Source organism: Thermoplasmata archaeon (assembly GCA_038729465.1).
Lineage (GTDB): Archaea > Thermoplasmatota > Thermoplasmata > Thermoplasmatales > ARK-15 > JAVRLB01.
In genome coordinates this window covers 36,498-82,501 of the sequence record JAVYRZ010000002.1, presented here as the reverse complement: position 1 = coordinate 82,501, position 46,004 = coordinate 36,498, and the positions used below count along the sequence as shown (strand labels likewise).

Annotated in this window: 56 protein-coding genes and 3 tRNA genes; 20 read left to right on the top strand and 39 right to left on the bottom strand. The window is 35.2% G+C overall.

Features of this window, described 5'->3' with window-relative positions; translation table 11 throughout:
* The 10 genes from QXQ25_01305 to QXQ25_01260 all read right to left on the bottom strand — a co-directional run.
* Positions 1-450 (bottom strand): MBL fold metallo-hydrolase (locus QXQ25_01305; protein MEM0160341.1); only part of this gene is annotated, 450 nt, incomplete at its 3' end.
* Between the two features lie 12 nt (positions 451-462).
* A complete protein-coding gene (locus QXQ25_01300; protein MEM0160340.1) occupies positions 463-1,236 on the bottom strand; it encodes an S-methyl-5'-thioadenosine phosphorylase in 774 nt (257 codons plus the stop codon).
* Positions 1,237-1,241: 5 nt separating this feature from the next.
* On the bottom strand, positions 1,242-2,174 hold the full coding sequence (locus QXQ25_01295; protein ID MEM0160339.1) for a deoxyhypusine synthase: 933 nt from the start codon (positions 2,172-2,174) through the stop codon (positions 1,242-1,244).
* A gap of 5 nt (positions 2,175-2,179) precedes the next feature.
* Entirely contained in the window at positions 2,180-3,202 is a 1,023-nt protein-coding gene (locus QXQ25_01290) for a tyrosine--tRNA ligase (protein MEM0160338.1), read from the bottom strand.
* A gap of 93 nt (positions 3,203-3,295) precedes the next feature.
* A tRNA-Pro gene (locus QXQ25_01285) sits at positions 3,296-3,370 on the bottom strand.
* 8 nt (positions 3,371-3,378) lie between these two features.
* Complete coding sequence (locus QXQ25_01280) at positions 3,379-3,600, bottom strand: DNA-directed RNA polymerase subunit N (GenBank protein ID MEM0160337.1); 222 nt, start codon at positions 3,598-3,600, stop codon at positions 3,379-3,381.
* Between the two features lie 7 nt (positions 3,601-3,607).
* Complete coding sequence (locus QXQ25_01275) at positions 3,608-4,006, bottom strand: 30S ribosomal protein S9 (protein MEM0160336.1); 399 nt, start codon at positions 4,004-4,006, stop codon at positions 3,608-3,610.
* Between the two features lie 21 nt (positions 4,007-4,027).
* A complete protein-coding gene (locus QXQ25_01270; protein ID MEM0160335.1) occupies positions 4,028-4,441 on the bottom strand; it encodes a 50S ribosomal protein L13 in 414 nt (137 codons plus the stop codon).
* Between the two features lie 6 nt (positions 4,442-4,447).
* On the bottom strand, positions 4,448-4,804 hold the full coding sequence (locus QXQ25_01265; GenBank protein MEM0160334.1) for a 50S ribosomal protein L18e: 357 nt from the start codon (positions 4,802-4,804) through the stop codon (positions 4,448-4,450).
* A gap of 89 nt (positions 4,805-4,893) precedes the next feature.
* On the bottom strand, positions 4,894-5,226 hold the full coding sequence (locus QXQ25_01260) for a PadR family transcriptional regulator (protein ID MEM0160333.1): 333 nt from the start codon (positions 5,224-5,226) through the stop codon (positions 4,894-4,896).
* Positions 5,227-5,345: 119 nt separating this feature from the next.
* On the opposite strand from QXQ25_01260, the gene QXQ25_01255 reads away from it, so the two are divergent.
* On the top strand, positions 5,346-5,861 hold the full coding sequence (locus QXQ25_01255) for a 50S ribosomal protein L16 (GenBank protein ID MEM0160332.1): 516 nt from the start codon (positions 5,346-5,348) through the stop codon (positions 5,859-5,861).
* Here the strand turns inward: QXQ25_01255 and QXQ25_01250 are convergent, their stop codons facing one another.
* Genes QXQ25_01250 through QXQ25_01240 form a run of 3 tightly spaced genes read right to left on the bottom strand, consistent with a single transcriptional unit; the run spans position 5,862 to position 7,857 of the window.
* Positions 5,862-6,542 carry a DUF835 domain-containing protein gene (locus QXQ25_01250; GenBank protein MEM0160331.1) on the bottom strand — a complete coding sequence of 227 codons (681 nt, stop codon included), beginning with the start codon at positions 6,540-6,542 and terminating at the stop codon, positions 5,862-5,864. It lies immediately after the preceding gene.
* A gap of 57 nt (positions 6,543-6,599) precedes the next feature.
* Positions 6,600-7,460: an agmatinase gene (speB, locus tag QXQ25_01245; GenBank protein MEM0160330.1), complete on the bottom strand. Its 861-nt coding sequence runs from the start codon at positions 7,458-7,460 to the stop codon at positions 6,600-6,602.
* A gap of 10 nt (positions 7,461-7,470) precedes the next feature.
* Entirely contained in the window at positions 7,471-7,857 is a 387-nt protein-coding gene (locus QXQ25_01240) for a translation initiation factor IF-5A (protein ID MEM0160329.1), read from the bottom strand.
* A gap of 243 nt (positions 7,858-8,100) precedes the next feature.
* Between QXQ25_01240 and pth2 the strand changes: the two genes are divergently transcribed.
* Together pth2 and QXQ25_01230 are read left to right on the top strand one after the other, a co-directional pair.
* Entirely contained in the window at positions 8,101-8,454 is a 354-nt protein-coding gene (gene pth2 / locus QXQ25_01235; GenBank protein MEM0160328.1) for a peptidyl-tRNA hydrolase Pth2, read from the top strand.
* Positions 8,455-8,457: 3 nt separating this feature from the next.
* Entirely contained in the window at positions 8,458-9,030 is a 573-nt protein-coding gene (locus QXQ25_01230; GenBank protein MEM0160327.1) for a DUF99 family protein, read from the top strand.
* Here the strand turns inward: QXQ25_01230 and QXQ25_01225 are convergent.
* From QXQ25_01225 to eif1A, 3 genes are read right to left on the bottom strand one after another with little or no spacing between them, the layout of a single operon-like run.
* Positions 9,027-9,563 (bottom strand): KH domain-containing protein, encoded by a 537-nt coding sequence (locus QXQ25_01225; GenBank protein MEM0160326.1) that lies wholly within the window; start codon positions 9,561-9,563, stop codon positions 9,027-9,029. The genes QXQ25_01230 and QXQ25_01225 overlap by 4 nt on opposite strands.
* Before the next feature lies 1 nt (position 9,564).
* On the bottom strand, positions 9,565-10,329 hold the full coding sequence (locus QXQ25_01220; GenBank protein ID MEM0160325.1) for a serine protein kinase RIO: 765 nt from the start codon (positions 10,327-10,329) through the stop codon (positions 9,565-9,567).
* Complete coding sequence (gene eif1A, locus QXQ25_01215; protein MEM0160324.1) at positions 10,326-10,667, bottom strand: translation initiation factor eIF-1A; 342 nt, start codon at positions 10,665-10,667, stop codon at positions 10,326-10,328. The genes QXQ25_01220 and eif1A overlap by 4 nt, the downstream gene beginning before the upstream one ends.
* Before the next feature lie 124 nt (positions 10,668-10,791).
* Here eif1A and grpE point away from each other — a divergent pair, with 124 nt between their 5' ends.
* The 3 genes from grpE to dnaJ are packed head-to-tail and all read left to right on the top strand — an operon-like array spanning position 10,792 to position 14,256.
* Positions 10,792-11,355 (top strand): nucleotide exchange factor GrpE, encoded by a 564-nt coding sequence (grpE, locus tag QXQ25_01210; protein ID MEM0160323.1) that lies wholly within the window; start codon positions 10,792-10,794, stop codon positions 11,353-11,355.
* 7 nt (positions 11,356-11,362) lie between these two features.
* A complete protein-coding gene (gene dnaK / locus QXQ25_01205) occupies positions 11,363-13,180 on the top strand; it encodes a molecular chaperone DnaK (protein MEM0160322.1) in 1,818 nt (605 codons plus the stop codon).
* Entirely contained in the window at positions 13,177-14,256 is a 1,080-nt protein-coding gene (gene dnaJ / locus QXQ25_01200; protein MEM0160321.1) for a molecular chaperone DnaJ, read from the top strand. The genes dnaK and dnaJ overlap by 4 nt, the downstream gene beginning before the upstream one ends.
* On the opposite strand, the gene QXQ25_01195 is transcribed toward dnaJ, so the two are convergent.
* Positions 14,248-14,961, bottom strand: coding sequence for an alanyl-tRNA editing protein (locus tag QXQ25_01195; GenBank protein ID MEM0160320.1), 714 nt, complete (start codon positions 14,959-14,961; stop codon positions 14,248-14,250). The genes dnaJ and QXQ25_01195 overlap by 9 nt on opposite strands.
* A gap of 146 nt (positions 14,962-15,107) precedes the next feature.
* On the opposite strand from QXQ25_01195, the gene QXQ25_01190 reads away from it, so the two are divergent.
* A tRNA-Val gene (locus QXQ25_01190) sits at positions 15,108-15,181 on the top strand.
* A 79-nt stretch (positions 15,182-15,260) separates the two neighbouring features.
* On the opposite strand, the gene QXQ25_01185 is transcribed toward QXQ25_01190, so the two are convergent.
* A tRNA-Lys gene (locus QXQ25_01185) sits at positions 15,261-15,334 on the bottom strand.
* Positions 15,335-15,639: 305 nt separating this feature from the next.
* On the opposite strand from QXQ25_01185, the gene QXQ25_01180 reads away from it, so the two are divergent.
* The 3 genes from QXQ25_01180 (at position 15,640) to QXQ25_01170 (ending at position 18,437) form a co-directional block, all read left to right on the top strand.
* Positions 15,640-16,407, top strand: a complete 768-nt coding sequence (locus QXQ25_01180) for a class I SAM-dependent methyltransferase (GenBank protein ID MEM0160319.1) — start codon at positions 15,640-15,642, stop codon at positions 16,405-16,407.
* Between the two features lie 15 nt (positions 16,408-16,422).
* Entirely contained in the window at positions 16,423-17,763 is a 1,341-nt protein-coding gene (gene purB, locus QXQ25_01175) for an adenylosuccinate lyase (GenBank protein ID MEM0160318.1), read from the top strand.
* Positions 17,764-17,852: 89 nt separating this feature from the next.
* Positions 17,853-18,437: a hypothetical protein gene (locus QXQ25_01170; protein MEM0160317.1), complete on the top strand. Its 585-nt coding sequence runs from the start codon at positions 17,853-17,855 to the stop codon at positions 18,435-18,437.
* On the opposite strand, the gene QXQ25_01165 is transcribed toward QXQ25_01170, so the two are convergent.
* On the bottom strand, positions 18,430-19,662 hold the full coding sequence (locus tag QXQ25_01165) for a translation initiation factor IF-2 subunit gamma (GenBank protein ID MEM0160316.1): 1,233 nt from the start codon (positions 19,660-19,662) through the stop codon (positions 18,430-18,432). The two genes, QXQ25_01170 and QXQ25_01165, sit on opposite strands and share 8 nt — an antisense overlap.
* Positions 19,659-20,048 carry a 30S ribosomal protein S6e gene (locus QXQ25_01160; GenBank protein MEM0160315.1) on the bottom strand — a complete coding sequence of 130 codons (390 nt, stop codon included), beginning with the start codon at positions 20,046-20,048 and terminating at the stop codon, positions 19,659-19,661. Before QXQ25_01160 ends, QXQ25_01165 begins: the two co-directional genes overlap by 4 nt.
* A gap of 167 nt (positions 20,049-20,215) precedes the next feature.
* Here QXQ25_01160 and QXQ25_01155 point away from each other — a divergent pair, with 167 nt between their 5' ends.
* Genes QXQ25_01155 through QXQ25_01145 form a run of 3 tightly spaced genes read left to right on the top strand, consistent with a single transcriptional unit; the run spans position 20,216 to position 22,304 of the window.
* Positions 20,216-20,935: a creatininase family protein gene (locus QXQ25_01155; protein ID MEM0160314.1), complete on the top strand. Its 720-nt coding sequence runs from the start codon at positions 20,216-20,218 to the stop codon at positions 20,933-20,935.
* Between the two features lie 39 nt (positions 20,936-20,974).
* Positions 20,975-22,147 (top strand): bifunctional phosphopantothenoylcysteine decarboxylase/phosphopantothenate--cysteine ligase CoaBC, encoded by a 1,173-nt coding sequence (coaBC, locus tag QXQ25_01150; protein ID MEM0160313.1) that lies wholly within the window; start codon positions 20,975-20,977, stop codon positions 22,145-22,147.
* A 10-nt stretch (positions 22,148-22,157) separates the two neighbouring features.
* The gene (locus QXQ25_01145) at positions 22,158-22,304 is read left to right on the top strand and encodes a hypothetical protein (GenBank protein MEM0160312.1); all 147 of its coding nucleotides are present in this window, start codon (positions 22,158-22,160) and stop codon (positions 22,302-22,304) included.
* A gap of 37 nt (positions 22,305-22,341) precedes the next feature.
* On the opposite strand, the gene rpl12p is transcribed toward QXQ25_01145, so the two are convergent.
* From rpl12p to QXQ25_01105, 8 genes are all read right to left on the bottom strand, one after another.
* Positions 22,342-22,644 carry a 50S ribosomal protein P1 gene (rpl12p, locus tag QXQ25_01140; protein MEM0160311.1) on the bottom strand — a complete coding sequence of 101 codons (303 nt, stop codon included), beginning with the start codon at positions 22,642-22,644 and terminating at the stop codon, positions 22,342-22,344.
* Between the two features lie 4 nt (positions 22,645-22,648).
* Entirely contained in the window at positions 22,649-23,503 is an 855-nt protein-coding gene (locus QXQ25_01135; protein MEM0160310.1) for a 50S ribosomal protein L10, read from the bottom strand.
* 2 nt (positions 23,504-23,505) lie between these two features.
* On the bottom strand, positions 23,506-24,150 hold the full coding sequence (locus QXQ25_01130) for a 50S ribosomal protein L1 (protein ID MEM0160309.1): 645 nt from the start codon (positions 24,148-24,150) through the stop codon (positions 23,506-23,508).
* A gap of 83 nt (positions 24,151-24,233) precedes the next feature.
* Positions 24,234-24,710 carry a 50S ribosomal protein L11 gene (locus tag QXQ25_01125; GenBank protein ID MEM0160308.1) on the bottom strand — a complete coding sequence of 159 codons (477 nt, stop codon included), beginning with the start codon at positions 24,708-24,710 and terminating at the stop codon, positions 24,234-24,236.
* 5 nt (positions 24,711-24,715) lie between these two features.
* A complete protein-coding gene (locus tag QXQ25_01120) occupies positions 24,716-25,657 on the bottom strand; it encodes a transcription elongation factor Spt5 (GenBank protein ID MEM0160307.1) in 942 nt (313 codons plus the stop codon).
* Positions 25,658-25,669: 12 nt separating this feature from the next.
* On the bottom strand, positions 25,670-25,891 hold the full coding sequence (locus QXQ25_01115; GenBank protein MEM0160306.1) for a protein translocase SEC61 complex subunit gamma: 222 nt from the start codon (positions 25,889-25,891) through the stop codon (positions 25,670-25,672).
* 17 nt (positions 25,892-25,908) lie between these two features.
* The gene (gene ftsZ, locus QXQ25_01110; protein MEM0160305.1) at positions 25,909-26,982 is read right to left on the bottom strand and encodes a cell division protein FtsZ; all 1,074 of its coding nucleotides are present in this window, start codon (positions 26,980-26,982) and stop codon (positions 25,909-25,911) included.
* Positions 26,983-27,122: 140 nt separating this feature from the next.
* The gene (locus tag QXQ25_01105) at positions 27,123-27,833 is read right to left on the bottom strand and encodes a peptidylprolyl isomerase (GenBank protein MEM0160304.1); all 711 of its coding nucleotides are present in this window, start codon (positions 27,831-27,833) and stop codon (positions 27,123-27,125) included.
* Positions 27,834-27,988: 155 nt separating this feature from the next.
* On the opposite strand from QXQ25_01105, the gene QXQ25_01100 reads away from it, so the two are divergent.
* On the top strand, positions 27,989-28,822 hold the full coding sequence (locus QXQ25_01100) for a radical SAM protein (GenBank protein ID MEM0160303.1): 834 nt from the start codon (positions 27,989-27,991) through the stop codon (positions 28,820-28,822).
* A 52-nt stretch (positions 28,823-28,874) separates the two neighbouring features.
* Here QXQ25_01100 and QXQ25_01095 read toward each other — a convergent pair whose 3' ends face one another.
* From QXQ25_01095 to QXQ25_01085, 3 genes are all read right to left on the bottom strand, one after another.
* Entirely contained in the window at positions 28,875-31,919 is a 3,045-nt protein-coding gene (locus tag QXQ25_01095) for a CARDB domain-containing protein (protein MEM0160302.1), read from the bottom strand.
* A 163-nt stretch (positions 31,920-32,082) separates the two neighbouring features.
* Positions 32,083-33,438 carry a CCA tRNA nucleotidyltransferase gene (gene cca, locus QXQ25_01090; protein MEM0160301.1) on the bottom strand — a complete coding sequence of 452 codons (1,356 nt, stop codon included), beginning with the start codon at positions 33,436-33,438 and terminating at the stop codon, positions 32,083-32,085.
* Positions 33,425-33,772: a nascent polypeptide-associated complex protein gene (locus QXQ25_01085; protein ID MEM0160300.1), complete on the bottom strand. Its 348-nt coding sequence runs from the start codon at positions 33,770-33,772 to the stop codon at positions 33,425-33,427. Before QXQ25_01085 ends, cca begins: the two co-directional genes overlap by 14 nt.
* Before the next feature lie 96 nt (positions 33,773-33,868).
* Between QXQ25_01085 and QXQ25_01080 the strand changes: the two genes are divergently transcribed.
* A complete protein-coding gene (locus QXQ25_01080; protein ID MEM0160299.1) occupies positions 33,869-34,114 on the top strand; it encodes a DUF3783 domain-containing protein in 246 nt (81 codons plus the stop codon).
* On the opposite strand, the gene QXQ25_01075 is transcribed toward QXQ25_01080, so the two are convergent.
* Positions 34,106-35,020: a polyprenyl synthetase family protein gene (locus tag QXQ25_01075; protein MEM0160298.1), complete on the bottom strand. Its 915-nt coding sequence runs from the start codon at positions 35,018-35,020 to the stop codon at positions 34,106-34,108. The two genes, QXQ25_01080 and QXQ25_01075, sit on opposite strands and share 9 nt — an antisense overlap.
* A 647-nt stretch (positions 35,021-35,667) precedes the next feature.
* Between QXQ25_01075 and QXQ25_01070 the strand changes: the two genes are divergently transcribed.
* Genes QXQ25_01070 through QXQ25_01050 form a run of 5 tightly spaced genes read left to right on the top strand, consistent with a single transcriptional unit; the run spans position 35,668 to position 39,018 of the window.
* Complete coding sequence (locus tag QXQ25_01070) at positions 35,668-35,901, top strand: Lrp/AsnC ligand binding domain-containing protein (GenBank protein ID MEM0160297.1); 234 nt, start codon at positions 35,668-35,670, stop codon at positions 35,899-35,901.
* Between the two features lie 20 nt (positions 35,902-35,921).
* Positions 35,922-36,221, top strand: coding sequence for a hypothetical protein (locus tag QXQ25_01065; protein MEM0160296.1), 300 nt, complete (start codon positions 35,922-35,924; stop codon positions 36,219-36,221).
* A 31-nt stretch (positions 36,222-36,252) separates the two neighbouring features.
* On the top strand, positions 36,253-36,738 hold the full coding sequence (gene purE / locus QXQ25_01060) for a 5-(carboxyamino)imidazole ribonucleotide mutase (GenBank protein MEM0160295.1): 486 nt from the start codon (positions 36,253-36,255) through the stop codon (positions 36,736-36,738).
* A 12-nt stretch (positions 36,739-36,750) separates the two neighbouring features.
* The gene (guaA, locus tag QXQ25_01055) at positions 36,751-37,713 is read left to right on the top strand and encodes a glutamine-hydrolyzing GMP synthase (GenBank protein MEM0160294.1); all 963 of its coding nucleotides are present in this window, start codon (positions 36,751-36,753) and stop codon (positions 37,711-37,713) included.
* 9 nt (positions 37,714-37,722) lie between these two features.
* Positions 37,723-39,018, top strand: a complete 1,296-nt coding sequence (locus QXQ25_01050) for a tRNA(Ile)(2)-agmatinylcytidine synthase (protein MEM0160293.1) — start codon at positions 37,723-37,725, stop codon at positions 39,016-39,018.
* A gap of 9 nt (positions 39,019-39,027) precedes the next feature.
* Here QXQ25_01050 and fen read toward each other — a convergent pair whose 3' ends face one another.
* The 7 genes from fen to nuoL form a co-directional block, all read right to left on the bottom strand.
* Positions 39,028-40,047, bottom strand: coding sequence for a flap endonuclease-1 (fen, locus tag QXQ25_01045; protein MEM0160292.1), 1,020 nt, complete (start codon positions 40,045-40,047; stop codon positions 39,028-39,030).
* Position 40,048: 1 nt separating this feature from the next.
* Entirely contained in the window at positions 40,049-40,741 is a 693-nt protein-coding gene (gene radB, locus QXQ25_01040; GenBank protein MEM0160291.1) for a DNA repair and recombination protein RadB, read from the bottom strand.
* Between the two features lie 44 nt (positions 40,742-40,785).
* Positions 40,786-41,034 (bottom strand): hypothetical protein, encoded by a 249-nt coding sequence (locus tag QXQ25_01035; protein ID MEM0160290.1) that lies wholly within the window; start codon positions 41,032-41,034, stop codon positions 40,786-40,788.
* Positions 41,031-41,402, bottom strand: a complete 372-nt coding sequence (locus tag QXQ25_01030; GenBank protein ID MEM0160289.1) for a hypothetical protein — start codon at positions 41,400-41,402, stop codon at positions 41,031-41,033. The genes QXQ25_01035 and QXQ25_01030 overlap by 4 nt, the downstream gene beginning before the upstream one ends.
* A complete protein-coding gene (locus QXQ25_01025) occupies positions 41,403-42,812 on the bottom strand; it encodes an NADH-quinone oxidoreductase subunit N (GenBank protein ID MEM0160288.1) in 1,410 nt (469 codons plus the stop codon).
* Positions 42,813-42,814: 2 nt separating this feature from the next.
* A complete protein-coding gene (locus QXQ25_01020) occupies positions 42,815-44,284 on the bottom strand; it encodes an NADH-quinone oxidoreductase subunit M (GenBank protein ID MEM0160287.1) in 1,470 nt (489 codons plus the stop codon).
* A partial coding sequence (gene nuoL / locus QXQ25_01015) for an NADH-quinone oxidoreductase subunit L (GenBank protein ID MEM0160286.1) occupies positions 44,281-46,004 on the bottom strand: 1,724 nt, incomplete at its 5' end. The genes nuoL and QXQ25_01020, both read right to left, overlap by 4 nt.

Sequence of the window (46,004 nt, the reverse complement as noted above, 5' to 3'; positions counted from 1 at the left end):
GTCATCAATCATATACATTGTTGATCCCGGTATATGTCCTGCAGAATGCCCTGTGATCTCTACATCTTTGATCATGAATGATTTGTTGTACGCTATTGACATGTAATTTTCTTCTATTGCTTCAAGATCTTCATTGTTGTAAGGACTAAAAAAACCCTCTAGGTCTGCTACTTTCACAGAATCGTAAAAAAGCAGTCTAGCCAGATCCCTTGTAACAGCAGTCAAATATATTGGAATACTATATTTATTAGACTGAAATGGTACCATTCCTGAGTGATCTAAATGTGCATGCGTTAATAATATTGCATCTACATTAGGAGCTTCGATTGGATATGCAGGAGGTTTTGTGGGAGTTATTCCATACTCTATCAAAATCTTATTTTTTTCAAGTTCAAATAATACTCCTAGGCTTCCGATCTCTTCGGCTCCGCCAAAAAATTTAAATTTCATTTTATTCAAATCCTACATTTTTGCAATGTTTATATCTCTTTTGCAGTCACAAGAATTATCGTTGTTAATATCTTTTATGGAATCATTAAGTATGTTTTTCACCTTAAACTCGTTCTCTTTAACAACTTTCGTTACCTCGCCTGCAGTTACTGGCTTTTCAGCCCATACATCATAATCTGTTATTGTTGCAATAGATAAATAACACATGCCAAGCTCTCTCGCTAAATTTATTTCTGGCACTAGAGTCATTCCTATTAAATCCGCAAAATTTCGGAACATTTTAGATTCTGCCCTTGTTGAAAATCTCGGCCCTTCTATGCATATGTATGTACCATCTTTATGTGAACTAATGTTCAACCTCTGAGCGGAGCCTATAACAATGCTCCTCAATGACTCGCAGAATGGGTCAGCCATAGAAATATGCGCAACTGTTGGCCCATTAAAATATGTGTACTCTCTCGATTTTGTAAAATCTATAAACTGATCTGGAAACGCTAGTTCTCCAGGTCTGTACTCTTCTTTCAAAGATCCTACTGCACTTATGGCTATGACTTTTTCAACACCCTCGCTGTACATTGCATATATGTTCGCTTTATAATTTATCTTGTGCGGTGGAATTCTATGTCCCTTCCCATGCCTCTGCAAAAAAGCTATTTTCACACCATTAATCTCACCTATCTCTAGATCTCCAGACGGAGGCCCGTAAGGTGTATCTATCTTCTTCGTGACCTCTGGCTTAAACATCTCTGTTATTCCAGAACCACCTATTATACCTATTTTGACCATCTTTATCACCTTAATTTTGAAATTATTGAGCCGATTAATATCGGCAATATTATAGTTGCATCGCCTTCAACTGTTATATATTTTGCTTTTGCCTTAATCTTGCCCCATGAAACCGCTTCTCTTAACCTTGCACCGGAAAGAGATCCATCATATTCTTCAGCAGTAGTAATATATACTGCATAATCCAGCCCACCTTTAAATTGGTTCCACCAGATTGTATGATGCTTGGATATGCCACCTCCGATCATCAGCGCACCGGTTTTTTTTGCACTGAAAATAAAATCAGATAGTTCATGCTCGTCTAACAATAGGTTAATGCTAAAATCTCGATTTCGCTCCCAGTAGCTCCAGAGCTGAGATCCTACTGCACCATCAGTTATTCCAGGCACAAATACCGGTATGTTGTTCTTGCTTGCCCAGTAAAGTATTGAGTCCTTATCATTGATATAGTTACCAAGCTCGTAAACTAGTTCTCGCACTCCCCACGTTTTTTTTGCAGTAGTTAAGTTTTCTAAAAAATCCTGCATTTTTGATTCTATGATTGTCCCATAACTATCATTAGGAATGAGCACATTGCCTAATCTGTTTATGCCTTTCTGATACAATATTGCATCATCAAGCATAAATGAGCCCTGATAATAAGGCTTAAAAGACCTGGCAAGATCATGGTCAAGCGTGCCGCAGGTAGTGATAATAACATCTACCAGTTTTCGTTTTACAAGTTCCTTAATAACTCCTCTCGTTCCTGTCGATATAATATCCGCAGGAAATGATAGAAACTTGGTGGCACTCTTGTCCTTAAACATTTTGATCAATATTTCTTCGGCAGTGCCGAGCTTTGCCGACGTAAAGCCTCCAGATTCTTTATAATACTCTAGAAGCTCAGCCAGTTTCATGTTTTCGCTTAAATTAATATCTTTTACAACTTTTTCAAGCATATTTATCACTTCATTCCTTCTATTAGATCTGTGTGTCTTGAAAAATAGGAGTTAACAGGCTTTAATATCTCAATAAGCTCATCTGCAATTGAGTTTTTGAGATCTAGCGGATGGATCAATCCCTCTGCAAAATTGTGCTCTAGCTCTCTATAACTGCTCATTGTAATGTCTCCCCCGAATTTTTCTTCCCTTTTTATCGTGATCTTGTCTTTATAATATGGAAATATAATATACTCTGCAATTTTCAAGAGCGGATTATTTATAATTTCTTTCTCTTGACAGTATGCTTTCGAGATCTTTGCACGTATAATATCTGCGTTTTCATGAACATTTATACTGCTGTTAGGCTTGCTTTTGCTCATCTTAGCTTCAGCAGGGTCCATTCTTCCAGTTCCCTGCAATCCCGGTAATAACGGTGTATGTATTGCGATAGGAACCTTATAGTTAAGTTTTGGTGCAAGTTCTCTTGCGAGCATATGCGCATGTCTCTGATCCATGCCACCATATGCTATATCCAGATCCAGATCAAATATGTCTGCAACCTGCATAAACGGATAAATTATCTTTGATGAATCTAAATCTGCCTCATCCTCCTTTCTGCCCATTATGCTCATAGCCCTTTTTACTCTCTTTAAAGAGGTTCTTTTAGCAACCTTGATCACTTTTTCCCAGTATTCTCTTCGATTTACAAGCTCATCCGCAAATATGAATTTTACAGAGCTTGGCACACCTAACTTTAAAAAAGATTGCTTCATATACTCCCCAGAAATTCTGATTTTGTCCATGTCTCCGCCAAGCTTATCATTTATATATGCATGCCAGTCTGCAAGCAACACTGTAACATCAATTCCTTCCTCTGCTAAATCCTTGATTTTGTTGCCACATATCAGCCCAGTTCCTAAATGCACAAACCCTGACGGTTCAAAACCAACATACCCTTTAACTTTCGTACCTCTTTCTGCTAAGTCTTCAAGCTCCTTTCTGGTTATTACCTCCTGCACATTTTTCAAAATTATGTTCATGTTCATTTGTCTTCACACCTTTTTTCAATGAACGCATCTATAACAAGATACTATATATTTATTTATAACTTTTCGTTAAAAAAATGTCTACATCAAATATGGGGCCGCCGGAATTTGAATCCGGGTCGCCAGCGCCCCAGGCTGGTAGGATGGACCAATCTACCCCACGGCCCCGCTTAATTTCAGTCAAAGGGAATAACCTCATCGATCAGATCTATATGTGATATGATCATTCTTTTACAACAGTATCTTCTGACTCCAATCTGCTCAAAAATGCTTTTGATCTCTTCCACAGTTGGATCTCTGTTCTCTTTTTTTCGGATTTCATCTACTTTCTCTTTAAAGTTCATGTAATCCGAAGCTATAACCCTACCACAAGAATAACACCTTACAGGAATTATCATAGTCTAATCACCTGTAAGATTTCTGCTTTTTACTTCTGGCACCGCGACCCATTGGTAACTTAGGCATCTTTCTTCTAACATCGTTTACTAATAGCGTTCTATCATACTCTCTGTACATATCCTTAATAGTCGGATCATCAAAATACTGTAAAATAGCTCTCGCAATTGCAGTTCTGCTGGCATCAGCTTGCCCTATTACTCCACCGCCAGATACATTTATATCTATGTCTATAGAATTAAGTTTTTCACCAATAAGTAATAATGGCTCTTTGATCTTCAATCTTGCAAGCTCTGGCATGTAAACATCCAGTAACTGTTTGTTTATTCTGACTATTCCTTTACCTTCTCTAACTATTGCCTTCGCAATGGCAGTTTTTCTTTTTCCACTTGTCACTACCGTTTTCATGTTTATTAACACCCTCACTTTTTATAATTTTGCACCTAACTGCTTGGATATCTCTTTTAAAGTTACGAATCCTTTAACTTTTTCATTTTTCGCTTCTTCTATTACTATTCTCTTACCATCTACATATTCTTTAGGAACTCCAATGTAAACCATCAGGTTTTTATATGCAATCTTGCCATGTGAACTTTTCATTGGTAACATTCCTCTGACTGTTCTCCTTAATATACGATCTGGCATCCTTGGAAAAAAAGGACCTTTTCTGATAGACCCTCGCTCATACTTCGCTTTGTATCTTTGTATAATATTAGCTCTTCTTCCAATGATTATCGCCTTATCCGCATTTACTATCACTACATTTCCTCCATCTAATAGTTTTTTTGCAACAATAGATGAGAGTCTTCCCACTATCAATCCCTCTGCATCAATTATATCCATCTGAACTCACCTGAATATCCTTATATTACTGCCTTTTGGATTCTGAACTAAAGCATCTTTTATGCTCAAAGTTTTTCCTCCAATAGACTCTATCTTCTCTTTAGCCTCTTTTGAAAACCTGTATGCAATTACTGTTAATTTTTTATTTAAGTTCCCAGAACCCAATACTTTGCCAGGTATTAATATAATATCTTCATTCTTAGCATATCTTTCAATTTTGCTTACATTTACTGCTGCATAATTCTTTAAAGGTTTTTCTAACCTGATTGCTACATCTTTCCAAATCTTCACCTTTTCATCTAACGACTGCTTTTTTAAATTGTTGATAAGATCTATCAGCTCAATATTTGTTTTAGTTGTCATAATAAATTCCTCTAAATAGCAATTTAATGGATTATATGTAATTCATTAATAAATTTTTCTGATCGTTTTTAATTTTTGCAACCTTTAATTTACATTTGAGATGTTACTGTAATTAATTCCCCTAATATCTTGTAAGCAATCGAAAGAGGCTCTCTGTGGTTCTTTAAAAATGATCTGCCATGCTCAGTGATTACGTAAGTCTTTTTTACTCTTCCCTTTGATTTGGTGTCTATGCTCTCAATTATGAATCTTTTCTTTTCTAACGATTTTAAAAGCGTATAGATCATTCCGGCCGGTAAATTATATTTAACATCTTCCGAAATCTTCTTCTGCAGCGCATAACCGTGTGAAGGACCATCCAATAAATATCTCAATATAAGTAAAGAAATAGTACCGCGAAAGATCCACTCTTTTGTGTTCATAATTTCTCTAAATGAATACATATTTAAATAGTTTATCTATAAGTTAGTTAGTTGTAAAAAATAATTCAAAAAATTAATATACTCACTTAATATGTAAGAAAAAAAAGGTGTGTACTTATATGACAAAAAAACCAGGCCGAATGTATCGACAGATAACAGGACCAGCATATTCTAGAAGAGAGTATATTTCAGGAGTCCCAGCCTCTAGAATTCAACAGTTTGAGCACGGAGATCTTAAAAACCAAACTCGCTTTGGATATGAATTGTTGCTTAGAGCTGTGGAATCTTGCCAGATCAGACATACATCTCTCGAAGCAGCCAGAATTTCTGCAAATAAATATTTGATGTCTGCTGTGGGTACTGTTAACTATTATTTGAAAATTATCAAATATCCTCACCACATATTAAGAGAACATAAAATGGCTACTGGCGCTGGAGCAGATAGAATATCAAGTGGGATGAGCATGGCGTTTGGTAGACCTGTTGGCACTGCAGCCAGAGTAAAAGCAGGAGAAGTATTATTTTTGCTAAGAATTGATTCCCAAAATTTAGATAAAGCCAAAGAAGCTTTTAGAAAAGCAACCATGAAGTTGCCTACACCTTGTAAAATAGAGATTAATCAGTTTAAAAACTGATTATTTTTTTGTTTCTTCAAATACATATTCAAACTCTTTCATAATAAAACTTTTTTGCTTTTCATCTAATATATCAAAATCTAAAGTCACTAACAAAATGCCATGATTTTCTGAAACGTAATCTTTCAAATTTTCTACCATCTTTAATACAGAATTAAAATTAGTGTTGTTTATCATGGATTCTATACCGTCTAAAAGAATAATGCTGTTATTATTTTGAGCTAGAAACTCCTGCACTTTTGAAGAGATTTTGCTAAGATCTGTGACCGGTAGCTCTTTAGCTCCTAAACTATTTGTGCCTCTGTCTAATTTTGTGAGCCAGTAATAGTTCACTGCCGGATAATTTTTATAGATGTCCAGGGTTGATGGATGAATCCTTGATATACATATACCAGGATAGCTCTTGTCAAGTACCTGCTTGAATATACTAAATACTAACTTTGGTTTTTTTTCGTTAACTATATATGATTTCCCCAAAGATAAGTTATAATCTGGTTTCTGCATAGTTCTAAATTTCAGATTCTTTTCTAGTATTGTCATTTTTTTCTGCTTTTCATTTATAAACATTAAAAGTTCTTTCTTGGCGGACTCATCAATATGCAGTTTATCTAAGATTTCTTTTAATTCTCGCATAACTGATTCTGTTGCTTGTTTATATCCCGCCAGAAAATCTGTTTTCATTTAGAGGCATTATTAATATTTTGTATTATAAATTTTTCTATGAAAAATGTAAAAATCCTATTTTTTCATATTTTTAGATGACACTATCTCCTGCAACAACCTTGCACCCAGCATTGCAGTATTGCCTTGATCATAATGCGGAGAAATCTCAACAATATCTGCACCAATTAGCCTATCTCCAATATAATCTATTATATGTTTCACATCAGAAGGATCTAACCCGTAAGGTTCTGGAGTGGCTACTGCCGGCGCAAATGCAGGATCTATGCCGTCAATATCCAATGACAAAAATATTTTTTTAGATGAAATATTTTCTAAAATTTGATCTATGGCTTTCTTCCAGCCAATGGCTTTGAAATTGTAGGCAGAAATATAAAAATATTTTTTTTCTAATGCATCATAGTACTCTTCTTCAGAAATGGATCTTACCCCAAATGCTGCAGTTCTTTTGTTCCCTAATATTTCATAACTTCTCCTTGCAACGCATGCATGGCTGTATTTTACCCCTAAGTATTCTTTTCTGAAGTCCAGATGTGCGTCTAAAAAGATTATCGCTGCATCTCTTTCTTTCAGTGCTTTAGCAATGCCTGTTGTTATAGAATGTTCCCCGCCTAGCATAATTGGAAACTTAGACTTGTCAAGAATATCATTAGCATAGAACTCTACCTCTGATATCACATCTTCAACATATCCTTTTTCTTCCAGGTTACCCATATCATGCAAATTTACATTATTCATGCTAAACTTTTTTTCAAAGATAAAAGATTCTATGTTGATTGACGCTTCTCTGATCGAATTTGGTGCAAATCTCGCACCCCCGCGATATGAAGTAGTGCCATCGAACGGAACTCCAAATATCACAAACTCTGCTTCTTCAAAATCTGCATTAGAATCCGCATATTTTAACAGATAGGGCATATAATTTACCTTATGTTTTCATTATCTTTCTTTTTCCAAGCGCTTCCCAATACTGTATCTCTGATCCTGCGACAATCTGCCCTTTGAACTCTTCAGGTATGTCCATCTCAAAAGTTTCATATGTTGATGTATCCATCAGCTGTACTGTGTTTTCGTTGACAGACAGTACCTGTGCATTCTTCTTTTCTATAATGGGAGACTTAACCTTATGCTTTACCGGGTATACTACATTTTTTTTCTGGTTATTAAAAACTCCTATAGCAACTATCCTGGCTTTTGCCTCACCATGTTTCCCTGGCTTGGATGTTGTGAACTCAACAATTTTGCAGGGTTCATCATCGATAATTATATAATGTCCTTCTTTCAGTTCTCTTACTTCTACATCTTTCCATGACATTTTTTAGCACCTTTATTATTTTAATAATGATATGCTAATTATATATATCTATTTAACTGTTATGAACTTCTCCGCCTCACTTTGTTCAGATTTTTGTAATTTCAATCTTCAAGTCTGATGTTTCTTCTAACCGCTCACAACTTCATAACAGTATCTTATTTCATCAGAAAAGTAATTGCTAAATTATCCAATCAAAACAATATTGTAAAATATTAAATACAATTTTGATATATGTAATCTAAGATGGATTATAAACTTGTTATTGTTGTAAGAGATGATCTTACCTTATCTAAAGGTAAGTTGGCAGCCCAGGTAGCACATGCTTCTGTAGAATGCGCAATTAAAGCTAAAGATAAAATCCCGGATGTTTTTAGAGGATGGTATAGAGAAGGCCAGAAAAAGGTGGTTTTAAAGGTTAAAAACGAAAAAGAACTGTTTTTACTGAAAGAAAAGGCTGAATCTATAGGGTTTGTCACCGCTTTGATCACGGATGCAGGATTGACAGAAGTGCCTCCCGGCACTGTTACTTGCCTAGGGATAGGACCTGACAAAGAGGAATTTCTGGATAAGATTACCTCTTCTCTACCACTGTTATGAATCATGAAAAAAAATATAAGAGCACTGGGTATAGACGATCTGCCTTTCAAACTTAGGTCTGAAAAGAGTGGAATTGTAGGCACTGTTATGCGAGCTCAGGCATATATAGAAGGTGTGGCTGTAAAGCCCATAAAGGTGGACGGAGATGACGTAACCTTTAAATTAATTGAGCTTCTTGAAAATTCAAAATTTTTGGATCAACTTCGCGTTATTTTCACAAATGGCATTACTTTCGGAGGGTTTAATGTCCTTGATTTGGAAAAAGTATACCAAAAATACAGTATTCCGATAATCACAATATCCAGGAAAATGCCAGACTTTCAAAAAATTGAAGATGCTCTTAAAAAACATTTTTCGAACTGGGAAATGAAATTATATTTAATGAAAAAATTAGAGATCCATAAAATTATAAACAATAACTCTGAGATTTTTACCCAATATTTAGGTATTGAAGATTCTGATGCTGTAAAAATTATTAAGCTATTTACAGTTAGAGGTGCCGTTCCAGAGCCGATAAGAATATCCCATATAATTGCCAGTGCCATCTATTTTGGGGAATCCCATTCTAAGGTCTAGTAATAATCTACTTTATGTTTTTCATCCCTGTTTCTGACTTCCAAAAACTTGTATACTGTCGAATGTTTACTACCCTCTAACAACATTTCAACTGACTTTTTTGCAAGCTCAATTTCATCAAAGTTACCAATTATGGATATTGTGTTACCATATACAGAAACATTCGATCCTGTCAATTCCTCTATAGTTCTTCTCACCTTTCCGTCAGTGCCAATAATCCTAGCCCTAGCCACATGAACTTTTTTTTCACGTTTACCATAAAAATCTTTCAGATCAATAACCTCTAAAAATATGTCTTCGTTGAAGAGCTTGAATGCATTTTTCGGCGAAAAACCACGCCCTATAGCTTGCACTATGTCCTTGCATTTCATTGCAGATATGGGATCACTGCCAGTGTCATCTATCACTACAGATCCATCTTCAGAGTCTATCTCTAATTTTGTATCTGTGGAACGCTCTATAGTCTCTTTGGTCTCTCCGTTCCTTCCTATCAATGCACCAATCCTCATCCTTGGAACTTTTAAATAAAACATATCAATCGCCTAATTTCAATCCTTTAAATATTTCATCTTGTTTAATCTTTAACCCGTACTTATTAAAATATTTTACTATATTTTCTATGTCCCTCCTTAAAAATTCTATGGCTAAAGGATGATTTAAAGGTACACTCTGCCCTACATCTATTATATATGGCAATTTTCTATAATATAGAATATTATATTCACTGAGATCACTATGAACCAGTTTCGCCTTATTTACAATGAGCAAGATAGATTTCTTTACTTCTTCGAATACATTTGCCGGATCTTCTAATTTCACATCTTTTAGAGTAGGTGCAGAAGATTTGGATGTGCCTAGATATTGCATGATCAATATATTTTGATAAGATATTATCGGCTTTGGAACATGAACATGAAATTTATGCATGAGCTCAAGATTTTTAAACTCTTTTTGTGCCCATAGATAGATAATGTTATCTTTAGTTTTTTTAACTTTATCGAATCTGTAATCTCCCTCAATATAGTTAATTATAGCTTTAAAATTGGCGTTTGAAGTTCTGTAAACTTTAATAGCATATGATTTCCCATCTTTTTCCCCTATGAAAACATTTGCTTCTTTTCCCGTAGATATTGAATAATTAAGGGTGTCCAATATTCCATGGTTAAAAAGATAATAAAATGCCAACAGCGTTCTCTTATCAAATACTTCGTCATATGTATTGCGATCTTCTGACCTTTTTATCTGCCTTTCAATCTTTATTTTTCTGTTAAGATATTCTCTATCTTCTTCATTTATCATGCTTTTCCAAATACATCCAAAATTTCAGGCAATAGCCTGTTTCTACTCAAATAAGAAACTTGTGTGTGAGAGTATCTGTACACAATATCCCCCTTATCATCCTGGAAACTCCATGGTTTTATTATTACAAGATCTCCCTCTTTAATCCACATTTTCTTTTTTATTTTCCCCGGAACTCTGATCGTTCTAGCCTTACCATCTTCACACATTACAGTCATTCTTGCACTGCCCAGCAACTTGTCAACTATTCCAAATAGCTCTCCATTATTCTTATTAGGCAATGGCACTCTCGTAATCTCCATTTCAGTACTTTCATTATTTTTTCTATAATATGGCATATAAATCCTCGCTTTTTATAGATTTGAGATAGGTTATAAGTATATAAAATTAGTTGTAAAATATCTGTATTAAATAAAATGAGTTATTTTAAGAAAGATATATATAGAAGATATAAAATACCGAATGAGAGTTTCAGGATGGATCAATATGCCTAAGAAAACAGATACAAAAGAGGCAATGAAAAATAAGCTTGAACAATGTAATGAATCATTGATCAAGAAAGATGCGGTTATTGAAGAACTCGAAAAAAAGATAAAATCATTAGATGAAAGCATTAAAGGATACAATGACAAATTATTAAGAATGCAGGCTGATTTTGAAAATTATCAGAAAGTAATACAGAGAGGAGAAGAGGAATTTATAAAATCTGCGAACAGAAAATTGATACTTGATCTTCTGGACGATCTTGAAAATCTGGAGCTGGCTGTCGAGAAGGCAAGTGCAAAAGACCAGTTTTATAATGCTGTTTTAGGGATAACTCAGCATTTATGGAACACCTTGACCAGATTCGGCGTGAAAAAAATTGAAACAAAAAACAAGAAATTTGATCCATTTTACCACGAAGTTATCGCTACAGAAGAAGGAGATGGGGAAGACGGGACTATAATAGAAGAATATAAAAGAGGGTATCTTTTATATGATTCATTACTCAAACCCGCTAAAGTTAAAGTTTTAAAAAAGAGGTGAATTAAATATGGAAAAAATATTAGGAATAGATCTAGGCACTAGCAATTCAGCTGCAGCAGTTATTATATCTGGCAAACCCACTATAATTCCCAGTGCTGAAGGAATAAGCATAGGCGGTAAAGCCTTTCCAAGTTATGTGGCTTTTACAAAAGATGGTCAGTTACTGGTCGGAGAACCTGCAAGAAGACAGGCACTTTTAAATCCTGAAGGTACAATATATGCTGCAAAAAGAAAAATGGGAACTGATTATAAATATAAAGTATTTGGAAAAGAGTACACTCCACAGCAGATATCCGCCTTTATTCTCCAAAAGATTAAGAAAGATGCTGAATCATTTTTGGGAGAAAAAGTACGTAAAGCTGTAATCACAGTACCAGCATATTTTAATGATAATCAGAGACAGGCCACTAAAGATGCCGGCGCAATTGCAGGGCTTGAAGTAATTAGGATAATTAACGAGCCTACTGCAGCTTCATTAGCCTATGGGATAGATAAATTGGAAAAAGAACAGAAAATACTCGTTTACGATTTTGGTGGAGGAACACTTGATGTAACAATCATGGAATTTGGTGGCGGAGTGTTTGAAGTGCTATCCACTGCCGGTGATACTCAATTAGGTGGCACGGATATGGATAATGCAATTATAGATTTCATCACTAACGATTTCAAAAATAAAGAAGGTATAGATCTCAAAAAAGATAAAAGTGCGTTTATAAGAGTCAGAGATGCTGCTGAAAAAGCGAAGATTGAGCTATCGACTTCAACTGCCACAGAAGTAAACTTACCATATATCACTGCAACCCAAGAAGGACCTAAACATCTTGTAATGCAGATTACACGTGCTCAGTTAGAAGAGCTTGTATCTCCGATCGTAGAGAAAACTAAAATTTCCATTACAGCTGCTTTAGATAATGCAAAGTTGGACAAAAAAGACATAGATAAAGTAATATTTGTAGGAGGACCTACACGAATGCCGATAGTGCAGAAAGTTATAGAAGAATTTTTAGGCAAGAAAATTGAGCATGGCGTGGACCCAATGGAATGTGTAGCATTAGGTGCTGCATTGCAGGGTGGGGTTCTTGCAGGAGAAGTAAAAGATATTGTGCTGCTAGATGTCACACCTTTAACCTTGAGCGTTGAGACTCTTGGAGGCGTTGCTACGCCATTAATTCCCGCAAATACAACAATCCCTACAAAAAAATCTCAAATTTTCTCTACTGCTGCGGATTTTCAAACAATAGTAACTATTCATGTGGTTCAGGGAGAGCGAACATTAGCAAAAGACAATGTATCTTTAGGTATGTTCAACCTTGAAGGTATTCCGCCTGCTCCCAGAGGAGTGCCACAGATCGAAGTAACATTCGATATTGACGCAAATGGAATATTAAATGTTACTGCCCAAGATAAAGCGACCGGAAAACAGAAAAGCATATCTATAAGTGCTTCTACAAAGCTGACAAAAGAAGAAATTGAAAAGATGAAGAAAGAGGCAGAAAAATTTGCTGAAGAGGATAAGAAGAGAAAAGAGGAAATTGATCTCATTAATACTGCTGAAAGCCTGGTTTATGCCAGTGAAAAAACATTAAATGAATATGGAGACAAGATTCCACAAGAAAATAAAAATAAGGTTCAAGATGTAATTAAGGATCTGAAATCTGCTATAGAATCCAAAGATTATCAGAAAATAAGAGAGTATTCTGAAAAACTGAACAAAGAAATACAAGAAGTTGGCGCTTCTATGTACCAGAAGTCAGAACCAAAAGAAGAGAAAAAAACAGATGAGACAGTTGATGCAGAGTACAAAGATAAAAGTGACAAAGAATGAGCAGAGACTACTATGAAATTCTGGGTGTATCCAAAACTGCAAGTAAAGATGAGATAAAAAGAGCATACAGAGAACTCGCTAAAAAATATCACCCAGATCTCAACCCCAACAATAAAAAAGAGGCAGAAGAAAAATTCAAAGAGATCAGCGAAGCTTACGAAGTGCTTATGGATGATGACAAAAGACAGAAATATGATCAATATGGAGAAGAGGGCATAAAGTTCGGATCTCAGGGATTTGACTGGAGTAATTTTACACACTATGAAGATATATCAGATCTCTTCAACCAGTTTTTTAAGGGGTTTGGAAATTTTTATGAGGAAGAAGACAGTGGTGCTGGCAGAGATATTGGCATTGCTGTTGACATAACCCTTAAAGATGCATATACAGGTGTGGAAAAAGATATATCATACACCAGATCAAAAAACTGCGACGCATGTAACGGCACTGGTGCTAAAGATGGCAAAACAAAAATATGCCCCCTCTGTAAAGGAACTGGAAAAATAAGAAAACAGACTGTGCACGGATTCATGCAATATGTTACTGTACAACCCTGTCATGTATGTGGGGGAAAAGGATATATCATAGAGGAAAAATGCAAAAAATGTAACGGTACCGGTAAGATAAATGTCACTGAGAAACTTTCTGTCAGAATTCCGAAAGGGATACAGGACGGTGCAAGGCTCAGAATAGCAGATAAAGGAGAGATGGGTAAAAGGCAGAGTGGAGATCTGTATGTGGTCGTTCGCATTCAGCCAGATTCTAGGTTCGAAAGAGATGGAGAGAACCTACACACAGTCAAAAAGATTTCGTTTGTAAAAGCTGCACTTGGTGATGAACTGGAAATCGAAACTCTTGACGGTACTGAAAAATTAAAGATTCCGGCGGGGACACAGCCTGGCACGATAATAAAACTGAGAGGAAAAGGCATGCCCAGAATGAGACATCTGGGCAGTGGAGACCTCTTTGTGCATATTGAAGTTGAGATTCCTACTTCTTTAACATCGAGGCAGAGAGAACTTCTGGCAGAATTTGAGGGGGAAACTAATAAAAAAAGAAAATTTTTCTCATTCTAGAGAAACATAAATTCTCTTATTTGCTTTGCCCTTGCTTTCGTATTTTGAAATTTTGATAGTCCCAACCTCGGCAGTATTTTTTACATGCGTTCCGCCGTCTGCCTGATAATCAAATCCCTCAATATCTATCAATCTTACAGTTTCTAGCTTTTCAGGCAAAAGATCCAGTTTTACCCTGACAATACTATTAAAATCCAGATTTTTTGGGTCTTCGAATCTCACAGTAACAGGCAAATTCTTTTTTACAATATCATTGGCATCATTTTCGATTATTGGTAACAGATCTCTATTCAATGCCTCATAATTTACGTCCATTCTTGCCCTATCTTCGCCGATCTGAGAACCAGTGATTTTAGCGTTATATTTTTTGAACAATACCCCACTCAAGATGTGTATTGCAGTATGGTACCTCATATGCGCATATCTTCTATCCCAGTCTATGAGACCATAGGCAATGGAAGAGATTAGCTCTTTATCTGGGGGAGAATCCACAATATGATATATTATGTCAGAATCTTTTACAGTGTTTAAAACTTTAACAGTTTTATTGCCTATTTTTAAAATTCCAAAATCCGCAGGTTGCCCACCACCTTCTGGATAAAAAGCGGTTTTGTCCAGCACCACTTTATTTTCAGAGATATCTAGGATCTTCGCTTCAAATTCTTTCAGGTAAGAATCATAATAATACAAAGGTTCAGTTTTCATAATTGATTAATACTAACAAAATGTTTAAATTTTTCTGTTTTTGGTACTTTTTCTATTTCAATTCAAAAATATGTTTATTAGATTTTTAAAACTTTAAGAGGTAAGAAAAGATTTAATATCGCAAATATATACACTTACACTGATATGGGCTCGTGGTCTAGCAGGCTATGACGTTGCCCTTACACGGCGAAGATCACCGGTTCGAATCCGGTCGGGCCCACTTCTTTTTTGGGGATATATATATAAAGCGAAAAAAGTAGATTAAGATATATAAATCCCATTCTTTACCAAAGAATAGGCGGGCTCGGAGGGATTTGAACCCTCGACCATTCGGTTAAGAGCCGAACGCTCTACCGATCTAAGCTACGGGCCCATCATAACCCTTAATAACTTTCATTTTAAAAAGCTTTTGCATATAAGATGTTCTCAACTAATCTTTGGTTATTTAGATTCAAATAGATTGTTTATTGCTCTGATATTATCATTTTTTAAAGTTAGTGACTAAACTCTAACACAAACATTTAATCTTATGCCTGGATCTAAAAAGCTAAAGTTCACTGACTTTAATACGCCATGACCAAGTATTGGAACTATCAAAAATTGTGAGTCACAAAATTTCAAATTCAGCGAAGACCTCACATAAAAAACTAGAAATATTGAGTTTTGATTATCTAGTGCATGGTACATTATGATGAACTAGCTCATGATTTTGAGGATACCAGAGGAAAAGATGTGCCTTTAAAGCTAATAAAAGCGATCCTGGATCTTCAGAAAATAGATTGCTCTTCAAAAGTTTTAGATTTAGGATGTGGTACTGGTAGGATTGCGATAACAATGCAACTTATGACCGGCGCTAAAATTATTGGCATTGATAATTCTTCAAAAATGTTAGAAATAGCGGCTAAAAAGTATGGCCATGTATTATGGTTAAAAGAAGATCTCGATAACTTAAAATTTCAAGATTGTTGTTTTGACCTTATTTTGTTGGTATTCGTAATACATCATCTGCAGAATTTAGAATCGTTGCTTAGAAAACTGAAGAATATGCTAGACTCAAACGGGTCTTTGATCATTGTAACCGTTTCACGTGAGCATATAATAAACTGGCCGAAATCTCTTTGTTTAGATCAGTTTTCAAGGTTTATTGAGATAGATCTAGCGAGGTTTCAGGATATTAACACCCTTAAGATTTTGCTTGAAGAGATTGGATATAAGGTAAATATTGAAAGCTTTAATGATGAAACTGTTTATAAAAAAGAGGAGTATATAGAAAGAGTTAGAAAAAAATATTTATCTACACTATCTGTTTTGAATGATAAAGAATTTGAGCTAGGGTTCAAGAAGTTTTTAGATTGTATAAATTCTAGGTTTTCAGAAAACGTTATTTCAAAAAGTGATTTTGTGATCATACAAGCTAAAAAGTATCAAGATATAAATACAGAATAATATTTATGTATAATTATGATCTGCCCCATTGAATACAGATATGGTAGAGATAGAGTAAAGGACATTTTTAGTGAATCTAAAAAATATGATTACATGTTAAAAGTAGAAGTAGCATTGGTTTACTCTTATTTTAAGTTAGGATTGATCAGTAAGCAAGATTTTGAGATCATTGAAAAAGCTGCTATGAATGTCAATATTGACAGAATCAAGGCTTTTGAAGCACAGACAAAACATGATGTAATGGCCTTGGTGTTAGCGCTAACCGAGCAGGCTGGAAACTCAGGAAAATACATACATTTAGGAGCCACATCCAATGATATAATAGATACTTCCACAGCCATACAATTTAAAGAGTTTATTAAGATACTGAAACAGGATCTTTTAGATCTAGAAAACGTGCTTATCAGTAAGTCTAATCAATATAAGAATACTATTATGCTGGGCAGAACACATGGACAATGGGCTTTACCAATCACTTTTGGATTAAAACTAGCAGTATATTTAGACGAGATTCACAGACATTTAACGAGGGTCAAAGAGTCTGAAAAACGGGTGATAGTAGGTAAAATGCTTGGCGCAGTTGGAACAGGAGCAGGATTTGAACCCTATACGCAGAATATACAGAAAATTATTTCAGAGTACTTAGGGATTAATTTAGATTTTGCTACAACGCAGGTAGTAGAGAGAGACAGATACATAGAATTCATTTCTATAATTTCAAATATAGCTACCACTCTCGAAAAAATTGCCACCGAGATCCGAAATCTCCAAAGACCTGAGATAGGAGAGGTATCTGAGTACTTTGACAAAGAAAAGCAAGTAGGATCCAGCACTATGGCGCACAAGCAGAATCCAATAGTTTCAGAGAATATATGCAGTTTAGCAAGAATTATACGTGGTTTCATCGTACCCATGCATGAATCTGCAATTTTATGGCATGAGCGGGATCTGTCAAACAGTGCATCCGAACGATTCATAATTCCGCACAGTTGTGTATTGATTGATGATATTCTTATCAAAATGAAAAACGTTTTAGATACTCTCATTGTCAATGAAGACGTAATGCATGCCAATCTAGAAAACGCGAGATACTTTGTTATGGACGAACCCATCATTGTAGCCTTGACAAAAAAAGGGCTTGGAAGACAGCAGGCACATGAGTTTGTGAGATTGGCCGCAATGCAGAATAAAAGGATAGATGAAGCTCTACTTAATATCCCAGAAATATCGAAAATAATTACAAAAGAAGAACTAGAGTCATTGACCATTCCAGAAAGATATCTTGGAGAGTCTGAAAACATTATAGAAACAGTGATAAAGAATGTTCTAGAAGATCGAAAAGAGAGTATCTCCTGAAACCAAAGTTAAGATTATACCGTAGTAATATATCTGTCATAGTAAAACTTTTTTACTAGAACATTCATAACCTTCAAAGGCACGAAATTATGATGAAAAAAGATATCGTTTTAAAATCCCTAAAAGACCAGATACTTGAGATACTTGCTGATGATGGAATGTCTATAACTTCCATTAGTAAAGAACTAGAAAATAGAGGGAATAAGATACACAGACTGGTCTTAACAGGATATCTTTATGCACTACAGGATATGAATATTTTAAGAGAGAAGGATATCAAGCCATCAAAAGTATTTAGCGTTGCTTCTATCAAAGAGAAATCAATATATGATATAATAGGCACTTATGTATCTGAGCATCCTGAATCTTCAGATGTTGCATTATACTTACTTTATAAGTTATTTAAACGCCCAATTTTAAAGTATGAGCTTGATAAATGTGATGTTGGAAGACCTGCTTACGCTGAAAAAATATTTGGGGATGAAAGAAAAGAGACCCTTGAAATTTTTGAAAAGCTGAATATTAGCATTCCGAAGAATATGCCCGCATATATTCCAAATAAAAATTATGATTCTGAGTTCATGGATATTCTGGCAATGATCATAATTCAAAAATATAATTTATATCCATATTTTTCAAATAAAACCACACAGCTAAAAATAGACACTATCTGATAATACCATATCCTATCAATCGCCATCTATTTGTAATTTTCCTGCTTATAGAAATTCTCTGCCCTTTTTCTGCTACAATAGGGCTTTTTAAGGATATGTCTGCGATATTCGGTCTTGCACTTTTGACAATGCCTACTGTAGTAGCAGTTCCTACGCTTATCATCAACGCTTCATTAGTCCTTATGTTTTCAACCTTGATTTCCGTAGTATGCCCTACTACATTTTCTAACAGATGGATATCCACTGATATCTCATCTATAATTTTTGGCAATGTTCCGGGAGCTCCAGCAACTCGGCCTGTAAGACCATCCGCCTTGGTAAGAGCTGGGTCCAGCCCTGTTCCTATTGCAATCAATCCACCTGGTTTAACAGTATTCACCATCTTACCAGATGCCATTAGCGTTCTAACTGTAGTGTAAATTGGTTCCCACATTGTTTTTCGTCCTTTAGTTACCTGAAATCCAGGCATAATCTCAATCTCATCTCCGATATTGAAAACACCCTGTATCAAAGACCCTCCAATCACACCACCCACAAGCTTGTTTATATCACTTCCAGGACGATTTACGTCGAAAGATCTTGCTATATACATTCTTGGACTTTTGCTTTTATCGAATTTAGGAGTCGGAATAGTTTCCTCTATTGCTTCTATTAATAAATCTATATTAGCATCATGATGGGCACTTACCGGTATTATGGGTGCGTTCTCAGCTATAGTACCTTTAACAAATCTTTTTATTTCCTGATAGTTTTCTCTGGCTCTCTCATCAGTTACAAGATCTATCTTATTCTGAACAATCACAATATTCTTAAGTCCCATAATTTCCAGTGCCATTAAATGCTCTTTTGTTTGTGGTAAAGGGCATGTTTGATTTGCTGCAACTAAAAGCAGTGCTCCGTTCATAATTGCAGCGCCAGACAACATCGTTGCCATTAGTGTTTCGTGGCCTGGAGCATCTACAAAGCTGACTACTCTTCTTAGTTTAACTTCTTTTACACATCTTTGGTCCGGGTCTGTAGTGTAAATAAGTTCTCCGTTTTCATCGGTACATGTGTAAAATGCGGTATCTGCATACCCAAGTTTAATAGATATACCTCTTTTTATTTCTTCACTGTAAGTATCGGTCCATACTCCAGTTAGAGCCTTAGTCAATGTAGTTTTGCCATGATCAACATGGCCAACCATTCCGATATTTAATTCAGACTGTTCGGGGAGCGCTTTCATGAAGCACCTTCTTTATTGCTCTCTTCCAGACTTTTAGATCCATACTGAGTAATTACCATATTGATTTGCACAATATCAGGATTAATCATGTTCCCACGAAACATTTTCTTCTTTCTCGCACCCTCTTTTTTAGGATTAAACCCAAATCCTTCAGTTACTAGCAACGATTTTCTAACTCCACCTGCAAGATCTGAGCGCATTGGAAAACCATCTTTGTCAGTTCCGCCCATGATCTTCAGTTTATATTCTGCAAGGTCTAATAATAAACCATCTATCTCTTCACCTATCTTTTTGCCTACCAGTACATCTGCTTGAGGACTGGCAAGTTCTTTTTTATAGCTTTTTCCATTTTTAGGATCTGCAATTACTATCTTGAAACTAGTCATTCTCTCATTCACCTTTAATTCAAAATTCGTAAATGTTTACATATATAATAAACTTTTTGAGATTTGAGTTTGTTAAATTTCTCATATATTTAACAAGGCCTGAAACAAAATTCATTAGATAGAAAATAGGAAATGTTTATAAATGAAATGATTAATAACAGTTAACGATGAATATGATAAGATGGGATAATCTAACATACACAGAACTTGAAAAGTCGCTTAATGATAAAACTGTTGTGATCCTGCCAATAGGATCTGTTGAAGAGCATGGCGCGCATTTACCTTTGAGCTCGGATATGATCCAGCCATATTATATAGCAGAGCAGATTTCTGAGAGAATTGGTGCTATTATTTTACCTCCTATCAGTTATGGTTGGACCAAAACAATGAATTCTTTTAAGGGTACAATATCAATAAATTTTGAAACCTTAAAAATGCTGGTATTTGATATTTTAAGTGCTGTATGCAAGACTGGTGTTAAAAACATTGTCATATTGTCAGGTCATGCCAGCAAATTGCATATGGCAGCTTTGAACCTTGCAGCAGATGAAATTCTAGACATTTATCATATTAAGATTATGGTGCTCTCAGATTATGATATTGCTTACGAATATCGTGGAAGGTTGGTGCCTGAAACAGATTCTCATGCAGGAATAATTGAAACTTCCAGAGTAATGGCAATTGCACCTGAACTTGTAAAAAAAGAGTGGAAATACGAAAAGAAAAAAACAGAAAAAAAGTATATGGTACTCAAAGATATCAGCGAATATTACACATATGGAACGTTAAGTGATCCAGAAGGTGCAAACCCTGAGCTTGGTGCTCAACTAAACAAACTTATTGTAGACAGGCTTATAGATTATATAAAGGCAAATTTTGAGCTTTAAAAACAAAAATTTATAAGTTTATTTATATTGTGTATAAATATGCATCCTGCTGAAAAGATAAAAGGCATAAAGAGCAATTTATTGTTGAACAAGAGGATTATTCTTGGCATTACGGGTTCTATAGCCGCTGAAGAAACTGTAAAACTGACACGCGAGCTGATCAGATTTGGTGCGAATGTTCAGGCAGTGATGACTGAAAGCGCAAAAAAGATAATTACTGTTGACTCTTTAAAATTTGCGACCGGAACTGATGTGATAGATCACATATCGGGAAGCGTTGAACATGTAGATCTTTTGGATAGAGCAGATCTGCTTTTAATTGCGCCCTGTTCAGCAAATACGCTCTCAAAAATAGCAACCGGTATAGCAGATTCAACTGTATCTTTATTTGCGACAACTGCGCTTGGCTCACTAAAGATTCTTATTGCACCTGCAATGCATGACAAAATGTACAACAATCCGGTTATAAAAAACAATGTCAAAATTCTGGAAAAATACGGTGTGCTTTTTGTGCCACCAAAAATAGAAGAGAACAAAGCAAAGATGGCAGATACTGATACCATCGTTGCATATGTTATAAGAACTTTAAACGATGATTACAAAAACAAGAAAATGCTGGTTATTGGCGGAGGCTCTGTAGAATATATTGATGATGTTCGCACAATCTCAAATTTATCTAGTGGAGAAACAGCATTAGAGCTGGCAAAAAATGCTTTTTATCTGGGCGCAGATGTGACCCTTCTGATAGGCACATATTCTGTTTTAATTCCACCGTACATAAAAACCGAACATTTTGACAGTGTAAGCTCTCTTATTGCTGCTATTCCGAAAATGCTCGAATATGACTATATACTAGTACCTGCTGCATTATCTGATTTTACGATTGAAAAAAAGGCAGGAAAAATTTCAAGCGACCAATCTCTAACTATCGAGCTTGTGCCAAATCCAAAATTTATTTTAGCGCTGCGAAATAAATATAAAAATGTGCTTGTTGGATTTAAAGCTGAATATGACATCTCAGATGACTTGCTTCTTAAAAAAGGGCAAGAAAAACTGAAAAAATACAATCTTGAGTTCTTGATTGCGAATGATCTTAAGAAAGTGAAAAAAGAATATACTGAAATACTATTTATTGAAAAAAACAATTACAAAAAACTGGCTGGTCCGAAAGCAGAAGTAACACTTCAAATTTTAAAAATGATGTTACGATGAATTATCTAAAGTGAGTATGATAATACTGGTACCGATCCAGCTGAACCCGATAATTAAAAGTAGTATGTTTGGCACTATTGTAAAATTTAAAATAATCATAATAACAGGTATCAAAAATAAAGCAATAATTCCAAACCATTTAGCAAGATCCATCTAAATTTCACCAAAAAAATAAAAAGAGATTTCTGTTTAACTTAACCAAACAGAGATCCGAGTCCAGCCATGGCCTCTTCTTCATCTTTCTTTTCTTCTTTCTTTTTTTCTTCTTTCTTCTCTTCTTTTGCAGGTTGGGCCGTTGCTGCTGCCGGTGCTGCCGATGCAAATGCAGTAGCTTTAATTGCTTCGTCTATGTTTATGCCTTCTAGAGAAGAGATTAGCGCTTTAATCTTAGCAGTATCTGGAGCTGCTCCAGCTGCTGTAATGATCTTTGCAATGTTCTCTTCTGTAATTTCTTTTCCCAACGTATGCAATATCAATACACTGTATACATATTCCATTTTCTTAACCTCCATTTTTGTTTTCTAACATTTTATTTAGTGTCATCATGCTCAAGTTCGCTTGTTGCAATAATATAGCAATAGATTCTGATGAATAAATCTTGCTACTTACGGCTAGAGAAAGTGCCTCTCTGTGCGCATTAGCCAAGAATATCGGCACTGTGCTCTTTGTGAAGTATCCTATATTCAGTGCAAGACTTGTACCGTACATAGATGTCTGTCTTAACAGCTCTAAAGTCTTATCACTATCCACCATCAATGCCTCTGCATTATATACTATTCCCTCTTCATATATCGCCTTAAGATCCAAACCTATAGTTACTGGAAATATCTCAAGCTTAGAGAGCATTTGTGCCATGTCTTTACTGATCACTTCACCTTTTGATACTACTTTCTGCTCTTTCTTTATTACCACTTTTCCTTTTTCTATTGCTGCCGGTATTCCTACTTTCTGAAAATCACTGACTATAGGACCCGGTTTAAACTGTGTCTCTCCCTCATGAACTTCAATGTCCTCTTCAGCTATCTCTCCACCTTTGGCCGCAGCTTTGGTCTTGGATTTAGAGATTATCTTTGATAATTTGAAAGGATCAGTGTTTCCAAGAATCAATCCTGTTTGATCTGATATATGTTCTGTTAACTTTTCAAGCCCGTTTTTGGATTTGGCAGCTTCTTTTAACGCGAGGGATATATAATTATTTTTGCTCACTACAATCTTTGCATTACCACGAAGCGTTCTTCTGATTGTGTTGATCTGTGTGCCTGGGATACCTCTGATGCCTACAATACCAACAACATCATACTCAGAAATCATCTTTACCAGGTCGTTCACAAGTCCCATCTTTTGTTGTGATACCATATTCATCGCACCTCAATTTTGATCGCTGGACCCATGGTCGTTTTAACATAGAGAGATTCTATATTATATTCTCCATTGTCCATCTTCGCAGTTATTTTCTTCACTACTTCCTGTATATTCTGAGCCAGTATCTCAGGAGCCATTGTCTTTACTCCTATCGGTACCTGAAACGTTCTTCTATCTTTCGTTCTGGCCTTAACCGTTTTTCTAAGGTTTTGAATCAGTGCCGCCGGGTCTGTACCAACTCCTATAGGCCTTGCCATCTTTCCTCTCGGCCCTAAAAATATACCAAATACCTTACCTATCTTGGTCATTAACGGTGCCTCTGCCAAAAAATAATCGTAACTGTTCGCAAATTTCCTGGCTTTTCTCTTGTTTTCTACAATAGAATCAATCTCTTCTGGCATTATCACTCTGTCCGCTACCTTTCCAGCTTTTAATGCAGTCTCTCCCGACGCAAACACTGCTACTTTTATGGGTTTGCCTCTGCCATTAGGTAAAAGAATCTCTTCGTTTATTCTCTTTTTAGGATCTGATAAATCTATATAACGCAAATTAATAGATAGCTCCACACTTTCTAAAAACTTACGTTCTGGAGACTTAGATATAGCTTCTCGAACTGCTTCTAATACTTTTTCATTATCCATTTTATTTGACCACCCTGTAGTATTTTTATTTCGAGTTTTTAAACTCTCCTACAGCTTTTGTAGTTGAAATGGTTACCTCTATATTAACTTTCTGGAACTTTTATCTCTTCATTCTTGATCTTTTTCTGCATCTCTCTGGGATCTAATCCTTCTACCGTTACCCCTAGCGAAACACAAGACCCGATAATCTCAAGTGCCATTCCTTTTAAAGTGTAAGATAGAGAATTAGACATCTTCATTTTCGCAATCTTATAAACCTGCTCCAACTTCAGATCTCCAATCTTCTGAGTCTTCGGATTACCAGACCCTTTCTCAACCTTTAACTCTTTTATAATTAATGCACTGGCTGGGGGTGTACCCACTTCTATCTCAAATTTCTTTGTTGCTGTATCTACTTTTATTGTTACTGGTACCTGCATCCCTTCATACAGCTTTGTTTTGTCATTTATCTCTTTTATTATCTGGCCTATATTCACACCTAGTGGCCCAAGTGCTGGGCCTAAAGGTGGTCCGGGGGTTGCCTTGCCTCCCTCTACCAAACTTTTAACAATGTTTGCCATTTTTATCACTCCTTAGCATTTTCAATTAATTTTACAGAATCAGCCCTGACGTTCAAAGGAATCGGCACTATAGCCTCTATAAGTTCTACTATAATGTTGTTTTTAGTTGCATCGATCTCTATGATCTTTGCTCTTTCCCCTTTAAACGGACCGTCTATAAGTTCTACAATCCCGCCAACCATCAACCCTTCAGTCGCTGGCTTTGGCGTTAAATAGTGTAATACTTCGTCAATATTCATCTCTCCCTTTACTACACCTTTTATTCCCTTTACGCTCTTTACAAAAGATAGTATCTGATCCGGATGCAAAGTTTCTACAAAAATGTAACCTTTTAGCTTGGAAGGTACCATTATTGCATATACGTAATCAATCTTGTTTATAATTATTTTTTTGCCCAGATCCTGCGCTACCGATACTTCTTGCCCAAGCGAGGTTTTTATCGCTACTATTGTGCTCACTAGAACTATGGATACTATATCTGAATCATAAATCGTTTTGTCTCTCAAAAATGATGCGGTTATCTCAAAATTCGACGCATCTCCCAGTGCAGATCCTTTTGGCGTACTAATCTGCAATAGTATGCTCTTTTTCGCTCTCCCTCCGATTTCTATAGTTCTTTCAAAAATCTTATTTAGATTCTCGCTTATCAGATCATTTATCTCCTGTTTCCCTACATAATCCCTGTTTTTTGATTTTGATTCTTCGAGCCCAGTAGTTTTTATAGCCCATTCTAGATCTCTATCCTGCATGTGAAAAGTGCTTTTTATAGAAAAAGATACATGCTCTTTGTTGTCTGTGAGATTCTCTATAGTTGCAGTTATATCTGCCGTTCTTCCTGATGACATCTCGAAGTTTTTCTTGCTCAGTGTTAGCTTTATCAACTTGTTCTCAGTGTTTTTAGGTTCTTTCGTTGAATTAACTTGCCCATTATCGTCTGCAATTATCATCTTCTTTACCCTTTATGGAATTTTTACAAGAATGGTCATAATGTAGTAAATTAGGAACCCTATGCCACCAATCAGCGCTAGACCTGCACTTGTAATTTCTGCGGTTCTTATATACTCTTCATGTGTTGGCTTTCGTGCCATCTTTAATATTCTAGAATACTTCCCTTTACCTATCTGTGAAAATCTGTCATCCAGATCTTGTTGTAAATCATCAAACTTATCAAATATTCCCATATTAATTAACCTCTATTTCATCTTATTACTTCTAGTTTCCCCTTACTCTTATCTAAACTTTTCGCATCTTTTATACCTGTGATCACAAGCATTACGCTCATCATATTCCCTGCCTCTGCTTTTACTGATGAGCCCCATATAATCTTCGCATGCTGGTTCAGTCTGGCAGAAACATTGGCAACAATCTTTTCCGCCTCTTCTATTGTCATATTCTCACCGCCAACCACATCTATCAAAGCACCTGTAGCACCAGAAATATCAATGTCTAACAGCGGAGAGTTTAAAGCCTCGTTAAGAGCTTCTTCTGCCCTGTTTTCACCGTCGCTCTCTCCAAGCCCAATCATCGCCATACCACCATCTTTCATTATGGTCCTTAAATCATTAAAATCCAGGTTTACAAGCCCTGGTTTCGTAACCATGTCAGATATGCCTCTGATAGCTCTCATCAATACCTCATCTGCTACCCTGAATGCTGCGTTTAAAGGTAACCTCGGAACCAGCTGCAATAATTTATCATTAGGAATTACAATTGTAGTATCCGCAGTTTCTTTCAGTTTTTCTAAGCCTATTAAAGCATTATCCATTCTTAATCTGCCCTCTGCAGAAAATGGTAGCGTTGTGACAGCTATAACCAATGCCCCTTCTTCTTTCGCAATCTTAGACACTATAGGAGCACTTCCTGTACCAGTACCACCGCCCATACCTGCGGTAACAAAGACTATATCCGCACCTGCTATAGCTTTTCTTACAATATCCTCAGCTTCTTTTACAGCTTCTGCACCAATCTCCGGCAATGCCCCGGCACCTAATCCTCTTGTTGCACGCTTGCCTAAAAGTATCTTTTTTTGAGATCTTGTAATTAATAAATGCTGTGCATCTGTATTTGCAGCAATTAACTCTACATCTTTAATGTTAGAATCAAAAATTCGTGTGATAGTATTTGACCCAGATCCTCCACAGCCAATGATCTTGATACTCGTTTTTAACTGCTTTAAAAGCTCTGTTAATTCAGTATCATCTTCACTAATACTCTGTTCTGGAACCGTATTATTACTATTTTTTGACAGTAGCTCTTTTACTAATGAATTCATAACAATTACTCCTACTCAATTATAATGTCAAATTCATTAAAGACTTAATTAATATAAATCTTATGGTTTTAATCCCATATTTATTTTTTAATATTTAAAAGTAATAATGCAATTAGATACAGAAGATAAAAGAGAAAATCTTACTTTTTCTCTTCTACTGTCTTTTCCTCCGCCTTTTTCTCTGGAATATATGTTTCAATGAACTTTATGGCTTTATCCGTTTTTTCTCTGATATCTCCGACAATACCAAATTTAGAAGTTGCCCACTCTATCTTATATTTTGCACTTTCAGCGAGGTTTATCTGTATGTCATCGTTGATTGCTATTTCAAACTTATCCACATCTATACCATATCTTATCTCAATTATACTGCTTATCTGGCCTTTTAAATCTGTCACAATTTCTCGTACTGTATATTTATAAAATAGCGTTTTACCGGCAAGTGGATTATTATAATCTACTACTACCCTCCCCGGAGTGACTCTCAAAACTTTACCTGTTTTTTTGTTTAATGTTACAAATTTGCCTACTTCTGGCTCAACATTTTCCTTTTGAAAATCTCTGAATGAGTGAACTTTTACTAGCTTATTATTTCTAATACCATATGCCTTTTCAGGCTCGATTGTAAGCTCCACTTCTTTCCCCACTTCAGCATTAATAATACTGTCTTCAAAGGCTTGAATAAGCATTTTCTTGCCTATAAAAGTAACCATAGGCTTGTATTTTACGTTAGGATCATAAATCCCATTTGCTTTAGCTGTCTCTTCCAGTGTAGTTTCAAACAATGTTTTTTTATCATTTTCCACAATCCAAAGCTCATAATCGAACTTAACGATATCTCCATTATTCATTTTAATGTCACCATAGTACTTTTTTATTCAATCCCATATTCTTTGTTCTTATATAAGTATTTCGTAAAAATATTTTTTTACGAATTTTTTGCGTAAATAGAATAGTTGACCAGTACACCAAAATTTTATATAGTCATATAATTTGTTGAACTTTTGTGATCTTGGATTTTTATTACCCGGGAAAAGCTTTTCCTTCGTTTTCAGTTACTGGCAATGCCTGTGCTCTTAACTGCAAGCATTGCAATCATTATTATTTAGAGACTATGTTAGCTACTACTACCGCAGATTCTCTCTACAGTTCCGCAAAAAAATTAGCAGATTCTGGTGGCACTGGTTTTTTACTTAGTGGAGGATCAGATATTACAGGAAAATTGCCAATTTATAAATTTAAAGATGTTGTAAAGAAAATTAAACATGATTTTAATTTAATGGTTAATGTGCATACGGGATTGCTTGATAGTGAAGATATAATAATGCTTAATGAAATGGATGTTGATAATGTCTCTTTTGATATGGTTGGTTCTGATAAAACTATAAAAAATGTATTTGGAATAGATAAAACAGTGGAAGACTATGCTAAAAGTTTAAAATTGCTGGATCTGGCCGGGATCAATTATACTCCACATGTTGTTATAGGCATAGATTGGGGCAAAATAGATGGAGAATATAGGGCGATAGATATTCTGAAAATGCTGGATAATTTTAAAAAGATTATATTTATTGTCCTGATACCAACAAAGCATACTGCTATGGAACATATAGACCCTCCAAAAATAGAAGATATAAAAGATGTATTTAAATATTCAAAAAGTAATATAAATAAAGAGCATGTGCTAGGCTGCATGAGACCAAGATATATGACAGAAATAGAAACTGCTGCAATAGATAATGGATTTAAGGGAATAGTTATTCCGTCTAAAAATACAGAGAAATATGCATTATCACTTGGATATAATATTGTAAAACATAATTACTGCTGCTCTCTATGATATTTTAATATATAACCAGTTTTTAAAAAAATTAAAAAAATGAAAGATTTTTTTAATCTTTCTTTTTGAAAAAAGATCCACTTTTCTTCTCTTCTTTCGGTTTAGCTTTTTCGACTGCACCTTTTTTCTTGAACTTTGTCTGATCTGCTCTGCTCTTGTTTAATCTAAATGCTACAAAAGCCACTACCACAATTATTACGATTATACCGATTATTATTGCAGGTAATACCCACCCTGCTTGGTTTACAGATACTGTCTTAGACATAACATTGTCTCCAAGATATATAGCTGGCTCTGTAGGAGTATATGCCCTAACCTTTAATGTGAAATTGCCTGAGGATGAAGGTGTCCATGATATTTTCAGTAAAGCTGATTTGCCGTTTAAAAGATTTGTATAAGAAGTATTAGAATATACTTTCCCATTAACATAGAGTATTATATTATACTGAGAGGCAGGTGCATTGCCAGTATTACTGATGTTTACGTAAATGTAACTTTGTGTTCCTACCGTGAATGTGCCGGTCCAATTAAAGTTGTTTAAAACTAAATCTGGACCAATTGGTGTAACCTGTAGACTTGCATTGTAAACATTGTAATTTCCAGATCTATCTGAAACATTCAATAATACATAATATAAGCCATATTTAGAGAAATTTAAATATACTACTGGGCTTGTCATAGTGCCATTTGTAATATTGTATGCTGTACCACTAGCAAGAGCCGTTCCATTTGAGCTATGTATAGACCAAAGGTAACTCACAATTACTCCGTTTTGAGGATCTGTAGAGTTCAAGCCATCAAGTTTTATTATTGAATGTTGTGGAATGCTACTAACTTTCACACCTGTTTGGTTATACATTAATATTACTGGATTAGGCTTCATAATGTCCATGATTTTAACAGGTATGCTTATAGTTACACTGTTATTTACTATATCTGTGTATGTGACATTGATCCAGTCTACTTTATTTCTGGTCGGATAGTTTATTGATGCATTATTAAAGTTCCCGGACATTTTCGTATTGTTTACGTCCCAGATTACAGTTACCGGCTTATGTGATAATATCTGCCCGTTAATAGTATCGTTTGTGTAAAGTGCACTAAGTTCAAACAGTTGTGTTTCATTGATCTTTATCTGTGGCAATATTGCTTGATTCACTCCATTTTGCTCTGAAACTGTTGCAGTTCCAGGCTGTCCATTAAGTAAATAAGCGACTTTATTAGTTGCGTTGGAAACAGTCCAACTAATTATTGCTTTATTGTTAATTTTTATATTAGAATAGGTATTAGGATAAGCACCATCTGCATATATTGTTATATTTGTTTTATTGGTATTGGATGCAATATCAGTAATGCTCAATTTAAGTGTGTGTATCCCGGGAGTAAGTGATTGTGTTTCATTCACAAACCCGGTTCCGCTTGCTATGGTCCCATTATCAAACTGCCATGAATAGTTAGTGTTCTTCCAATTCGCACCTGAGATAATATCACTAATTGCATTCGTTGCATTATATGAGACCGGTTTGTTGGCCGGTACTATTATCGTGTAGTTAGTGCTGCTCTGGTTCAATATATAATTATTATTCTGAATACCTTTCCAGTATAATGCAAATGAGTAAGAATTTAATACTATAGATGGGGCTTGTCTTTTCTCAAGTTTTAATAATATGGTGGAAGTAGTTGAAACATTGTAAATGTTAATATTATTTATATAACCAGAAATATTCGCACCGCTTATTGAATTTACTCTTTCGTATTGAGAAGGTATGCTTATTGAATAACTGTAGTTCAACCTAGCTCCAGCATTGTTACTATTTGTGATATTTAGATTTACAGGTATATATCCAAACTGAGATATTGCAGAGCTGACATTAATTGCGGGCTGTGTGTATGTTGCGCTTACTGTGACTGTAAATCCAGCAAAATTTATGGTAAATGGTTGAACGCTCACTCCCTGAAGTTGATAAAAGTTGTTGTCTACGAGTATCATATTGTTTGTATACTTTTCGATGCTATTATAAAAATATTGAGAAATTGCTTGATTGTTATAATTTCCATATTTAAGCTGATAATAAAGGACTCCGATATTATTATAATTAAAACCGCTGATTACAGACTCATTGTTTAATTGAATTGAATACTTATATGTCAAATTATTAAAATCAGAACTTAATGTATAACTTTCCATTATATTGTTCATAACCTTGTTTAATGTAATTGAATGGTATCCTGATTGAGATGTAAATGTGTTTATATTATAACCATCAGCAGTTAATACTACATAATAGGTTGTCGAAGATGGCACATAGAAGTTAAAAGATCCTCCATTGGAATCATATTGATTGAAAATTAGAGTTTGCCAGAGTTGGCCATTGCTCTGATTTATTAATGTTGCCCTTATTGTACTGCTTACTGGTAAACCGGTACTAGAATCATAAACTGTACCGAATATATGATTGTAATTTCCAACGTTAATAGTTTGCGATACAGAAGTAGAAGTTACTGAAACAGAAGTATAGTAATAGTTATTACTGCCTCCTTCCACATAGGATATCTTTAAATTTACGGTCCCATAAGTCACATTAGCTGTGATTTCACCTGTAGAGACATTCGTAACACCAGAATAAAATTCTAAACCATATGTGGTATAATAACTTACTGTTGCACCTTTAAGTGGTGCGTTGTTTGAGTATATATTTAGGCTCAGAGTATTATTTAAAGCAGTTCTATACATTGTCAGATTAGTATTGATACTGCTTGACGATAAAGTTATTGGTTGTTTTACCTCCTCATATACATAGCTACCTAAACTTATTGAAGGTGCATCTATAATATAGTTACCCAAAGGCACATGGAATATTACAGTCGGATTAGAAACCTCAGAAGCTATCACATTACCATTATAATCTAACAGATTTACCACTACATTACTTAAAAGATTTTCTCCGCCTGTTTGCGTATCTTTATACATCATACTTATACTTATATATCCCTCTGTTGGTTGCTGTGCAGTCACATTTGCTGCCACTAATAACGAACTCGCTAGTAACACTGACATTACTATTATCACTAATATTTTATTTTTCGGATTCTTCAAATTTGATCCCTCCCTAGTTGGTAGGGTGTGTTAAAAGGAGAAATTATAGTAAGATATATAGTTTTTCTTTTTTGGGGTTTATAAATAAATATATGTTAATTTGATTATTTTAAAGGCTAATCAATAGCCTATTATTTTAACAACTAATTTTATATAAATATATTTAATATTCCCATGGAAACTTATAGTCAAACATAGTATACAAATCAGAAATTGGGATCATTCTAACTCCATCTTTAAGATTGTATATCTCAGCTTTGTGTTTTAGATAATCTAAATTTTTGCCTATGTTTGACTGCTCTAGCTCATATTTTAACTTCTCAGCTAACAAATATTGATCATTTCTGAGATCAATATATAAGCGATCATTTTCTATGTATGCCCCTTTTAATACATTTTCATTATCTTTCCATTTTTCTATAAAATCTGCGATGTTTTTGCTCCATAGTGGTGGACCTTCATGCTTTATGACTCTTGGAATTTTAGCAACGCTTGATTCTATAATTATGAAAATATCTCGATCTGTAACACTGTGAAAAATATTTATAATGCCAAAATCTTCTAAATTAGTTTCTATAATTTTCTTGAGCCTGTATATTTGAGGATACAATATGTCATCTACCAGATCAGGTCTTGGCATTTTTAAAATAATGACTTTTGAGCCGCGGGCTTTAATTTTCTCTATTATATCTTTAAAGCTCATCTTTCTTTCTTTCCTGAAGAAAAATGATAAACTAGGGTTTTTCAAAAAACTCATAGCTGCAAATTTAAAGATAGAATAATTGTGTCTAGATAATGCTGCGGCTACATTCCTATTATTATCAACAGGATCTATATAGATTAAAGGGCTGTTAAATTTCTTGATCAGTTCTTTTTTATATGCCTCATCAATCTCTGTATTATATTTCAATACTGTGTATTCGCACCAGTTAGTGCTTTCTTTTAATAAATTGATAAATGTTCCGTATTTCAAAATCAATAGCTCAGTAAGATATCCAGAAAATCCCTCTATTTTTGCCTCTGCGCCATATATCTCAATGCCTTTTAAAAATGCTTTTAGTAAACGAACTTCGTTTTTTTGTGAATCTTTTAAATTGCTAAGTATAAATTCAGTGTGAAATGGAGTACGATCCACCGTGCTTATTTTCTGGGCTGGATTATCGATCTTATAACAAGGAACTAAATCCACCTCAATTTCTTCTATTTTTCCACTAACGTATGGATGCTGTGCATATTTAAGGTCATAATTCTTAAATACAGAAGAACCTATATTTATTATGTATTTTTTTAATAAAATTTCTTCATATTCTTTTGAAAATCTAACAAAAAAATCAATGTCTGTATTGTTTATATAAGTATCTTTTGCAACGCTACCAACCAGTACCACATCTGCATCTAAATTCAATTTTTTTATCTCTAAAATTATTTTAGATTTAGTATCTACAATAATTCTTTCAAGTTTATCTCTTTGTTGCGGCGAAGGTACTATCTTTTTCAAAACTTCTTCAATTAGATCCATGTTTATTCATTATGTATATTATCGCTTCTGCAGGCGATCCATTAGTTGATTTCAAAGCTTCAATAGCCTCTTCTTTGGATACATTTGTTTGAGAGATTACAATATTCAGATCTTCTTCATTGTAAACTGGTTTTTCTTTATCTATTTCTTTCATATCTCCGATTATCTGCAATACTTTCTGCCCTTGTACCTCTACAACTGTAATTTTAGGATTCGAAATCTTATAATCTTTGAAGATCCCTTTGATGTATACTTCTTCAGCCTCTATATCTTTAGTTTGCATGCCCATCTTCTTCATCATCTGTTTCATTTGCCTTTCATTTACGTGCATCATAATATACCTTATTTCAATCCTATTTTTTAATTTTGTGTTTCTCTTTTAATTTTTTATTGCAAAAAATTATATAAATTGATCTTTTTACCAATATTTATGTTCAAGAAACTAGATGACTCTGATATTGCTTCTGGAGAAAGAAAGGTGATGATCTTACATGGCTTTTCAAATAAAGAGATTAATATCATATTCGAGCTCTTAAAAAATAACGAGTCTTTGAAAAAAACTATTGTTGCGGTAACTACTCCAGTATCTATTGAATGGAAAATAAAAGACCTGATCGGAGAACTGCTTCTGGAAGATGAAGCTTTAAAGAATAAAAAAGTGAATAACTCAGATTAAAATGTTTTCTAGTGTTTCTTTAACCTGCGATACATATTCATTAGTTTCTCTGAATATTTCCACAATTGAATATACCAAAAAAAATCTTAAGGTATCAGTAAGATAGAACTCTTTATTTTTGTTGAGTTGATTAAATTCTTTTTTTATCCAGTCTAAAACAAAATTAAATGTTTTGTCTTTATTTGAGATATCTATTCCTTTTTTAAGCAGGTAGTATTTAAAAAGCTTGTTGCTTCCGCCACCCTCTTCACTTAAAATTGCGCCGATAAAATCATCACTTATCTGATAAGATATTCCTAACAATCTCCCAAAATTCTTAGCTTCTTCTATAAACTGCTTGGACCCTTTTACTATATAAGCACTTGTTTCAACCGCACCTTCAAATAAGGATCCACTTTTTAAATCAATTACGTTTAAATAATCAAGTTTATCATGATTCTTTTCTTCTTCTGCGATAAAATCAAGATATTGGCCGTAAGAGGCTCTTTGCCATGTTGAAATACCGATCCTTACAAATTCTTCTCCTTCGTTTCTTGCTATATTTAAAGACTCTGAAATAAGTATATGCGGTAATATTATACCCCTTTCAAGGCCATATTTAACCCAGAACGATTCAGTGCCTCTTCTTTCTCTTGTCCGATCCATAATATCGTCGTGAACTAAACTGGCTGAATGTCCTAGCTCTGCACTAACTGCCAGATTTTCAGTTTTTATAGTATTTCCTTTGTATGCTTCGCTCGCTATTGTTAAAAGCAAACCGCGCAGTCTTTTCCCATGTATAGTAATATATTTTATTAGATCAAATATTTCGCCACTGTATCTATTTCTAATGTATCTATCTATATTATTATCTATATTCTCTTTTTTATTCGATAAACTTGATACAAATTCATTATATGTACTCATATTTTACTCATTCCGCATAAGCTTTAGTATTTATTAAATTTTTTTATTTAGTGTCGCAATTATAAAGTAAACAATCTGTTATTTTTCTAGCACTAAGTATTTTTAGTAGATCTTTATAGTATTTGTGATACCTTCACAATGGAGATCTTGCCTCTTTTCTGATTTTTACAAAATCTGCTTTGTTATAGAGATTCTTAGAAAGATGCGCGAGACTTTGAATATCCGCATTTCATGAACCCAGATCTTCTCAACCATCTTGACTTTCATAACATACTCCGATGGAATGATAAATTCAAAACTTCATTTGCATTCATTACGATAACATAATAACATTATAGATACTTATCAGTTTAATTACGTATATATCGATGCCCTTGATAACCATCTTTGATAATACTGTTTGTGATGCATGAGTATTTTCTAAACCTAGAAACAGGTTTTTACAGATTCACATTTGAACATGAGCTCTTTGATCTCAGGCGTAAGATCGTATGTTTTTATATAGACCGTTGGCCTGTCAATTGATAAAGATTAGATAAAAAACATATAGATTCTATGGAATCCTAAATGCTCAACGTAAATTGACACCTTCACATTTTAGAAAGTTTTATAATATGGATAGATATTACTTTTAATAGGTGATTTTAATGGCTGTCGGCTTTGTGTTAATTAGTACTGCGCCGGGAAAAGAACATGATGTATATAACGCATTAAAAAACATTAAAGAAATTGTAGAATTGCATCCATTGTTCGGAGAATATGATTTAATCGCTAAAATAGATGCCAAAGATTTCAATGAATTAGGAAAAATAGTGGTGGATCAGATCAGAAACATTGCGGGTGTTATAGATACAAAGACGTTAACAGGAATTAAATTCTAAAACTATGAAGGTGCTAAAAAATGTTATCTTTAGACGCATTTATTGGAGTTATTATATCTTTGTTTGCTCTGACATTATTTATATTGGGAATTTTTACAGCCTATTTTGGTAGTGGTAAGAGCAGAGTGGCAGGATCAATACTATTAGTTGTAGGCCTGGTAATTGGGATAATATATATATTATATAAATACAGCATTCAGCATGAGGTTGGCTTTATGACTGGGCAGATAATATATCCAACGTTATTTTATGCTGGCGCTGCCATTATTGGAGTAGTTATTGGGTTTTTGATATTTTTAGCAATAATAATGAAAACATAATATTTATTTACTGTTTCTTTTTTTCCTATGTATGGATATTGAAATAATTTTAGGAAGCAAGAGTGACTTACCTGTATTAAAAGACTGCATTTCTGTTTTAAAGCAACTTAAAATTGAGTATAATATATCTATAATATCTGCACATAGATCTCCGGATCATTTGAGAGATCACATTACTAGAAGCGATGCAAAGGTATTCATAGCGTTTGCTGGGCTAAGTGCTGCATTGCCAGGATTTATAGCTTCATATACTCTAAAACCGGTGATAGGTGTTCCGCTATCAGGGAAGGTACCATACGATTCATTGCTCTCTATGGCACAGTTGCCAAAAGGTGTTCCTGTTGCAGTTGTTGGTATAGATAATGCCAAAAATGCAGCTTTGCTGGCGGCACGTATTTTAGCAGTGGGTTCAGAAAAGTTAGCTGATAGATTGAATAAATTTCAGAGTGAGGATATAAAAAACATAGAACAGGAAAATGAGAGAGAACTAAAGAGTTTCTTAGATCAGGATAAGTAGGAGTGAGTATAAATGACTAAACTTAAGATTTTTGATCCGTCAAAATTTGTTGAAGAGGTTATATTAAATATCAGAGAAACTATAAAAAATGATAAGGCAGTTATTGCAGTATCTGGCGGGGTAGATAGCACAGTAGCTGCGATACTTGTAAGCAAAGCTATAGGAGCTAATCTAGAGGCTATATTCATAGATACAGGTTTGATGAGAAAATATGAAAATGAAGAAGTTATTCAGATGTTGAAGGGCTTGGGCATAAATTTTTTAAGTTTATCAGAGATCGATACATTTTTAAATGGTTTGAAAGGAATAGCAGATCCTGAACAAAAAAGAAAAGTTATCGGAGAAACATTTATAAGAATATTTGAGCGAGAAGCACAGAAGTTTGGAGCACATTATTTAGTTCAAGGCACAATAGCACCAGATTGGATAGAATCTGGGGACGAACTGAGAGAGACCATTAAGACTCATCATAATGTAGGGGGCATACCAAAAAATATCAAATTGAGAATTTTAGAGCCATTGAGAGATCTTTATAAGGATGAAGTCAGGGAATTAGCAAGATATCTGGGACTTAGTGTTTCTGAGCGACAACCGTTTCCTGGCCCTGGCCTTGCAATAAGGGTTATGGGCGAGATCACTTCTGAAAAATTAGAAATTGTGAGAGATGCAAACTATATTTTTGAAACTGAGATATATAAAGCGGTAAGAGATTCAAAGATACAGAAACCATGGCAATTTTTTGCGGTATTATTATCTACGAGAAGTGTAGGGGTCCATGGAGACAAGAGGGCATTTGGATATACTATTGCACTGAGAGCTATAGAGTCTATAGATGGAATGTCTGGCACGTTCAGCAGAATACCTTTTGATTTATTGGATGAGATTTCTATAAAAATTACAAATTCAATTAAAGGCGTTAACAGGGTTGTTTATGATATCACTAATAAGCCCCCTGCTACAATAGAATGGGAATAGGCTCTGTAAATGGCAGGTATATATATCGGAATAGATGATACCGATTCTACAGAAGGGATGTGTACCACATATCTAGCAGTATCATTAATTGAGAATTTGGGGCTTGACCTTATTGGATACCCAAGGCTTGTGCGTCTGAACCCAAACATACCTTGGAAAACCAGAGGTAACGGTGCAATTTGCCTGAAATTCGGGAAAGGCACAGGCCCAAAATTTCTTGCAGGTGCTATAAAAGGAAATAAGATATATGCATATTCCTACTCAAAGGATATTCATATAGATCCTGATGTTGTGGATAATGTAAAAAGAATTGTTGAAAAATATGCGATATTTAAAGATGAAAACACAAACCCAGGAATTGTGATATCCAGCAAGAAGCTTAGCGAAAAAATGTACTGGAAAGCTGTGAGATCAGTAGTAAATATAGACGATGTTGAAAAAGAACTGGGCAATACAATATTTAAAAAATATAAGAATGGGAGGGGCATAATCGGTGCTTCTGCAGCAATAGCATGGAGAGCAAAACGCAAAACATACGAACTTATAACATATCTGAATGAGAAGCAATGGTTCAATTCTAGAGAAATCAAGACAGAAGAAGTGATAGAACTTGACCAGAAGCTAAAGCATACTTTTGATAACTATGACTACAGAAACAAGCATATCTCTATCAAGCCAAACTCTAAAACTCCAGTTTTATACGGAGTAAGGGGCACAGATCCTCGAGAGTTACTGAGATGTCTGAAAATAATTACGGCTGAATTTGAAAGTTACCTTATTTTTGAGACAAATCAGGGTACTGATGATCATATACTGAGAAAAAAAATTGTGAATATCAGAGAATACGAGAGCGTAATGTTGATAGGAAAAGTGATATCTTCGCCAAGAATAATAAAAGGTGGGCATGTGCTCTTTGAACTCTCTGACAAAACTGGTAAGATCACCTGTGCTGCATATGAACCCACCAAGGAGTTCAGAGATATTGTTAAGAATCTTGTGATAGGCGATGAATTAAAGGTGTTTGGCGGAAAAAGAAAAGGTGAAAATACGATCAATATTGAAAAAATAGAGATTCTAAAGTTGCAGAAAATAATGAAAAACATACCCCCAATCTGCCCAATATGCCATAAGAAGATGGATTCTATTGGCAGAGAAAAAGGATACAGATGCCGAAATTGCGGTACTAAAAGTGTTAATTACGAACAGGTTGAATTATCCAGATCGTTAGAATTGAATTATTATGAGGTTCCTAGTATAGCACGTAGACATCTATCTAAACCTATAAAACTCATGCAAAAATTATGAAAAAAAGTATCATAGCCATTCGCTTAAATCTCTCTGAGCCTTATTCTTCTGGACCATTTTCAATTTTTCAATGGTAGAACTTACCCGTTCTTTTGAAAAATCATGCTCTTCGCATAAAAACTCTGCCAGTTTCAAATCGTCAATTTGTTTCCATTCAATCTTATACTCTGGAGCTATATCCGGCTTTAAAAATATGGATCTCACCTGTTCATAATTTTCAATCATAAATCCTTTTTCTTTTTCTATGCTCTCTAAGTTCCCATATTTTTTAATGAGCAAAAGTGCTTTTTTTGGTCCTATATTTTTTATGCCTTCATTGAAATCCGTTCCTATCAAAATGCCCATATCTACAAGCTGTTCACGTGTAATCTGCAAATTTTTTAAATTTTTAGACAAGTCTATTATTTCAGGAGAGATGTCTTTATAAACTTTTTTGCCAGGCATCTTCCTCTTTCCGGATACTGTAAGGTTTCGCAGCAAATATGGGGTATTGAACAAAAGAGAATCGTAATCTTGTGATCCAACTCCGTATGCGTCTCCTTTTCTGGCCATATATGATGCCTGTGCCTCACCCTCAGAAGGTGCCTGAATCCACGCTATGCCCATATAATCTAACAATTTTTTGGACTCTTCAACCACCTCCCTGTTCACCCTTGAAGATTGCTGAGACCATTTTCTAGCCTCTTCCATATTCCCAGATTCTATTGCCGTTTTCCATTCTGCTTCTGCATTGTTTCTTATCGCGTTTCTTTTCTCAATAACTGATCTTTTTAGTTCCGGTGGCTTTCCGTCAAACACATATACTGGTTTAATTCCAAACTCTAATATATTGCTGGTCCTGTAAAAAAGTCCGGAGATATGGGAAGTAATCCTGCCAGCAGAATCCTTTAACGGTGTTCCATCCGCCTGTCTTATTATAGAAAGAAACTGATACAGAGCATTGTAAGCATCAATCGCTATTACTTTCCCGCTTAGATCTCTAAATTGAATGCTTTGGATATCCAGGATAGAAGATATGTCAACTCCCATTTTACTGATCCTCCATGTCTCTTTCAAAACCAATGTTTGTGATTTTTAAAGTCACTGTTCTACCTTCTTCTATGGACCTGTGCTTCTGAAGTATTGCTTCTCTTTTCCCCCTTCCAACCTTTCTAAGCAGGATTATGGTTTTTGCTATATGATTTAGTATATACCCTCCTAATGGCATAATATCTTTAGTGTTAATATCCAGGTAAACCTGGTTGGTTACAAGCACTGCAACATTTCTTTTTTTGCTTATTTTAGATAGATTTGTAAGCTCCTTTGATAAGAACAGTTTTGCTTTTGTGGATGTTCCGTTTGAAAGCTCTGCCCTGTAAAACTCGGTAAGTGAATCTACTATTATCAGCGATATATCTTTTTGCTCTTCTATTAATGATATTGCCTTGCTCATCATCTCCTCTTGATCTTCTATAGAGTAAGATCTGAAAAAATAAATGTTTTTCAATGTTTCTTCAGGCGCATTGTTTAATATCTGATATAACCGCTCTGCAGAAATTCCTTCTGTATCCACATAAACAACTTTATTTCCTTTTTTAGATTCTGTTATTGCAGTTTCTATGCAAATATTAGTCTTCCCTGACCCACCTTCCCCAAATATCTCTGTAATATGCCCTTTTTCAATTCCACCATTCAAAAGCTGGTCAAACGCATCGCATCCCGTAGATACTCTATCTATTCTCATCTAAATAATAATTATAAAAGAGATATTTAACAACTTCTATTTTTTCAATATATTGTTAAATTATATTTTTCTTTTACCTCTATAAACTGCTCTCTGCTCTTAATATTTAATATCTCACTGATCTCAACCATATACTTGGTTATTTCCTTATCCCACTCTTCACTTGCAAGTTTCAATCTCTTTTCAGTGTCATCAAAAAATAGCTCTTCATAGTGTTCTTTCAGGCATCTCAAACACTCAACAGCAGATTCTTCAGATTTATGTTCCTCAAATTCTTTGAAACAATGATTCATAAATCGTCACACCTCTGCATATTAAATGCTGGATATGCTGGATCATAACGATTCAATGAATATTCTAGTCTGAAAATATATGCCATAGCCGCTACTTTAGGATCTTCAATATCTAGCTTGTTATATAGATAAAAATCAGGATATGTTTCTGCAATGTTCAACAACTCAGCTCTTGCAGCGTTCATGTCAATCTTCCTCTCCAGAACTTTCATGTTTATTTCAGCAAACTTGTATGCACCGTCCGCATATTTTGAACCTTTATTCTTTATGGCATATTTCTCTATTTTTTTAAGTGCATTGTACGCTTTTTTTATGTCTCCATTGATGAGCTCGGTATCATAAATAGTCAAGTAAAAATCAATAATCATTTATATCCCTCCCAAGAAAACGGTAGCAATATGATTTAGAGAACCGATCAGGTAAGGACTGAGAATTCCCAATAGTATCACTGCCATCGCTGCTATAAATACCGGAATCATAATCTGTGATCCTACTTTTATCGGCTCGTTTGACGGTTTCCAGTACATGTACATAATTACCCTGAAATAATAGAACACTGATATCGCACTGTTTATTATTGCTATAATGGCAAGCCACAACAAGTTAGATTCTATCAAGGTCAGGAATAAATAGTATTTTCCCACAAACCCTAGAGTTGGAGGTATTCCGGCGAGTGACATTAACAACAGCGCAATAGATAGCCCGAACAACGGTGCTTTTTTACCGAGCCCTGCAAATCTGTCCAAAAATGCGTCACTGCCTTCAAAAGGACTCGTCGCTATAAACAATCCTGCTTTCATGAAAAGATAGGCAATTGAAAATATGAGCAATGCTGCAAGGCCATACCCTAAGATCGTATTATTGTAAGTGTATCCGGCAATGACAAAAAACAAGCTAAGATATCCTGCATTGGCAATGGAAGAATAAGCAAGCATTCTCTTTACATCTTTCTGGACCAGTGCAACGATGTTTCCGAATGTCATGGTCAATACAGATAGTATTGCGAATATTATGTACACATCATACTTCATCCCATAAAATGCAAATAATATAAGTCTGACAATAGCTATCAAAGCCATCAATTTGCTGCCTGTTGACAGAAATGCAGAGAGCGAAGATCTCGCGCCAGTATATGTATCCACTGCCCAAGAATGGAACGGAAACAGTGCAAGTTTGAACCCAAATCCCACAACCAGCAATACTAATCCGATTATTGAATATGTGTTAGATACTGTATACAAAGCGCTAAAGCTGAACGATCCAGACGCTAGATACAAATATGATATTCCAAATACTAAAAATGCAGAAGATACTGCACCTGTAACAAAGTATTTCAAAGATGCTTCCAAAGCTCTCTTTTCTTTGTTATAAGCGGTAAGTGCATATGTAGCAATACTGGACGTCTCAAATGCAACAAAGATCATCACAAGATTATTTGAAAAGGATACAAACATCATTCCCAGTGTTGCAAACAGGAGCAGTGCATAATATATTTCAGGCCTGGACTTAGTATCTCTTACTGAAGAGTAAAGGGTAAACAGTAGCGCTGTAATGAACAATAGATTAAATATATTCCCCAATGACGTGATCTGAATACTGTTTGACAGCAATGTTGCAGTGTTCGAAAAGTTTAACAGTATTGTTGCAAGAGAAAAAAGTGCTACAGCAGCAGAAAGTCCTGCCAATACTTTGTTATTTTGTGTTGCCATTCCTACTAATATCACTAAGAATGCACCTATTCCTATTATGAGCTCTGGATAAATTGGAATAATATTCACTTTTATGCACCTCCACTAAATAAGGTAATTATTTTAAACAACACTGTTGGATAGATACCCAGAAACAACGCTATCAATACTCCCATAAGCATTGGCCAGAACTCGTATCTGGTCATATCTTTAATATTTCCTAAAGTTTCATTATATGGCCCAAATATGGCTCTCTGCAATGCCCATAAATGATAGCTTGCCACTAGCACCACACCCACCAATATCAGCAGTATTAGATAGTGTATGAACGGATACACTCCTATTATTATGGAAAACTCGGCTATAAATCCTGCAAATCCTGGCAGGCCCAGCGAGGCCAAGAACCCGGCGGTCATAATAAAAGCCAGATATGGCATTTTCTTGGTCAGTCCGCCAAGATCTCCTATTATTCTGGACTTTGTAGCTCTCTCAACCGCTCCAACTGAGCCAAATAATATCACTATTATTATGCCATGAGCAAACATATAAAACATTCCACCCGCAACTACCAGATTCCTGATTGGTCCAGTGAACATTATGCCTATTGCAACCGCAATGGTAATAAAAGACATATGGCCAATGCTCGCATAAGATACCAGTCTTTTCAGGTCTTTTTGAGCTAGTGCCGAGAGAGATGCATAGAGCAAGCTCAATATCCCAAGCCCTAACAATATATAATATTCAGTAGAGTTCATTATCGGAGCAAAAGATAATATGAATCTGAACAGTCCGTAAGCGCCCATCTTTGACATTACCCCTGAAAATATCATGCTTGCTGAATCAGGGGCTTCTACATATGCGTCAGGAGCCCATGTATGTAATGGTACGGTTGGTAGCTTTATGAGAAACGCAAGCATGAATCCAAATACTATAAAACTGCTCCAAAGCGTTGGGATGTGCAGCGAGCCAATATTTTGCAACAATACAGGAATGCTGAACGTGAAATAATTCTGTATTCCATTATAATAATATAAGGTAAATATAGAAAGTAACATAAACAGAGATCCCACGTGAGTATATATCAGGAACTTGATGGATACATAATCTTTTCTCGACCCGCCCCATCTTCCGACCAAAAAGTAGCCGGGAATCAATACAAGCTCCCAGAATATGTAAAATATGAAAAAATCCAGAGATATAAACACGCCCATCAATCCGAATTCCAGGAATAATAGCAATCCATAGTACAGATTTTCTCTCTCTGTGTGTTTCTGATACCACACTGCGATTAAAAGGACTATTGAGGTCAGTATTACAAGTGGAAGACTCAGACCGTCTAATCCCAGATAAAAGCTAATCCCATACTGCGATGATAACGAAATGTTTAAAACTAGCTGATAACCAGAGACAAATAAAAACTGTGTAAAGAGATAGATTGAATATACAAGAGTTACTAATGTGCCCGCTACTGCAATGTACTTGGAATATTTAGATCTGGTAAAGAACAGGATCAAGCTTGTAATGAGGGGAATTAATAGAAGGATAAGTAACAGATAGCTCATAGCCATACCCCCCAGATTCTAAGTATTATTAATAACAATATGGCACCTATTATCAAAAATGCAGTATAGTTCTGTATAACTCCAGTCTGCAATTTTCTCGAAATCCTTCCCGTTACATATACAAGTTTCGCAGCTCCATTTACAATTCCGTCAATTATATACTTATCAAACAAATAAGTAATCATAGAAACAAACACCACTATCCTTTCAGCAATTAAGTTTGTGAAGATATAGTCTAAATAATATTTAGATTTCAAAAGTGTGTAAAAAGGACCGCTTCCTGCAGCTACTTTTGAGGCATCCAGCTTTCTGTTGCCATAGAATACATACGCAATGCCTAATCCTGCAAACATCAATATTGTTGGAGTATATTCTATCAGTAGGTTCACATGATCGGATGGTATGCCAGATACATATGAATAAAAAGGATCTTGCCAGATTCCGAAAACAAGTGACAATGCAGCTAAAACCACGAGCGGTATGATCATTATCCATGGTGGGTCTTTTGCATGCTCTGCAGCATAGGTTTTTGGTTTGCCTAGTGCCACCAAAAAGAACATTCTGAATGTGTATAATGTTGTTAAAAATGCACCCAGCACTAGAAACAACCATGGTAATATGTCCCCGTTAGCTTGGTAAAATACATACGCTAAAGATATTATCTCATCCTTGCTGAAAAATCCTGCAGTTAACGGAAATCCTACCAGTGTTAATGCTCCTATGAACATCATGGTTATTGTAATTGGCATCTTTCTCCATAATCCGCCCATCTTCCTAATATCCCTAGTATCTAACAATGCGAATAGTATCGCACCGGCTGACAGGAATAACAATGCTTTTAAAAACGAGTGAACAATCAGGTGATATATGCTCGCAGAAATTGCAGCCTGGCCGATAACTAATCCTATACCCAGAGCAGCAAGCATGTACCCTAATTGGCTGATTGTTGAATACGCCAGAACTCTCTTTATATCATTAACAACAAGCCCAAGCGTTCCTGCATAAAATGCAGTGAATGCACCCACAAAGAGCACTGCCATCAATGCAGTGGTCGAATCTAAGTATATTGGAAACACTCTTGCAACGAGATATATTCCTGCAGTTACCATCGTGGCAGCATGTATCAACGCAGACACTGTTGCAGGCCCTTCCATCGCATCAGGAATCCACACATGCAACGGGAACTGAGCAGATTTGCCCATTGCTCCACCCAGGAACAGTATACCTATGAGTGTCAAGTTGGTGGAACTGATTTTTGATATATTTTGCAAAAATATAGGGATGGATAGAGGATCGGTTATTCCAATATTTACCATTGAATAGTATAATACAGCAATACCAAATAAGAACAACACATCTCCCACTCTGGTCACTATAAATGCCTTCTTAGCCGCCGCAGCCGCATTAGGTTTATACCACCAGAACCCGATCAATAGATATGAACACACACCCACAAGTTCCCAGAATATAAAAAACAAAAGCATGTTAGAAGTGAGCACAAGCCCAAGCATTCCAGATGTAAACAATGCAGTTTCGGCAAAATATACGTTTCTAGCAGGATCTTTTCCCATGTAACCGATCGCAAAAAGATGTATTAAAAACGATACTCCAGAAACCATTAAGACCATTACCAAAGCTAATGAATCCAAATATATACCAAACGTAAAATTGAAGAACCATGGAAACGTTACAATAACAGGGTTAAGCTGTATGTTATGCC

Bases quoted from the DNA above. Each gene is read 5' to 3' on its own strand.
- QXQ25_01070 (MEM0160297.1), top strand. From the start codon at position 35,668: ATGGCTGTCGGCTTTGTGTTAATTAGTACTGCGCCGGGAAAAGAACAT.
- cca (MEM0160301.1), bottom strand. From the start codon at position 33,438: ATGGATCTAATTGAAGAAGTTTTGAAAAAGATAGTACCTTCGCCGCAA.
- QXQ25_01135 (MEM0160310.1), bottom strand. From the start codon at position 23,503: ATGGTATCACAACAAAAGATGGGACTTGTGAACGACCTGGTAAAGATG.
- QXQ25_01180 (MEM0160319.1), top strand. From the start codon at position 15,640: ATGGTACATTATGATGAACTAGCTCATGATTTTGAGGATACCAGAGGA.
- QXQ25_01120 (MEM0160307.1), bottom strand. From the start codon at position 25,657: ATGATAATTGCAGACGATAATGGGCAAGTTAATTCAACGAAAGAACCT.
- QXQ25_01075 (MEM0160298.1), bottom strand. From the start codon at position 35,020: ATGAGTACATATAATGAATTTGTATCAAGTTTATCGAATAAAAAAGAG.
- QXQ25_01130 (MEM0160309.1), bottom strand. From the start codon at position 24,150: ATGGATAATGAAAAAGTATTAGAAGCAGTTCGAGAAGCTATATCTAAG.
- QXQ25_01085 (MEM0160300.1), bottom strand. From the start codon at position 33,772: ATGATGCACGTAAATGAAAGGCAAATGAAACAGATGATGAAGAAGATG.
- eif1A (MEM0160324.1), bottom strand. From the start codon at position 10,667: ATGCCATATTATAGAAAAAATAATGAAAGTACTGAAATGGAGATTACG.
- QXQ25_01165 (MEM0160316.1), bottom strand. From the start codon at position 19,662: ATGAAAGCGCTCCCCGAACAGTCTGAATTAAATATCGGAATGGTTGGC.
- rpl12p (MEM0160311.1), bottom strand. From the start codon at position 22,644: ATGGAATATGTATACAGTGTATTGATATTGCATACGTTGGGAAAAGAA.
- QXQ25_01080 (MEM0160299.1), top strand. From the start codon at position 33,869: ATGTTCAAGAAACTAGATGACTCTGATATTGCTTCTGGAGAAAGAAAG.
- QXQ25_01065 (MEM0160296.1), top strand. From the start codon at position 35,922: ATGTTATCTTTAGACGCATTTATTGGAGTTATTATATCTTTGTTTGCT.
- QXQ25_01280 (MEM0160337.1), bottom strand. From the start codon at position 3,600: ATGATAATTCCTGTAAGGTGTTATTCTTGTGGTAGGGTTATAGCTTCG.
- pth2 (MEM0160328.1), top strand. From the start codon at position 8,101: ATGGATTATAAACTTGTTATTGTTGTAAGAGATGATCTTACCTTATCT.
- QXQ25_01050 (MEM0160293.1), top strand. From the start codon at position 37,723: ATGGCAGGTATATATATCGGAATAGATGATACCGATTCTACAGAAGGG.
- purE (MEM0160295.1), top strand. From the start codon at position 36,253: ATGGATATTGAAATAATTTTAGGAAGCAAGAGTGACTTACCTGTATTA.
- grpE (MEM0160323.1), top strand. From the start codon at position 10,792: ATGAGAGTTTCAGGATGGATCAATATGCCTAAGAAAACAGATACAAAA.
- QXQ25_01295 (MEM0160339.1), bottom strand. From the start codon at position 2,174: ATGCTTGAAAAAGTTGTAAAAGATATTAATTTAAGCGAAAACATGAAA.
- QXQ25_01170 (MEM0160317.1), top strand. From the start codon at position 17,853: ATGATGAAAAAAGATATCGTTTTAAAATCCCTAAAAGACCAGATACTT.
- purB (MEM0160318.1), top strand. From the start codon at position 16,423: ATGATCTGCCCCATTGAATACAGATATGGTAGAGATAGAGTAAAGGAC.
- QXQ25_01125 (MEM0160308.1), bottom strand. From the start codon at position 24,710: ATGGCAAACATTGTTAAAAGTTTGGTAGAGGGAGGCAAGGCAACCCCC.
- radB (MEM0160291.1), bottom strand. From the start codon at position 40,741: ATGAGAATAGATAGAGTATCTACGGGATGCGATGCGTTTGACCAGCTT.
- fen (MEM0160292.1), bottom strand. From the start codon at position 40,047: ATGGGAGTTGACATATCTTCTATCCTGGATATCCAAAGCATTCAATTT.
- QXQ25_01290 (MEM0160338.1), bottom strand. From the start codon at position 3,202: ATGAACATGAACATAATTTTGAAAAATGTGCAGGAGGTAATAACCAGA.
- QXQ25_01195 (MEM0160320.1), bottom strand. From the start codon at position 14,961: ATGAAAACTGAACCTTTGTATTATTATGATTCTTACCTGAAAGAATTT.
- QXQ25_01260 (MEM0160333.1), bottom strand. From the start codon at position 5,226: ATGAACACAAAAGAGTGGATCTTTCGCGGTACTATTTCTTTACTTATA.
- QXQ25_01230 (MEM0160327.1), top strand. From the start codon at position 8,458: ATGAAAAAAAATATAAGAGCACTGGGTATAGACGATCTGCCTTTCAAA.
- QXQ25_01160 (MEM0160315.1), bottom strand. From the start codon at position 20,048: ATGACTAGTTTCAAGATAGTAATTGCAGATCCTAAAAATGGAAAAAGC.
- QXQ25_01270 (MEM0160335.1), bottom strand. From the start codon at position 4,441: ATGGATATAATTGATGCAGAGGGATTGATAGTGGGAAGACTCTCATCT.
- ftsZ (MEM0160305.1), bottom strand. From the start codon at position 26,982: ATGAATTCATTAGTAAAAGAGCTACTGTCAAAAAATAGTAATAATACG.
- QXQ25_01225 (MEM0160326.1), bottom strand. From the start codon at position 9,563: ATGTTTTATTTAAAAGTTCCAAGGATGAGGATTGGTGCATTGATAGGA.
- QXQ25_01155 (MEM0160314.1), top strand. From the start codon at position 20,216: ATGAATATGATAAGATGGGATAATCTAACATACACAGAACTTGAAAAG.
- QXQ25_01035 (MEM0160290.1), bottom strand. From the start codon at position 41,034: ATGAATCATTGTTTCAAAGAATTTGAGGAACATAAATCTGAAGAATCT.
- QXQ25_01250 (MEM0160331.1), bottom strand. From the start codon at position 6,542: ATGAAAACAGATTTTCTGGCGGGATATAAACAAGCAACAGAATCAGTT.
- QXQ25_01300 (MEM0160340.1), bottom strand. From the start codon at position 1,236: ATGGTCAAAATAGGTATAATAGGTGGTTCTGGAATAACAGAGATGTTT.
- QXQ25_01220 (MEM0160325.1), bottom strand. From the start codon at position 10,329: ATGATAAATGAAGAAGATAGAGAATATCTTAACAGAAAAATAAAGATT.
- QXQ25_01275 (MEM0160336.1), bottom strand. From the start codon at position 4,006: ATGAAAACGGTAGTGACAAGTGGAAAAAGAAAAACTGCCATTGCGAAG.
- QXQ25_01255 (MEM0160332.1), top strand. From the start codon at position 5,346: ATGACAAAAAAACCAGGCCGAATGTATCGACAGATAACAGGACCAGCA.
- coaBC (MEM0160313.1), top strand. From the start codon at position 20,975: ATGCATCCTGCTGAAAAGATAAAAGGCATAAAGAGCAATTTATTGTTG.
- QXQ25_01020 (MEM0160287.1), bottom strand. From the start codon at position 44,284: ATGAGCTATCTGTTACTTATCCTTCTATTAATTCCCCTCATTACAAGC.
- dnaK (MEM0160322.1), top strand. From the start codon at position 11,363: ATGGAAAAAATATTAGGAATAGATCTAGGCACTAGCAATTCAGCTGCA.
- QXQ25_01240 (MEM0160329.1), bottom strand. From the start codon at position 7,857: ATGTCATGGAAAGATGTAGAAGTAAGAGAACTGAAAGAAGGACATTAT.
- QXQ25_01105 (MEM0160304.1), bottom strand. From the start codon at position 27,833: ATGAATAATGGAGATATCGTTAAGTTCGATTATGAGCTTTGGATTGTG.
- QXQ25_01265 (MEM0160334.1), bottom strand. From the start codon at position 4,804: ATGACAACTAAAACAAATATTGAGCTGATAGATCTTATCAACAATTTA.
- QXQ25_01030 (MEM0160289.1), bottom strand. From the start codon at position 41,402: ATGATTATTGATTTTTACTTGACTATTTATGATACCGAGCTCATCAAT.
- dnaJ (MEM0160321.1), top strand. From the start codon at position 13,177: ATGAGCAGAGACTACTATGAAATTCTGGGTGTATCCAAAACTGCAAGT.
- QXQ25_01115 (MEM0160306.1), bottom strand. From the start codon at position 25,891: ATGGGAATATTTGATAAGTTTGATGATTTACAACAAGATCTGGATGAC.
- speB (MEM0160330.1), bottom strand. From the start codon at position 7,460: ATGCCCTATCTGTTAAAATATGCGGATTCTAATGCAGATTTTGAAGAA.
- guaA (MEM0160294.1), top strand. From the start codon at position 36,751: ATGACTAAACTTAAGATTTTTGATCCGTCAAAATTTGTTGAAGAGGTT.